The 49,080-nt window shown below is 60.2% G+C and carries 37 protein-coding genes, 1 tRNA gene and 2 pseudogenes; 19 read left to right on the top strand and 21 right to left on the bottom strand.

Annotated elements, in window-relative coordinates; translation table 11 throughout:
* Both MOV74_RS03485 and MOV74_RS03480 read right to left on the bottom strand, forming a co-directional pair.
* Positions 1–359: Crp/Fnr family transcriptional regulator (locus tag MOV74_RS03485; protein WP_246917950.1), on the bottom strand; the 359-nt coding region annotated here is incomplete at its 3' end.
* A gap of 24 nt (positions 360–383) precedes the next feature.
* Complete coding sequence (locus MOV74_RS03480) at positions 384–572, bottom strand: hypothetical protein (RefSeq protein ID WP_246917942.1); 189 nt, start codon at positions 570–572, stop codon at positions 384–386.
* Between the two features lie 316 nt (positions 573–888).
* On the opposite strand from MOV74_RS03480, the gene MOV74_RS03475 reads away from it, so the two are divergent.
* Both MOV74_RS03475 and MOV74_RS03470 read left to right on the top strand, forming a co-directional pair.
* Positions 889–963 (top strand) — tRNA-Thr (locus MOV74_RS03475).
* 93 nt (positions 964–1,056) lie between these two features.
* Entirely contained in the window at positions 1,057–2,682 is a 1,626-nt protein-coding gene (locus MOV74_RS03470) for a site-specific integrase (RefSeq protein ID WP_246917941.1), read from the top strand.
* 587 nt (positions 2,683–3,269) lie between these two features.
* Here the strand turns inward: MOV74_RS03470 and MOV74_RS03465 are convergent.
* Complete coding sequence (locus tag MOV74_RS03465; protein ID WP_246917940.1) at positions 3,270–6,614, bottom strand: phage tail tape measure protein; 3,345 nt, start codon at positions 6,612–6,614, stop codon at positions 3,270–3,272.
* 719 nt (positions 6,615–7,333) lie between these two features.
* On the opposite strand from MOV74_RS03465, the gene MOV74_RS03460 reads away from it, so the two are divergent.
* Positions 7,334–8,026, top strand: a complete 693-nt coding sequence (locus tag MOV74_RS03460; protein WP_246917938.1) for a recombinase family protein — start codon at positions 7,334–7,336, stop codon at positions 8,024–8,026.
* A gap of 809 nt (positions 8,027–8,835) precedes the next feature.
* Here MOV74_RS03460 and MOV74_RS03455 read toward each other — a convergent pair.
* From MOV74_RS03455 to MOV74_RS03435, 5 genes are all read right to left on the bottom strand, one after another.
* The gene (locus MOV74_RS03455; protein ID WP_246917936.1) at positions 8,836–9,195 is read right to left on the bottom strand and encodes a hypothetical protein; all 360 of its coding nucleotides are present in this window, start codon (positions 9,193–9,195) and stop codon (positions 8,836–8,838) included.
* Between the two features lies 1 nt (position 9,196).
* On the bottom strand, positions 9,197–9,385 hold the full coding sequence (locus tag MOV74_RS03450; protein ID WP_166476320.1) for a hypothetical protein: 189 nt from the start codon (positions 9,383–9,385) through the stop codon (positions 9,197–9,199).
* A 369-nt stretch (positions 9,386–9,754) separates the two neighbouring features.
* On the bottom strand, positions 9,755–10,117 hold the full coding sequence (locus tag MOV74_RS03445) for a hypothetical protein (RefSeq protein WP_246917933.1): 363 nt from the start codon (positions 10,115–10,117) through the stop codon (positions 9,755–9,757).
* Between the two features lie 158 nt (positions 10,118–10,275).
* Positions 10,276–11,253 carry a helix-turn-helix domain-containing protein gene (locus tag MOV74_RS03440; protein ID WP_246917931.1) on the bottom strand — a complete coding sequence of 326 codons (978 nt, stop codon included), beginning with the start codon at positions 11,251–11,253 and terminating at the stop codon, positions 10,276–10,278.
* Between the two features lie 74 nt (positions 11,254–11,327).
* Positions 11,328–11,750 (bottom strand): ribbon-helix-helix protein, CopG family, encoded by a 423-nt coding sequence (locus tag MOV74_RS03435; protein ID WP_246917929.1) that lies wholly within the window; start codon positions 11,748–11,750, stop codon positions 11,328–11,330.
* Positions 11,751–11,942: 192 nt separating this feature from the next.
* Between MOV74_RS03435 and MOV74_RS03430 the strand changes: the two genes are divergently transcribed.
* The 10 genes and pseudogenes from MOV74_RS03430 to MOV74_RS03385 all read left to right on the top strand — a co-directional run bounded on the left by MOV74_RS03430 (position 11,943) and on the right by MOV74_RS03385 (position 26,521).
* On the top strand, positions 11,943–14,312 hold the full coding sequence (locus MOV74_RS03430) for a tetratricopeptide repeat protein (protein ID WP_246917927.1): 2,370 nt from the start codon (positions 11,943–11,945) through the stop codon (positions 14,310–14,312).
* Positions 14,309–14,698 carry a hypothetical protein gene (locus MOV74_RS03425; protein WP_246917926.1) on the top strand — a complete coding sequence of 130 codons (390 nt, stop codon included), beginning with the start codon at positions 14,309–14,311 and terminating at the stop codon, positions 14,696–14,698. Before MOV74_RS03430 ends, MOV74_RS03425 begins: the two co-directional genes overlap by 4 nt.
* Positions 14,699–14,700: 2 nt before the next feature.
* The gene (locus MOV74_RS03420; protein ID WP_246917947.1) at positions 14,701–17,244 is read left to right on the top strand and encodes an Hsp70 family protein; all 2,544 of its coding nucleotides are present in this window, start codon (positions 14,701–14,703) and stop codon (positions 17,242–17,244) included.
* Position 17,245: 1 nt separating this feature from the next.
* Positions 17,246–18,553, top strand: a complete 1,308-nt coding sequence (locus MOV74_RS03415; protein ID WP_246917925.1) for an AAA family ATPase — start codon at positions 17,246–17,248, stop codon at positions 18,551–18,553.
* A 268-nt stretch (positions 18,554–18,821) separates the two neighbouring features.
* A complete protein-coding gene (locus tag MOV74_RS03410) occupies positions 18,822–19,835 on the top strand; it encodes an SAVED domain-containing protein (protein ID WP_246917923.1) in 1,014 nt (337 codons plus the stop codon).
* Entirely contained in the window at positions 19,832–21,199 is a 1,368-nt protein-coding gene (locus tag MOV74_RS03405; RefSeq protein WP_246917921.1) for a nucleotide-binding domain-containing protein, read from the top strand. Before MOV74_RS03410 ends, MOV74_RS03405 begins: the two co-directional genes overlap by 4 nt.
* 21 nt (positions 21,200–21,220) lie before the next feature.
* Positions 21,221–22,063: a hypothetical protein gene (locus MOV74_RS03400; RefSeq protein WP_246917919.1), complete on the top strand. Its 843-nt coding sequence runs from the start codon at positions 21,221–21,223 to the stop codon at positions 22,061–22,063.
* A gap of 522 nt (positions 22,064–22,585) precedes the next feature.
* Positions 22,586–22,827, top strand: a pseudogene (locus tag MOV74_RS03395) (hypothetical protein).
* Between the two features lie 1,018 nt (positions 22,828–23,845).
* Positions 23,846–25,291, top strand: a complete 1,446-nt coding sequence (locus tag MOV74_RS03390) for a DUF1254 domain-containing protein (RefSeq protein ID WP_246917917.1) — start codon at positions 23,846–23,848, stop codon at positions 25,289–25,291.
* Between the two features lie 159 nt (positions 25,292–25,450).
* Positions 25,451–26,521 carry an IS110 family transposase gene (locus tag MOV74_RS03385; protein ID WP_246917915.1) on the top strand — a complete coding sequence of 357 codons (1,071 nt, stop codon included), beginning with the start codon at positions 25,451–25,453 and terminating at the stop codon, positions 26,519–26,521.
* 595 nt (positions 26,522–27,116) lie between these two features.
* Here MOV74_RS03385 and MOV74_RS03380 read toward each other — a convergent pair.
* From MOV74_RS03380 to MOV74_RS03370, 3 genes are all read right to left on the bottom strand, one after another.
* Positions 27,117–28,130 (bottom strand): transporter, encoded by a 1,014-nt coding sequence (locus MOV74_RS03380; protein WP_246917943.1) that lies wholly within the window; start codon positions 28,128–28,130, stop codon positions 27,117–27,119.
* Positions 28,131–28,552: 422 nt separating this feature from the next.
* The gene (locus tag MOV74_RS03375; RefSeq protein WP_246917914.1) at positions 28,553–29,302 is read right to left on the bottom strand and encodes a DUF4239 domain-containing protein; all 750 of its coding nucleotides are present in this window, start codon (positions 29,300–29,302) and stop codon (positions 28,553–28,555) included.
* Between the two features lie 399 nt (positions 29,303–29,701).
* Positions 29,702–29,860 (bottom strand): hypothetical protein, encoded by a 159-nt coding sequence (locus MOV74_RS03370; protein WP_246917913.1) that lies wholly within the window; start codon positions 29,858–29,860, stop codon positions 29,702–29,704.
* 716 nt (positions 29,861–30,576) lie between these two features.
* Here MOV74_RS03370 and MOV74_RS03365 point away from each other — a divergent pair.
* Together MOV74_RS03365 and MOV74_RS03360 are read left to right on the top strand one after the other, a co-directional pair.
* Positions 30,577–30,885, top strand: a complete 309-nt coding sequence (locus tag MOV74_RS03365) for a hypothetical protein (protein ID WP_246917911.1) — start codon at positions 30,577–30,579, stop codon at positions 30,883–30,885.
* Positions 30,886–31,121: 236 nt separating this feature from the next.
* Positions 31,122–31,382: a hypothetical protein gene (locus tag MOV74_RS03360; protein ID WP_246917909.1), complete on the top strand. Its 261-nt coding sequence runs from the start codon at positions 31,122–31,124 to the stop codon at positions 31,380–31,382.
* Positions 31,383–31,636: 254 nt separating this feature from the next.
* Here the strand turns inward: MOV74_RS03360 and MOV74_RS03355 are convergent, their stop codons facing one another.
* From MOV74_RS03355 to MOV74_RS03325, 7 genes and pseudogenes are all read right to left on the bottom strand, one after another.
* Positions 31,637–32,032 carry a hypothetical protein gene (locus MOV74_RS03355; protein WP_246917907.1) on the bottom strand — a complete coding sequence of 132 codons (396 nt, stop codon included), beginning with the start codon at positions 32,030–32,032 and terminating at the stop codon, positions 31,637–31,639.
* Between the two features lie 175 nt (positions 32,033–32,207).
* A complete protein-coding gene (locus MOV74_RS03350) occupies positions 32,208–34,661 on the bottom strand; it encodes an adenylate/guanylate cyclase domain-containing protein (protein ID WP_246917905.1) in 2,454 nt (817 codons plus the stop codon).
* A gap of 698 nt (positions 34,662–35,359) precedes the next feature.
* Positions 35,360–37,009 (bottom strand): efflux transporter outer membrane subunit, encoded by a 1,650-nt coding sequence (locus MOV74_RS03345; RefSeq protein WP_246917903.1) that lies wholly within the window; start codon positions 37,007–37,009, stop codon positions 35,360–35,362.
* Between the two features lie 62 nt (positions 37,010–37,071).
* Positions 37,072–38,253, bottom strand: a complete 1,182-nt coding sequence (locus MOV74_RS03340; RefSeq protein ID WP_246917901.1) for a biotin/lipoyl-binding protein — start codon at positions 38,251–38,253, stop codon at positions 37,072–37,074.
* A complete protein-coding gene (locus MOV74_RS03335) occupies positions 38,250–38,594 on the bottom strand; it encodes a DUF3302 domain-containing protein (protein ID WP_246917898.1) in 345 nt (114 codons plus the stop codon). Before MOV74_RS03335 ends, MOV74_RS03340 begins: the two co-directional genes overlap by 4 nt.
* Before the next feature lie 191 nt (positions 38,595–38,785).
* Positions 38,786–40,216, bottom strand: a complete 1,431-nt coding sequence (locus MOV74_RS03330; RefSeq protein ID WP_246917896.1) for a DUF1254 domain-containing protein — start codon at positions 40,214–40,216, stop codon at positions 38,786–38,788.
* A gap of 294 nt (positions 40,217–40,510) precedes the next feature.
* Positions 40,511–41,862, bottom strand: a pseudogene (locus tag MOV74_RS03325) (transposase).
* Between the two features lie 231 nt (positions 41,863–42,093).
* On the opposite strand from MOV74_RS03325, the gene MOV74_RS03320 reads away from it, so the two are divergent.
* Positions 42,094–43,260: a serine hydrolase domain-containing protein gene (locus MOV74_RS03320; protein ID WP_246917894.1), complete on the top strand. Its 1,167-nt coding sequence runs from the start codon at positions 42,094–42,096 to the stop codon at positions 43,258–43,260.
* Positions 43,261–44,221: 961 nt separating this feature from the next.
* Positions 44,222–44,572 (top strand): RidA family protein, encoded by a 351-nt coding sequence (locus MOV74_RS03315; RefSeq protein ID WP_246917885.1) that lies wholly within the window; start codon positions 44,222–44,224, stop codon positions 44,570–44,572.
* Positions 44,573–44,819: 247 nt separating this feature from the next.
* Here the strand turns inward: MOV74_RS03315 and MOV74_RS03310 are convergent, their stop codons facing one another.
* From MOV74_RS03310 to MOV74_RS03300, 3 genes are all read right to left on the bottom strand, one after another.
* Positions 44,820–45,341, bottom strand: a complete 522-nt coding sequence (locus MOV74_RS03310; protein WP_246917882.1) for a Spy/CpxP family protein refolding chaperone — start codon at positions 45,339–45,341, stop codon at positions 44,820–44,822.
* A 159-nt stretch (positions 45,342–45,500) separates the two neighbouring features.
* Positions 45,501–46,169: a helix-turn-helix domain-containing protein gene (locus tag MOV74_RS03305; protein WP_246917879.1), complete on the bottom strand. Its 669-nt coding sequence runs from the start codon at positions 46,167–46,169 to the stop codon at positions 45,501–45,503.
* Positions 46,170–46,774: 605 nt separating this feature from the next.
* The gene (locus tag MOV74_RS03300) at positions 46,775–47,323 is read right to left on the bottom strand and encodes a hypothetical protein (RefSeq protein ID WP_246917876.1); all 549 of its coding nucleotides are present in this window, start codon (positions 47,321–47,323) and stop codon (positions 46,775–46,777) included.
* Positions 47,324–48,122: 799 nt separating this feature from the next.
* Between MOV74_RS03300 and MOV74_RS03295 the strand changes: the two genes are divergently transcribed.
* The gene (locus MOV74_RS03295) at positions 48,123–48,314 is read left to right on the top strand and encodes a hypothetical protein (RefSeq protein ID WP_246917874.1); all 192 of its coding nucleotides are present in this window, start codon (positions 48,123–48,125) and stop codon (positions 48,312–48,314) included.
* A 323-nt stretch (positions 48,315–48,637) separates the two neighbouring features.
* Positions 48,638–49,080, top strand: a 443-nt coding sequence (locus MOV74_RS03290; RefSeq protein WP_246917871.1) for a hypothetical protein, incomplete at its 3' end; no start/stop codon positions are given.

The raw sequence follows: 49,080 nt of genomic DNA, 5'->3' as shown, positions 1-49,080 counted from the left end.
GGCGGCAACAGCAGCGTTTCGACATCGCCCTCGGCGCGGCCGTCGACCAGCGCCGGCTGGCCCGAGAGCTGGCCGAGTTCGGCCAGAAATTGCCCCGGCCCCTGCTCGATCACCGGCGTGACGTGACCAAGCCCGTCGCGCTGGGTGATGGCGACATGGCCTTTCAGCACCACGAACATGCCGGGCCCCGGCTTGCCGGTCTCGAACAGGAACTCGCCATCGGCGTAGTTACGGACCTCACCGAAATGCCTGACACGCTCGATTTCGGCCGGGGTCAGCGCGGGAAAGGTCTGCTCGGGACGCGTGAAGCGCGACATCAGCGCGTCATCATCATTTCGTTGCTGTTCGTCCTGCGCCATGGTCATTCCACTCATTCCAAATTCTCAAGTGCCGGCTTTCCCGGCGGTCCCCTTACTTGGGGAACCATCCTCGTTCTGCGAGGGCTCGGAGCTTGCGGCGCGTTCGCGCGCCTGCAGCTTCCGCCGCTTCAGGTTTTCGCGCAGTGCCGATTTCAGCCGGTCGTCCCGGGACGACCTCGCCTGTCTCGTGCTCTTGTCGGTTTCGTCGGCCATTGCGGGTCCACTCAGTGTCACCGGCAATACCATGCCCAAGGAATACGGCAGCTCAAGAGGCCCGCGTGATCCGATCGTGCGAAACGCGAAATGGATCCAGCGCGGGCTTTCAGGCAACTGGCCAGTTGGGTGGGAATATCGGAACCCGAATCGACGCAAAGCCGGTGGTTTCGAGCCCAAATGGGCACTTTGGCCCCGATATCGGCCCGATTTTCTCGTTTTGACGGGCCGAGCAAGCTTGCACAGGAGGGGGGCTTGTGGCAGATATCGGCCCGCTTGGTAGGCCCCTCGGGCGCCCGATTCTTCACCAGCACATGCTGCCGTAGCTCAGTGGTAGAGCACTCCATTGGTAATGGAGAGGTCGACAGTTCAATCCTGTCTGGCAGCACCAGCCATCCTATTGGATGCATTGATTTTCTTGAAATTTCGGTCCTGAGTGCCACACGAAAGTGCCACACAGACTATGGTTTCTCTGAAGTTCTCGATGTCCAAGCGTGCCGGTTCGACCGTTCCCCAATTCCGAATTCGTGTCCCTACCAAGATCGTAGATCGACTACGCGGCAAGCGTGTGTTGCTCAGCATCAGTCCACCCGACGACTATCCGTTCGTCCGGACGGTGACGATCGGAAGCGACGTGTCGTTTAGCCTTGGGACAGACGACCGGACCATTGCCGAGGCACGGCAGGCCAACGCCCTGGACCATCTTCGCCGGCTCTTCGATCTCACTGAAGCAGCCCCGATCAGCCTCAGTCACAAAGACATGGTTGCGTTGAGTGGAGAGACGTACCGGCTCTACCAGGAGATTCACCGCGACAATCCCGGCGAACCTGACGCATGGATGTATCACAAGGCGCTCAGTCGCGCGGCGCTTGAAGGTCGCGTCAAGAATCCACCACCAGCCGCGTTGATGCCGAACGAGGCGAACACCGCGATCGAACTGTTTGGGACCGATGATCTGACTGCGGCTGTCAACGCCTTCCCAGCCGGTCAGCATGACGCGCTGGAAGATCGGTTTGGGCTTCTCGCGGATTGGGTGCTGATCCGCCAGCGCATCCAGCTAAACTCGAATGATCGGCGGCGCTTCGTGCGCCTTGTCGGAACAGCCAGCCTCGACGCCGGCTGGCAGCTACGGCGCAATGCGGAGGGTGACTACAGCCCCGATCCTAAGGCGCTACGTTTCCCACCGGTCGAAAGCGTGGCGGCGATCAAGCCACGGCAAACCCTCACCGGCTTACTCGACCTGTGGTGGGCTGAGGCCAAGGCGACCGGTCGTAGTCAGAACACCTACGATACCTACAAGGGCGCTATCGAACGACTGGCTAAGCATCTTGGTCATGATGATGCAAACCGTGTGACGGAACAGGACATGCTCGCGTTCAAAGACGCCCGCCTGAAGGTCGTGACGGCCAAGACCCTGAAGGACGGTGATCTGCCAGGGATCAAATCCGTCTTTAGCTGGGCCGTAGACAATCGGAAGCTGCCGAACAACCCGGCCGATGCGATCAAGGTCAAAGCGGAGAAGAAAATCCGGACGCGCCCGAAAGGCTTCACGGATCAGGAGGCCAGCGCGATCTTCGACGCCTGCCTCGCGTATGTTCAGAAGCCGAAAGAAGACCCGAGAACCGCCGCCGCTAAACGGTGGGCACCCCTGATCGCCTGCTACACGGGCTGCCGGATTGCGGAGGTGCTACAGCTTCGCAGAGAAGATGTCCGCGACGAGTCGGGCCACCATGTTTTTGACCTCAATCCACTCGCTGGCAGCATTAAGACCGGAACTTACCGGCTCGTCCCGATCCACCCGCACCTGATCCAGCTTGGACTACTACGTTTCGTTGCCGACTCGGGTAGCGGCCCTCTCTTCGCGCGAAGTAGTTACAAACGTGTTGTTGACTTCGTTCGAACAGTCGTAACCGACGAACGGGTCCAGCCTAACCACGCATGGCGCCACCGTCTCAAGTCCGTTAGCCGCAACCTTGGATTCGATCCGAGAGTCGTTGACGCAATCCAAGGTCATGCGCCACGAACGGCCAGTGATGACTACGGCGATGTTTCGGTTGTCGCCATGGCTCGCATCATCAACAACATTCCACTGATTTCAGTCACCCCATGACGGATCTACAAACCAAATATTCAGGCTCTTCTTTCCGCGGGCGACGTCTCGATCGCATAGGCGCTGTTCTACTCGGGTCTCTTGCGTGGCCGCCCCGTAAATAACTTCGCAAGATCGGGTGGCGCTCCGACTTTCTCAACAGACCGCGGACGCGGCTTCCCGGTCAAAAGCAGCTTCAGCCGTTCTGTAGAACTTCCAGCTTTGTGCATCGCCGTTCGCTTGGGAAGTCGAACTCGCGAAGGCGAAGCAGTTGATCGCATGCTTTCCCAGATCGACAAGACATCGGCATCCGAGAAACGATACGAACGGCGCATGCGTGAGTAGAAGTTCGTACCCTGGATTAAGTTGGACAGCGAGCGCCTGCTGATCCTGAGCTTTCTGCACACTTCATCGAAAGTGTAGATGTCTCCTAGTTTTCCATCATTACCCTGTTGGCCATGGTCGCCTTTCTGATCCAGCAACGATTTAGCGCTGTGACCCAGCTGCATTTGCAGTTCAAGCACTTTTTCGTTTGCATTCGGACAAGCGTCGGAAACTTTGGGGCCACGCTGAGAGAGATCCGGCCCACCAGGCGAACCTCATTAAGCTCAGGTGTATTCAGACTCGCTGTCGTGGGTGCGCCAGTTCATCTGCTCGTCAACTCGACGCTGGACCAGCGTTGCGAGAGCCTCCGGATCGTGGCTGTTGCCGTTGATGTGGATCGCGACGTTACCGCCTGCACCGCCACTGAAGCCGCCCCTCATCGGGACGCCAGATTGTGGAGCAGCGGGAACGTTCTTCACCGCGTCAACCGGCGACGGGACCTGACCGATGGGATTGCCGCGACGAACCATCAGATTTTTGTCTGCGTTGATCCAGTGCTCGCGCACTGAGTCGGCATCGTTGCCAGCCAGCATCTTGATTTGCAGCCGGCCGTTGCTCATGCGGGTCTCGCCGGTGGCGAGGCCAACGTGACCACCCGGTTTATTGTAACCGTAGCCGTTCGTCTGAAGCAGAACGTCATTGCGCTTAACGTCGGGCGGGCTGATCGCGGAGCCCCATTTCTGGAAGCTGTTCGCCACCGCGCTGCCCGTGCCGTTGCCTCCGGCCGCTTCCAACGCCTTGTTAACGAAGCGAGCACACCAAGCATTCGACTTGCCGCGCACGTCACCGCCAAGGGCTGCCGCCAACACACGGTTGTCAGTGTACTCGTTCATGCCCTTGTACTTCTCGGCCCACGCAACAGCATCGCCGCTGCCGGCTGATCCACCACCAGATAGTGCGTTCATCTGCTTGCGAACGCCTGCGGGCCATCCATCGTTCAAGCCACGCGGATCATTCGCGGCACCGACCGGTGCATAGCGCTCGCCCATCTTGTCGAGGTTGCCACCGGCCAGACGGTAGTTCTTTGCGACCACTTGGCCCGCCCGGCTGATGCCCCCATCGAGGCTGGCGAATTGCATCCTCTTCGCCATGCCGGTTGCCGGATCCATCAGGCCCGCCACGTTGTTTCCCGACAGCACATGACCGTTGCCGGTTTCGTGTGCGATCACACCGGCCAGCAGCGCAGGCGAGATGCCGTTGGCTCTGGCTGCCGCGACGATCTGATCGTACTTGCCTGCGAGCGGAGTACCGGCGAACTTCTTATCGAAGGCCGACCGGCTCATATCGTCAACGCTGCCACCACCGCCGTTGAACGACGGGATGTTGCTGCGCTTGATGATGCCGGACGACCCCAAGCCGAAATTCGGAAGGATGCCGCCCGGCGTTACGTTCTTCCACAGAGCATCAGGGGTACCGACCCCGCTGACGATCCGGTTCATGTCGGCGCTGATCGCCGTGCTGCCGCTCAGTCCGCCGCTGCCGTAAGTGCGTCCGCGGGAACTGAACTCAGTGCTCATGAACGATGCGCGTTCGATCTTGCCACCGAGATTGTCCAGCTTGTTCCCGATGTAGCTCATCGGATGGACGTCAGCGGGGTTGAAGCCCTCGCCGGACTGCTTCTGATACAGGTCTTTCTTGTGCTGGCGTTGACGTTCTCGCCATTGGCTGGTCGTCTCTCCGGGCCATTTCTTCGCGGCCTCGGAAATGCCGGTGTCGTTGTTCTCTGCCAGAAGCCCAGCGAGCAAGGCGGTGGTACCGACAGGGTTGGCACTGGCCGCACCAAGCAACGCGCGACCAGTGAGCAAGCCTGCGATGCGGCTGATGATGCTCACCAAGCCGCCGAACACGGCCATGAGCGGGGCGAGCGTTCCGAGCGCGATGGACAGCGCAACGATCTGACCGGTCAACCTACCCAGGACTTCGGCGCTGTTGCCATCCTTGCCCATGGCGGTGGCTGCGCCCTTCAGCAGGGCGACGATGGTATCAGAGACTGACTTGAGTCCGCCTACGAAGCCCGACGCAAAGCCGATGATCTTGTCTACGTCGATCGATGATATTTTCGAGGCGATCTTGTCGAGCGCCTCGCCCATGTTGGCAACGCCAAAGGCCTTCTTCAGCCGCTCGACAAACTCCCTAGACTTCTCCCCGATCCGGTCGGAGGTGAAGAGGCTGGTATGACGATCGAACCAATCCGACACCTCGATGAAGCTCTGCTCAAAGCCGCTTCCGAACTTTTCCCAGGCGAGACCGAACATCGCCTTGATCCGGTCCCAGCGCTTCGCAAGCGAGTTGAGTTTGGTGCGGGAGAACGCGGACACCGCGTCGCTCTTCTGGTCGATTTCCTTCAACGTCTCCCGGATTTGATCCGAGGCCTTGGCCATCTGTATCAGCTCGTCGCGCCACTCCCGCATGCCGGCGAGGTTGGCGAATTTTGCCCGGTTCTGCTCAGACATGTTCCGCATCTTCTCGAACACGTCCAACATGAAGTTGGTTGGAGCCGATACCATCCTCTGAGCCATTTGCGCGCGGCCGCCGTATCCGATCATCCGCGCAGCTTGGTCCAGATCTTTCCCGCGCTGGCCGCGAGCGTTGCCAGCGTTTGCAAATTCGGAGGTCATGTAGCCGAGGAACGTACCGGCCTTGTTCGGTTGGAGGCCTGCCGAGATGCTCGCCGACGTGAAGGCGCTCAGGTCGGTTTCCTTCATCTTCGTCGTGCTCAAGGCGGACAGGGCGCGCTTGTTCGCCTCAACCACTTCGTTCGGGTCTGCGGCGGTCGCGGCAGCGGCAACGGCAACAGAGGTCATCATCCGGGCCACGCGGGCGGGATCGGCGTTGCGGACATTACCGTACAGGCTGGTCGCGGTCTTACCTGCCAGCTTCATCAGCTCACCGATGTTCATTTCCAGCGCGGACGACGCTTCCAAGGCGTTCTCTGTGACCTTCTTTGCGGCCGATGCGTCGAAGCCTTGCTTAAGCGCCTCGGTGTAGCTGTCCAGCACCGCGGCAGCGGGCTCGCCGAACTTGATCGCGACCTGATCGGACCAATCGCCACGCAGCCGCTTCACCTCAGCCTGCGACAGCCCGCCGAAGATTTGCGCCTTGGTCTCGGCGACGTCGGCTTCCATCCGTCGTTTGAAGGCGGATGCGACACCGGAGATGGTGATGCCGCCCGCTATGAGCGCGGTGGTTGGCGACGTGCCACGGGGGAGCGCGCCACGGCCGCCGGAGCTGGCACCACGACTAACGGCGCGTTGCTCAGCCTGCCGCCGATTGAAGGTCTGCCGGTCGAGGCGGTCCAGCTCACGGTGGAACGCCCGCGCGTCACGCAGGCTGTCTGCATAGGCCGACTTCCATTCCGTGCGGTAGGTCGACGCGGCCTTCCGAGCTTCGTCGGTGATCTTCTGGAGGCTGGCTGAGACACTGTCGGGAAACAGCTTGGATGCTGAGATGCCGTTGATGGACTTGACTGCGGCCTCAAGCTTGCGAACGTTGCGGAGAAGTCCGGAGATGACGGGGCTCGCGCTGTCGGTCGCGGTCAATGATGCGTGGACGTTGATGATCTCTGACATTTTTCTCTTGTTCGTTGGCGCAGTCGAGCTGCGTGGATGGTGACGAGGTAAATCGTCTTTTCGAAAATGCGCTCATACGGCGCGGAAAACGGTGACGCCCGATTGTTTCGGGGGTGGGGGTGCGGATGCGTGAACCTCCCGAGAGGGGTGGGGGTACATCCGAAGGCCAAGGGGGGCGGTAATGTCCCTTTTGCCAGTGGCTGCGGAGCTGGCGCCTCTCACCCGAGTCCTATGCCGCGTAAAAAATCTCGCCTTCACCCCTCCCGCGCTCGCGAGCGCTGGGAAACCTCACTGGCCTGTGCAGGGGCGAGGACGATGATGGCGATGGTGATGGTGCTCCACGGCGGGCGGTGAAGTGAGGAGCCACCGGCCGTGGTCGCGTTGTCCGTCACGGTGACAAGCGGTCAACTTTGAGCGCACCGCGTCCGGTCCATCGCAGCGACCCAGCCGGCGCCGTATGTCAGCGGCAGACAGCCTCCACCGGCTGGTGATCAAAGGCGAGCGGGGACACGCAGACGAACGATGCTGGGGCGCTGGTGTTGGTGACTGACCACGGCAGCCTCTCCGTGGCCGCGGCTCCTCAGTGGCTCTCCACCATGGCCTCAGCTCAAGATGAGCCTTGGGTGCGGACTGAAGATCGAAAGATTTTCGTTGATGCAACGGCCGCCCTCCGTTACAGATACGTCAACGGACTTTGAAGTATTCGTAACAGGCAGGCCATGGCGCAGCACAACGGGAAGTTCGTCACCTACTACCGAGTCTCCACCGGCAAGCAGGGCAAGTCTGGTCTCGGCATCGAGGCCCAACGCGCGGCGGTCGCGGCGTATCTGAACGGTGGCGACTGGACGATAGTTGCCGAGTTCACCGAGGTGGAGTCAGGTAAGCGGTCTGACCGGCCCGCGCTGGAGCAGGCACTGGCCGCGGCGCGACTGCATCGGGCTGCGCTGGTCGTCTCCAAGGTTGATCGCCTTACGCGCTCGGTGGCCTTCCTGTCCCGGCTGCTTGAGGCTGGCGTTGACGTTCGGTTCGCCGATCTGCCTGTGATCGAAGGCGCTACAGGCCGTTTCCTTCTTCAGCAGATGGTGGCGGTGGCGGAGTTGGAAGCCGGCATGATCTCAGCCCGCACCAAGGCGGCTCTGGCCGCGGCCAAGCGGCGCGGTAAGCAGCTCGGTGGCAACCGTGGCGTTGTCCCCGGGGCGAAGATGCAGGAAGCGTCTCGGAAAGCCCTACTGGACCGCACCACGAAACATGCAGCAGATATCGGCCCGACGATCCGTAAGCTACAGGCGGAGGGCGCAACGTCTTTGCGGGCGATTGCAGATGCCTTGAACGAGGCCGGCATTCCTACCGCGCTCGGCAATGGCAAGTGGCAGGCGGTGCAGGTGCAGCGCGTTTTGGCGCGGCTACCGTAGTGACACGCAATAGCTGCCAGCGCTGGTGAATGTCCCGGTCGGACACGATCGGCCGGGCAGACGGGCAAAGGCGCGTGGCGTGTCCACATGGAGCGCGATGCAGCACGGTCCCGACGCCAGATACCCGACCGGACACACGCTGCCGCCTTTGGCGATCGGATCCCGACCGTGGACGGGCATGCAGTAGGGTCCGGCAAGGGCGGGAGGTGCGACGACGGCGAGAGCCACCGCGAGAGCGTGCAGTTTCGCGAGTCTACAGATCACCTGTCGCGCCTCCCTATGCGAACGGCAGCCTCTGGAGAGAGTGAGCTGAACCGCCGTCCGAAGTGTATCACTGGCATGACAATTTGGTCAGCCATGTGTCGCCTCTCGCTCGCCCTCAGCAAGGCGCTTCTGAGCCGCGGCATTAAGTGCGGTGAAGGCGGGAGGGCGCAACAGCGAGAGCCGCGACGAGTCGTCTCAATCACCATTACGCCTCCCTCCACGAACGGCAGACTCCCAGGAGAAATGCTGAAACTGCCGTCCGAACTAGTGAGCTGCCTATCAGGCGGCCCGTGTAGCAGCGCTCATCTCTGTTTCGATCTCCGCGAGCCGTGACTTGGCGGCTGCTAAAGCAGCTTCAGCCTCCGGCACAAGCGCAAGGGCGTCCGCATGCGTCCGCTCAGCCAGGGCCAACTCCACTTGAGCGGCGGCAAGTCGCTGGCCTCGTTCGCGGGTCACCAAATGCTTAGCCCGTTGTTCCCGTGCATCGGGCGGAATGGCTTCGATGGCTTCCCGGGTGGCAACTGCACTTCGTAATCTTCGATATGTCATGCGCGGTTCCTCGCGATCTCGTCCATCATGGTCTTGGTGATGCCGGTGGCTCTGGCGTGGCGTGCATGCCATGCGGCGTCGAGCGGTCGTTTACGACGCATCTCAGTGATTGTGCGCTCCGCGTCGGGCTTGTCAGGCTGTTGCAGTCGGCTGAAGCCGCTCGGTGCCCGGTCATGCAGGTCGCGAAGATAGTCCTGGACGGACAGCGAACCCTTACCGGGGACTGCGATCAGTTCGCCGTCCAACTTGCTTCCGGCGAGGTCGATTGCGACTGTCGCCATAGTCGTGGAGTTGATCGCGTAGCCCTTGGAGCGTGCGGCAGAGACGACCGCGTCCTCGATTGAGTCAGTGGTCATCTTAGGCAGCCTCCCGCTTGAGACCCGCGATTAGAAATCGACGCATCAGGCTCGATCGGTTCGGGGCCGATGGGTCGTCGGCTTGTGCCGCGTCGTCGATCTTGTCGATCAGTATTTTGGGCAGCCTGATCCCGACGTAGACCATCGGCGACGTGACCAGTTCGTCCGCGTCGAAGGTGGTTTTCTTCATGGTGTTCTCCAAAGAAAAACCCGCCACGCCAGTGAAGGCGACAGCGGGTCTGGGTAGAAATGAAAATGGACCCGCTCGGGGTCCATGTGGTCGATGCTGGGGCACCGTTTAATCGGGTGGCATCGTGGCAAACAATGTACACCCATATTGTGAGTTTGTCTAGCCCGCGAGGATCGGAATGCAAACTTCGTCCCGAAAATGCCTCTCGCTTTTTATGCAGTGTAACGGGCGAGTCGACGGCCCCTTCCATAACCCACGATCGATCGCGCTGGATGTCGTGCAGCAGTCCCGTGGAGCGCGCCTGATGTCGAAGGCTACGCTGGTAGCCCCACCGCAAAATAACGCACCCACGATCGATACCCGCAACGTCTAGCCACGGTCTTGCGGTGGTGGTCGCCACCTACAGAAGCGGGGGCCGCTGGTCTGATCCTCCCGAACGTCGAACTTGGCGAGCGCACCGACTTTGCCGAATGCGGCGACGGTATCAGGCCGGCTGGCGTGACGCATCTCGACAACGGCAGAGGGGTTCACGCCTTCACCGAGCAAGTAGCGAGCTGCTGACAGGAGGGGCGTGCGGGATGCCGGCAGGGCTGATCCATCCGCGAGGGTGATTTCGAACCGTCCATGTCGGTCATCAGCTTCGCGGACGGTGATGCGGTGGCGGCCGGTGGGTTTTCCTGAAGGTCGGAAAAAGTTGAGGCGGTCGGCGGGCTGGTCCAGTGAAGTGATCATGGCAAATGCTTTCGGCCGGTGACGCGCTCTGGCGGCCCGGCATGGCGATAAGTGGGTGATGGTGCCCCGGTGCGACCCTGGAGGGGCTGAGACCGGCTGAGGGATGATGAAGGGACCGGCAGCGCAGCGTTGTGCTGCTGCCGGTCGTGACGCTGAGGCTAGATTGCCATCTGGAACGGCATGCCGCGGCTGGCCCGCGCTCGCGCCTTGGCGTTGTCCTTCCAAGGCTCATCGGCCAACCACTTGACCGGGTCTTTGCATCGATCCCGATCATGCAGTTCTTTGTCGTATCGCCGTGTTGCGACTAGGACGGACTCAAACTTGACGCCGGCCTTAGCAACATCAAGTAACGCGGCCTCTGCGGCCTTGACGTTCTTCCGCACCGGATAGGCGTTCCAGAACTGGTCACGCCAGTCCGTGGGCCAATCGTCCGGCAGGTCGTCCGCTGGCCCGGTTCGCGGACGATCATCATCAACCGAACCAACAGCCGGCCCACGCTCGCCGGAGGCGGGCGCAGATTGAGACGGGTCTTTGGGGTGGGTCTCTGAGCGGGGTCCATGAGAAGAGTTGGGTGCGGTGAACACACCCTCATCGATAGGTGACCGCACCCCTTCTGACAGGTCACCGCCCCCCTCCTGACCGGTGACCGCACCCTCCTTGGATTGTGGGGGTGCGGTGAACGCACCCTCGGCAGGCGCGACAGCGAACGCTCCCCAGTTCTTCAGCCGGTACTCATTGACCTCGTCAGATTTGCCTTTCTTGGTGCTCCTGACGTTCAGGACTGCCTTGCATGGGACGAGCTTCCTCTCTCCGCTTTTGGAGCGGATTTCACGCTGGCCAGTTTTCAGTTCCTTGATGATGCGCTTTGCAGCGCGTTCGTCCTTCGCGATATCCTTCGCGAGGGTTTCGTAATTCGGATAGGCGCTTCCCCACCGACTCTCATCTCCAGAGCGCCCCTCATTCAGACGATCTGTGATGCAGACCAGCGCCCGGAACTGGGCGTCTGTGATCTCAGGATCATGAGCAAACGACCGGATCATTTGCAGCTTGCGACCGGCAGTGATCTGTATCTTCACGCCTTCCGGCGACGTGAGGATAGGCGCTTCAGATTTGATTTTCGCGTTGTTTCGTGACATAAGAACTCTGCTAGATTTTCAATTTCTCTCAGCCCCGGCGTTCCAGCGCTGGGGCTTTCGTTTGATGGCGGTGCTTACTTCGCGGCGGCTTTGAGCCGTTGCAGACGCTCATCGATGGCCTGCCTCACGAACTCCGACCTGCCCTGACGTAGGTTCAGGCGTGCTTCATCCAGCGCAGCCAGTTGGTGCGCTGATAACCTGAAGCCGACATATGGCCGTGCCGTATCGGGATCGTAGAAAAGGCGGTTAGTCATAGTTCCTCCAAAAACAAAACGCCCCGGCTGGATTGCCGAGGCGCGGATGGGATCACGCAAAAAACCCCACCTATGGCGGGGTTTTTCTCTGCGCAAAAAATCGACGATGTAGGACTGTGTCGCACAAAACGAGAACGACGTCAAATGTTTGAACAGTGTGGCCGACTGCCGAGAGAGCAGACCGATATTTTCCGGGTGCATGAAGCCCGAGTTCTTTTGCCCAATCTCGCCGTCATAGACCAACGTCTCACTTCAGCAGGCTTCAACTCAACGAGACCGTGCAGTATGCAGGACCCACAGGACTAAGTGGCGATGTAAGTTTGTGCTCTGTAGGGCTGCGCTATAGAATAAATCTGCTGGTGCTCGACAAGGCCGCAACGGCTTGATCGGCACTTGAGTATAGCAATTCTTGCAAGTGGTATTCCGAGCGGGCTGATGCCTTCAGGCAGCGCAGATGCGCAGACCCAAAGTGATTTCGAGGCGGAAATCAGCGAGCTTTCAGCTGCTATTTCTCGCAATCCACATGACGCCAAGGCCCATCGCCGCCGAGGCCTCCTCAAAGCCCGATGTCAGAGATACGACGACGCACTGGCGGACTTGGAGCGCGCACTAAAGCTCGCTCCCGACGATGGTCACGCGTACGGCCTCAGAGCGCTGGTCTGGGAAAAGAAGGGCGACCGTGACCGCGCGCTCCGCGACTTTGATGAAGCGATCCGGCTAGCCCCGCGCGACGCGATCTTGTTCAGGTCCCATCGCGACCGCGTGCTGTCGGAGGGTCGCGGCGGGCCGATCGCGGGCGGCGACTTCAATCTCCTCAAGAATCCCTTCGTCCTCCTCGGACTGCCGCCCGACGCTGAGCCTGCGGCGGTCAAGGAAGCTTACGAAGACGCGATCGAGGACGAGGCGGACGAGCCGGACGTCCTGATGCGCGCGCAGCAGACGCTCCTGACGCCGAGACTCCGGATCGAAGCCGAAATCGGCGGCTTCCTCGACGTCGATCCGAGCCTGGCGACGCAGATGTTGTCCGGTATTCGCAGTGGGAAGCCGCTCGGCGAGATCAAAGAGCACCTGACACGACTGCACTCGCTTCCGAGATCGAACGTCATCGCCCATTACGGCTCGGCGGGGCCGCTCGGCCTCGTTCACCTCTGTGACCTGATCGAGGCGCAGGCAGCCGTAGCGCTGGGCGCGGTTTGCGACGCCATCAACGACGTGCGGCAGGAAATCGCCTTGGGCCGCGTGGACCGCGACGCGGTGAGCGAGGCCCTCTCCAAGCTGCTCGATCGCCAGACCAAAGCGGTGATCGAAGCCCTCGGCTTCGACGACCAGGCGGTGGCCCTCTTCGATCTGTTTGTCTCGAGGATCGTCGCCGGCGGGGACAGCGCCACGGTCTTCAGGCTCGACGTCTACGTCTCGATATTCCGCCAAACCGTGGCTTCCGAGCTCTCCAGGCGCCGGGAAGCCGTGGCCGCGGTCTGCGACGAGATCCGTAAGAATCCGAAACCGGATGCCGCGTACCGCAAACTCGACAAGGCCCTGCGTGTCTGGATGGCGCTGGTTCGGCCCGTTCAGACCTACGAAAATTACCGACAGCGCGAAGACGCCGCCACCCGGGAGATGTACGGGACCGTCCGGCAGCTCGCGCTCGATCTTTCCAACGATCAACGCGAATTCGAAGGCGCGGAAAAGGTCGTTGCCATCGCGTCCGGTGTGTTCGGCCACCTGCCGCGCGCCGCAGACCAGATGGCCGAAGACACGAAACAACTCGCCGAACTCCGCAACGACAAGCTGGCCGACGAGCTGCTCACGCCGCTGCTGCAGGCCTGCGAGCAGGCTAATAATTCGCACCGCACGATCGAAGGCGAATTGCTCAAGGCCGGTTTCGGTCCCGGGTCCGTCGGTAGCGTAAGATCCATCTTCGACAAGTTCGCAGCGGCCGTCGATGCGACCGCCAAATTGCCGTTCTCGGATGCGCCATGGCGCCTGGTCCGCTCCATCGCCATCTCGCTGAACAACGACTCGTCCTCGCCGCAGGCTGCGGACAGGATCATCCAAGGACTTCTCGACCACGCGATCCATAAGCCGCCCTCGCCGGACATGCTCGCGATGCTCCGGGAAGACCAGCGCGCCGCCCGCAAGATCCTCGTCGAGAACGACCTGACGAAGAATCTGCAGGCGCAAAAATGGAAGGAGACGGAGCAACTCGCGGAAAGGCTCCTCGCGCTGGAAACCGACGAAGAAAACCTGAGCGCCGTGCGGACCATTCGGGATGCTGCGGCCGCCAAACGCAAAGCCAATACCCGCGTCATGTGGTTCTGGGGTGTCGTGGTCATTGGCGGCGGGCTCTGGGCGATCCTAGCCAATGGGGGAAGCAACTCGGGATCCCAGACGACCCAATACCGGCCACCGCCGTCCTATTCCAATACGCAAACGTGGCCGCAAACGCCGGCACCGTCTCAGACGACTGCCCCGCCACAGCAAAGGACCGAAAGCTTCGATACCAGCGAGACGATGCCGACGGTCGGCACCGGTCTGGCGTTGACCCGGGCGAACATCCGCTATTGCGCATTCCAGCGCGTCCGGATCGAGGCAGCCCGTCCCCTGATTCAAGCCGGCGTGCAGGGCCAGCGCTTCAGCGCGGCGGTCGACGACTACAATTCGCGCTGCAGTGACTATCGCTATCGGCAGAGCGACAAGGATGCCGTCGACACCGAGCTGATCGGGAAGCGGTACACGCTGGAATCCGAGGGACGCGCTCTCGCGGCGTCGTGGCGACCATCCGGTCCGCCGGCGACGCGGCGATGAGCGGGCAGGAAAGTAATGCGCGCGAACGGGGGACGATCATGGCGGACGGCGAAGACACGATAGCGCGGCTCGCGGTCGAGTATTGGAAGCTGCTGCGCGTACTGGAGCGGGCGCTGGACAGCGTTCCCGAGGACCGGCGCGAGAGATATGCCTCGCAGGGGCGCTTCGCGGCCGACCGCCTCGACGAGCTTCTCCGAGATCGGAAGATGTCGGTTCAGTCGTTCGATGGGGTAGACTTCGAAGTCAACCTGCCGGTATCCCCGGTCAACGGGGACGAGTTTCAGGGGCGCACCGACGTCGTTGTCGCCCGTACCATCGAGCCCGCCGTCATCGCGGACATGCGTCCCGTTCTGATGGGCAAGGTCTATCTGGCGAGCAAGGAGTGAGCATGTATCTTGGCATCGATTTGGGAACGTCCAATTCGGCCATCGTCGGCAACGACGGTCGGGAATTGCGCCTCTACAAGACGGTGGACGGATCGGACGTGCTTCCGAGCGCGATCATGATCGACCGCCGGGGCGGAATGTTCGTCGGAAAGCGCGCCTACGAGCAGGATGCCTTCTCGCCGGAAAATGTCGGCAAGAAGTTCAAGCGTCTCATGGGCACGTCGAGCCCCATCGAATTCAAGAGCGCCGACCGGTCGATGAGCGCCGAGGAGGCAAGCGCCGAAGTGCTCAAGACGCTCCTGGCGCAGGCCAAGCTGGCGGCAGGTCAGTTCGACCTGGAGGGCACCGTCATCACGATCCCAGCGGCGTTTAATCAGATGCAGTGCGAAGCGACCATGAGGGCGGCGCAGACCGCCGGCATCGGCCGCGTCGGCCTGGTCCAGGAACCGATCGCGGCCGCGATGGCGTCGATCGCCGATCGTCAACGACGCAACGCGGCGCTGAAGGATGGTCAATTCCTCGTCTACGATCTGGGAGGAGGTACCTTCGACGTCGCCATCGTGCAGAGCGTCGGCGGTACGATCAACGTCGTAGGTCACGGCGGCATCAACATGCTCGGCGGCACCGATTTCGACCGGCGCGTCGTGAACGAGATCGTCCGGCCTTGGCTCATGGACCAGTTCGATCTTCCGGACGACCTGCAGAAGGATCCAACCTATCAGCGCGTGCTCAGGATCGCGGCCTTTTATTCGGAGAAGGCCAAGATCGACTTGTCGGCGCAGCCCTCCACGCGCATTTCCGCCGACGAAAGCCAACTTTCGTCCCGCGACCTGGCTGGGAAAGAAATCTATCTCGACATTCCGTTCGACAGACGGCAGCTTGAGAATCTGGTCTCCGATCAGGTCGACCGGTCGATCGATGCGTGCCGGAAGCTGCTCAAGGAGAACGGCTACCAGAGCGGCGACATCGATCGCGTCGTGTTCATCGGTGGTCCGACCCGCATGCCGATCGTACGTTCGCGCGTGCCGGAACAGCTGGGGATCGCCGGAGACCTCGATTCCGATCCGATGACCGCGGTCGCGTTTGGTGCCGCGATCTTCGCCGAGAGCCGCGACTGGTCCGGCGAAGCGGTGACCGCCAAACCGACGAGGGCGACGGCCAAGGCGGGCGGGGCCGTCAAGATCGAATACGGGTATCCCGAGCGTACTTCGGATGCGCGGATCAGGATACGGGTCAGGCCGCAGGCGGAAGCGCAAGGCAAAGGCTATCGCCTCCAAATCGACAGCGACATGGGGTGGACCAGCGGGCAGCTGCCTCTCGACGGCACAACCTCCGTCAACGACGTGCCCGTCTCGCGCAGGGGCGACAACCAGTTCCGGGTGATGGTCTTCGACCAATCCGGAAACCCTGTTCAGGAGGCCGAAACCAGGCTCGTGGTGAAGCGTACGGACGCATCGTCTTCGGGCACGCCGATCACTCACACCATCGCCGTCAAGGTGGTGGTCGACGAGGGCGGCATCCCCAAGAATACGCTCCACGAACTGGTGGCGAAGGGACAATCGATTCCGGCGAGCGGCACCGAGACGTACCGTGCCGCGAACGATCTGAAGGGCGGAGAGAAGGCGGGGCTCGACTTCGAGGTCTACCAGATGGAAGCGGGCGTGACCGATCCGGCGCTCAATCTCCATGTCGGAAGCTTCCGCGTCGACGGCTCCCAGCTGGAGGTTGGCGATATAATCCGTCGAGGCGACGTGGTCCGCGTGCACTGGAATCTCGACGAGAACGGTCTCCTGAACTGCGCGCTCGAAGTACCCTCGATCGGCCGCCGCTTCGACACCGGCAAGATGTTCACCGATCACGGCGCCAGAAAGAGCTTCGAAGGGCAGGAAGGCGAGGAACTCGCCAACTCCGTCCTCGACACGACCGCGACCGAACTCGAGGAACTCGAGCGCGCTCTCGGCGCGAAACGCAGCGCCGAGACGGAAGAACTGAACCGGCGGCTGGAGGAACAACGTGAGAACCTCAGGACATCTTTCGAGGCGGATACGCGCCGGTCGATCGCTGAGGAGGGTCGCGCCATCAGACAGGAAATCTCTCGCATCAAGAATCGTCCCGAAAACGTGGGCGCCGTTCTGACGGAAGAGACGGATCGTCTGGTCCAGGACTACAATTCCATCGTCCGGCCCCACGCGCCCAAATCCACGAACGATCGGTTCGACGCGCTGCTCGCGCAGGTTCGGGAGGCTCTCCGCCATGGTCGGCCCGACGACGCGCGAAAATCTCACTCCGAAATGTTCGCGATCTTCATCAATGGCGCCAAGGAACATCCTGGCTTTCAGGTCGACTTGTTCCTCGCCTTCTCACGCGAGCGCCACTTGGCCATCGACAAAGCGATGCACGACAGGCTGGTCGCCGAGGGACAGGCCTGCATCGACCGAAACGATCTGGAAGGATTGCGCCGGACCATCGGACGAATCCTCGAGAACCAGATACCTACCACCGCCAAGAACGCGGCCAGCGCGGCTCTGGCCGGCCTCATGAAGTAGCATGTCCGGCTTTCCTTGGTTTCCGATCGGTCACAAGCTTGTAGTCGGCACCGTCGGCAGGTTGCGTGCGGAAGGGCCGGGTTATCAGGTGCTGCAGGAGCAGGCAGGCGACGCCCTCATCCTCGTTCTCGCCGGCAGGCAGTCCGCTGCGGATGACGCGGCTCGGATCGACGGTGCTTCGCTGTTCGCCGCGTTCGAGTTCGGCGGCCGCCGTTTCCTCACGATGCAGGTCGCGAAGTCCTCCGAGCCCGTGCCGTTGCTGCACTGGCCGAAGCGCTTCGGGCTGCCCACGACCAGCGACATCAGAGCCATCGGAGGGGCGATCGCAGACATGCGCCGGCGCGCTCCGCGGGCCGAAGTGTCGAACGCCCTGTTTCTGCCCGCGCTGGAAGCGTGCCTGCCGGTGAAGGACGCCGCGGAGCCGGAAGACATGAGGCAGATCGCCGCGCAGATACTTACGGCTTCGCAGACATCCGCCTTGGACGTCGGATCGGTGCGTGCCGCCAATCCCTGGGTCTCGGTCGACGACATCACGTTCTTCCTGTCGGCGCTCGGTGTCTCCGAACTCGCGGAGCCGGTCGCGCCGGAGGCCTTCGCTCTGCCCGGTCGCCCGGCTCTCGAAGCCTTCTTTCGTGAGTACGTCATCGAGCCGAACGCCGATCCCGAAAGGTATCAGGCGCTGAGGGTGCAGTTGCCGAACGGAATTCTGCTCTACGGACCGCCCGGATCGGGCAAGACCCACGCGGTGGATACGCTGATCGCCGCGCTGCGCCGACCAACCTTCAGGCTGGATCTCGGAGAGGTGGGAAGCCCCTTCATCCATCAGACCACCGTCGCCATGCGGCAGGCCTTCGAGCAGGCCAAACGCAGCGCTCCATCGCTGCTCGTTCTGGAGGAGATCGATGCCGTAGCGTCGGCACGAGGACCAATGTCGCAAGATCACAAGGTCGAAGAACTGACCGAGATCCTCAGGATGATCGAGGCTGCGGCCAAGAACGGCGTGCTGGTGCTGGCGACGACGAACAGGAAGGAAGCGCTCGATCCCGCGGTCTTGAGAACCGGACGGTTCGACCACTCGGTGCTCGTCGACTACCCGATCGAGGAAGAAGTCGAACTCGCCCTGGGCGGTATGCTGAAGGATCGGCCCCACGACGTGCTGGATCTGTCGCTGGCAAGCCGGTCGTTGGCGGGCCGTCCCATGAGCGACGCAGCTTGGGTGGTGAACGAAGCTGCCCGGCTGACGGCGCGAGCGCAACAGGACAGAATCACAGGCGCCTTTCTGAAAGAAGCGCTGGCCCGGCTTCGATAGTAACCGCCGCTCTCCCGCTCTCACCGGCGTGCCTGGGTTCGACCGCCGTCACGCGGCTCTCGGCACGGGCGTAGCTCTCCTCAGAGCCGAATCAGGCAAGGACCGCCGACAGAGACGAGACGTCGTCCGTTGTCCACCAAAAAATCTTCCTGAAGTTGCGCTGATTCGCGAGCCCAAACTATGGTTGATCGCGCGTGGGTTCCCTACATCGGCATGTATGAAAAGTCTTCGGAGATTTCTCACTAGCCTGTTCGCCGGCGACGAAGGCATGCCGCTGCACGGCAAGATCGCGCTACCGCTTGTCCTGGTGGGAGTTACCCTCCTCTCGCCGGGATGGAAGGACGCCGCGCTCGGGTATGTGAACAAGACATACGGTCTAGGACTCTCTCTCGACGCTCCGTGGTGGGCCGGCGCTGGCTGCGTGTTCCTCGCGGTCGCCGTTTTCCTGGCTGGACACCTGACGTCGACCGGCAAGCCCGCCGGGCAATTCGTCGCTATCCGACATCAGTCCTTTCAGCCGCTCACCGCGCCTCTCCCTCCGGACGCCCTGCCGCGCAAGATGCGAGGTCGAAGGATCGTCAGTTACGACTGCGACCAGTCCAACTTTCTCAGCCTTGGCGCCTTCGATCCCATCGGAGCCGTGAGGCAGCAGCAACGGATGATCACTGAGATCGCTGGCATTCTGAAGGCCGATTCCTCGGCGGCCCTCGGTTACTACGGCATCGTGCACATTCCCTTGCAGTTGCTGGCCGGATGCGGCGTGTCGTCCTTTCCACAGGTCGCGCTCTTCGACCTTCACCGTGAAACGAGCACTTGGCGCGAACTCCAGGCAGGAGGCGGGCCGGACCTCGCGGTGAAGACGGCAAGAACAACCGATCCTCCCCATCCAATCGCTTGCGTGATCCGCATCGAGGTGAGCTACGCGGTGCGCCCCGACGACGTCGCCGAGGTCGTCGCTGGCCCATACCGCGACTATTCTATTTCGATCGGCAAGCCGGGCATCGACAAGATCACTTACTATGGCCAGGTCGACCAGATCAGCTCTGCGTTCCGCAGCGTCCTCGACGAGATACATGGCGAGCTTCCTAGCAACCTCGTCGTTCACGTCTTTTACGCCGGCCCCGTCGGACTTGGATTCAGCCTCGGTCGTCGCATCAGCAGGACCATTCACAACCCGGTGGTCGTCTACAACTACACCGCCAACACGAAGCCCGCCTACGCCTGGAGCGTCGAAGTAACGAGGGAAGGAAGGCCGGAAGACATGGTGGCAGTGTACAAATGACCATGTTCGACCTGACCGCCGATCTCCAGATCTTCTACGACAAGCACGTCCGGCTCGGCGTCGATCGGCGAAAGAAGCTCGCCGATCACCGCGATCTCAACATCGTCCGGCTGAAGAACGGCCTCGACGACCTGGCGGAGGAGTCGAAACGCCCGCGCCCCCATCCGTACGATTGGCAGAACCAGGGTGGCTACGCGATGCACACCCTCAATCAGGATCCGCGCGACGATAACGACTATGACATTGACGTTGCGCTGCTGTTCGAACGCTCGGCGCTACCGGAAGATCCCCGAGCCGCCCGCCAGCGTGTCGCCGACGCGCTCTGCAAGCGATGCACCAACTTCACGCAGGAGCCGACGGCGCGCACCAACGCCGTCACCGTGTGGTACGCCGAGGGCTATCACATCGACTTCGCCGTCTACCGGACCTACGCCGATGACTTTGGAAGGCAAAGGATCGAACATGCCAGCATCGAGTGGAAGGAGCGCGATCCGCAGGAAATCAACAAGTGGTTTCAGAACGCCGTGAGCACGAAAAGCCCGGCCGGCGGCCTTTTGACGAAGGTGCCGGAAGGACAGCTTCGGCGCGTCGTGCGCTTCCTGAAATGGTTCACGCGGTCGCGGCCGTCGTGGAGCCTTCCCGGCGGCCTGATCGTCTCCACTCTCGTCTTCGAGTGCTACAGGCCCAGCTTCGACCGGGATGACGTTGCGCTGTACGACACGATCGTCGCGCTCCGAAACCGCCTCGCCGCCGACACGAGGGTCTATAATCCGGCCGACCGCTCCGAGTTTACGGCCAACTCCGAGATCGCCAACCAGGTGAAGAGGTTCAAGGACCAACTGGACATGGCCGTCGGGAAGCTCGCCGCACTTTTCGAAAGAGATTGCGACAGGACCAGGGGCCGCAGCGCTTGGGACTGGGTCTTCGTCCACGGCTTCTGGGGCGATAAGGAAGTGGCCAAGGTCGCTATGGACGAAGCGCTCGCGAGCGCCTCCCTGCCGACCCCCTACTTCGTCAAGATTCGATGCGATCTCGCGAGGACGGAGGGAGGCAAAACCTACAAGCGGTACGAAAGCGGCTCGTCAGTGCTGCCCAAGAACGTCGCTCTAAGATTCACCGTAGAGTCCACCAACGTGCCCGCCCCCTATAAGATCGTCTGGCACGTCGACAACCATGGCGACGAAGCGGCCGAACACAAGCAACTGACCTGGGAGACGCCGCCGTCCGAGAGCTTCGAGAAGTGGACAAGCACGGCCTTCAAGGGCTCCCACCGCATGATCTGCCGCATCATGAAGGACGGGCGGGTCCAAGCGGAGACATCACACGTCGTCAAGATTGCGCCAGGTCGCTGGTGGAATCGCTAGGGACGACGAAGGAGAAGCGAGATGGCCCGCACGATAACTATCCCCACCGCCGCTGTTAGCGACGCCATGGCGGCCTACACAATTGGATTCGCCAAGCTCGAGGTCCGCGACCGCGTTGAAGACGCGATCGGCGCGGGCTCCGGAACGCTCGTCTCGGTCGGCAAGGTGCTCGGGGTTCTGACGGCCGCGCACGTCCTTACCAACCTCCCCGATCAGGGCGAGGTCGGGATCGTCGAGTACCGCGGTCAAACCATTCACTATCGCAAGCGCACCATCGAGATGGCGAACACAACCAAGATCGTGCTGCGAGGCGATGCTTACGGGCTGGACGGTCCCGATCTCGGCTTCCTGCGGCTCGCCGCCGATACCATCGGCTGGTTCAAGGCGCTCGGTTCGTTCTACAATCTTCTGAAGCATCGCACCGATACGTCCGGATCCCCGCCATCGCCCGATTTCACGGACGCGGTCGTTGGCATGATCGACGAGCGCACCAAGGCGCTGCCGGCCGAGCGGCCTCGCGAACGGAGGAAGGGGTTCGAGGCGCTGTTCTCGAACGGCGCGGTTTCGAACGAGCGTATCGTCGGCGGTTACGACCTATTCGACTTCGCGCCGACCGACTATCCGGACTTCACGCTGCCTGGAGATTACGGAGGCACCAGCGGTGGGGCGGTGTGGAGGATCTATCTGAAGATCGACAGCGAGAAACCGGATATCGCCGGCGTTCGGCTCTGGGGCATGCCGTACTACCAGACCAAGAAGGAAGGCGGCGGGCACGTCCTGACCTGCCATGGAACGGTTGGGGTCTATGGGGCACTGCTGGACGCCATTGTCGCGAAGTGGCCTGAAGAGACGGTCGCCGAATGATCTGTCGCCTTCGCGCATGCTACGTGGCGACCTACCGCCGAATGTGGTAGACGTTGTTTGATGGCGCCCCACAAGAGTGCCACACAAAAAAAGATCGCCGGGCCGAAAACACAATAAAATCAATGCCGAGCAGGACTGCCGCCGCAGTTCAACCCTGTGCGGCACGCTTTGGCAATCGGTCATCGAAGCCGGGATAGCTTCGTAGCTTTTGGAGCTGGCGCTTAACTGCTTAGATTTTGCCGTCCTGGTGTCACTGGCAGTGATGCTCGCGAGCGACGCGGCCTCCCGCGAGACCGGCTCCGCTGCACCAAACGCCCAAGCAAATCGCCCCCCTGAGAAGAGTCTGCTGCAACTCGTGCCGCACCGGATGTAGAAGAATATCCACGGCTGGCGGCATATTTTTATGCAGAGGAAGGTGGAACAGGCGGACAAGCCACGGCTCTGCCGATTCCGAATCACTATCCCGTGCTAACCGCCGGAACGAGCGGCGGGCGAAAGAATTCGTCTTGGCAGGAGCGACAAATGCTGATGACGAAACAGAGACGCCCAGCGATCCGACGATGCGAGGCTGGGCGCTCGCCGTACCGCAGGAGGCCGGCGCCATCCACGAATGCGAGGAGCACGGCTGGGCGAAGGACCGCGCCGATCCGTATACTCGCGAGCATGCGGTGGATATCGCCAGACAGGAGCCGCCGGACGGCATCTCTCCAGACGAAGCCGTCGCGGAGGTCCGCGCCCTGCCGGAATCGGTCGGCAACACCTGAAAGGAATGCCTGCCGGAAAGAGGTTGATGTAGCGACCCCAAGAACAATAGCGCTGAGGTCCGCTCTATCTCTGATAGCGGCCCGTTGACGCATCTCACGCTAGGTCCGAGTTGGGCCGATATGTTGCAAAAGTCGATTTTCGCCGATGACCAAAATTCTGCGGGCCGTGGGCGCGACTTTCGCGTACAAGATGCGAGGGACCTCACGGCCTCACGCAAAATTCACAGGCGACTTCGGTAACGCGATTGAGGTTATACGAATCAGCGGTCGCTCACTGCGTAGTGGTTTCGCGAAAAATCTTGAGCCCTGCAACTTTTGACTTTTGCAACACAATTCGCCACTTCCTGAAATCACCGAACGGGCGACGCAGTAGGCCGTGTGAGCTATTGGAGGTTCTTCAACCATAGAAGCGCGCCTGCGCCCACGATCCAACAGCAAGCGAAGGCCAAAATCTCGGACAACCTGAGTGCCGCTATGACTGACCTAGGGTCCAAATCAGAAAAGCCGGATTCCCGCGCCCTCTTTCTCATACGTGAAGTGAACCGCAGGCCCGTCGCTACAGCGAGGACGAACGCTATAATCAGCGCGATCTTCAAATTCGCGGTTCTCACCAGCAAATGCAATCGTGGGCAAAATGACGCTGTGATTCATACCGTGAACATAACCGACCGATGCAGACTTGGCCGCAGCTGATCCGGAATTGGGTTACTGAATTCTAAGAACTTCAGACGAGGAATGGAGGCGTCCCGTCCGAACGTTCTAATGGCGGCTCCGGGTCAAGATGCGAAAATACTCTGCGCGAGCAGATGTTTTCCCTTATCCTCCAAACCAGACGCTGCTCGATGCGGTCGGCACTTCGCATTTGGGCCAACAGCGGTCATGGCACGCTTGGCTTTAGAGTGCAATTAATGGTATGCTTCAAAGATTAAGGTCAACTGGGCGTCGTGTTGAGCCGCTGAATTTTCCTTAGGTTCGACGAGCGCTTGTCTCCCCTTTGAACCAAAGTGAGGAGTTCGCCATGAAATCGACCCGACGATCATTCGTAAACGGCGCGGCTGCGGCCAGCTTGGCATTCACAGTCCTCAACGGAATGCCCCTGCCTGCAAACGCACAAGCAGTCACTCCTGAGGAAGCGCGGCAAATCGCTGAGGACGCCTATATCTACGGCTATTCGCTCATCACGACCGAAGTCACCCGGGTTCAGATGAGCAATGTGCCAAAGGTTGAAGGGCTTACGGCGCCGACCGGACAGTTCATCAACATTCCGCGATATCCGCCGGCGGATTATCGTGGCGTTTCGGCGCCAAATGCGGACACACTTTATTCTCTGGGTTGGCTCGACCTCACTGAACCGCAGGTGTTCAGTCACCCAGATATGGGCAATCGTTTCTATTTGTTCGAGGTGACCGACCTTTGGATGTCGGACTCCGAGTCATCGCCGAGCAGACGCACGGCTGACGGCAAGGCCGCCAACTACCTGTTCACCGGCCCTGGCTGGAAGGGCGAGGTACCGGCAGGCATGAAGCAGTTCCCCATGGCGACGCGCTACATGGTCATTCTGGGCCGAACTTATGCCGATGGCACCGAACAGGATTACAAGGCAGTTAACGAGTTGCAGGCACAGTACAAGATCACGCCGCTTTCCTCATGGGGCAAGTCGTATACACCTGTCGCGCCGCCGGTGAATCCGAATCCCGGCTTCAGCATGACCGATAAGCCGCAACCGGTCATCATAGCTATGGGAACGGAGGGATATTTCAATCTCTTGGCGAAGCTAATGGGTCGGGATGCACCGCCAGCGGCGGGAGATGGCCCCATCCTCGCGAGCATGGCGAAGATCGGTATCGTACCCGGCAAGCCGTTTGAGATGAGCAAACTCGAGCCCGCTGTGCAGGCTGCATTGAGGGACATTCCGCAATCAGCCCTGAAGAAGATTGAAGACAACAAGGCAGCCTTGGGCGGGATCATCGACGGCTGGGTGGTGACAAAGGGACTAGGTACCTACGGCCCCGACAGCTACATGATGCGCGCTGTGGTGGCGGCATTCGGTTGGCCCGCCAACCAGCAGCGGGATGCGGTCTATCCCTATACGGAGACCGATTCGACGGGACAGAAGCTGACGGGCGCAAACAAGTACACCTTGACCTTCGCCAAGGACGCGACGCCGCCGGTCAACGGCTTCTGGTCGATCACCATGTACATGATCGACCAGGGCTGGTGGTTCGTTCCCAACCCGCTGAACAAATTTACCGTCAGCCTGCGCGACAATCCAAAGTTCAATGCCGATGGTTCGCTGACGCTTTACCTCCAGAATGAATCGCCGGGTAAGGACAAGGAGGCGAACTGGCTTCCGGCTCCGAAGGGCGAGTTCATTCCTATGCTGAGAATGTACTGGCCGAAGGATGAGTCGCCTTCGATCCTGAACGGCTCGTGGAAGCCCCCGGCGGTGCAAAAAGCGAGCTAAACTTGTACCGCGCCGGCGCAAACGCACCGGTGCGGCATTTCCCAACTGCGCAGTTAAATCGGAGACAAGTTCAACGTCCGAGGATGGGATGGTCCGGCCGTGCTCCAGCCCTGCCAGCGAGCCAAACTGGTAAGGGCACCGAAGACAAGGGAGTATGCCATGTCCCAGACACTCAACGGCAAGATCGCCGCGATCGGCATCGATATCGGCAAGAATTCGTTCCACATTGTCGGCCAAGATCGGCGTGGAGCCCTAGTACTGCGCCAGAAGTGGTCGCGTGGCCAGGTGGAAGCGCGGCTTGCCAACCTGCCGCCGTGCCTCATCGGCATGGAGGCCTGCACCGGGGCGCATCATCTCAGTCGCAAACTTCAGGCGCTTGGTCACGACGCCCGGCTGATGCCGGCGAAATACGTGCGGCCGTATAGCAAAGGTGACAAGAATGACTATCGCGATGCTGAAGCGATCGCCGAGGCCGTGCAGCGCCCAACCATGAAGTTCGTGGCGACCAAGACCTCCGACCAGCTCGACCTGCAGGCGCTGCACCGCGTGCGTGAACGGTTGGTCAGTCAACGGACCGGCATCATTAATCAGATCCGGGCCTTTCTGCCGGAGCGCGGCATTGCCGTACGGCAGGGACTGCGTTTCCTGCGCATTGAGCTTCCGGGCATCCTGGCGTCGCGCACCGATGTCATCTCCCATCGCATGGTGCGCATCCTCGAAGACCTGTCAGGAGACTGGCGTTGCCTCGATACGCGCATCGAGGGCCTCACCAGCGAGATTGAAATGCTTGCCCATCAAGATCAGCACTGCGAGCGCCTAATGACGGTGCCCGGCATTGGCCCGATCATCTCGAGTGCGATGGTGGCCGCGATCGGCACCGGCGATGTGTTCTCCAAGGGCCGCGACTTCGGCGCCTGGCTCGGGCTGGTCCCGAAACAGATCTCGACGGGAGACCGCACGATCCTCGGCAGCATATCAAAGCGCGGCAATCGCTATCTGCGCGTCCTCTTCGTTCAGGCAGCCTGGGTCGTGCTGGTCAAGCTCGGGCCGGAGCATTGGGAACGCTATGGGCTCAAGTCTTCGATCGAGGCGGCGAAGAGACGACTCCACCACAACGTGCTCGCCATTGCGCTGGCCAACAAACTCGCCCGCATCGCCTGGGCGGTTCTCAACAAGGGACGCGCCTTCGCGTGCATCAAGACCGACGCGATGGCGTCCCGTCCAGCGTGATCCTCGACGTCGTGCTCGGGCCCGTCAAGGCGTGGCCTGGCAGCAGGACAAGAGAGGCAAGACAAGCGCGACGGCCAACCTTGACGACCCCTGTGCGCGACGCGAAGCCACGCGCAGGCCGGGACGAAGGAACGGTCCTCGGCGCAAACAAAGGAACAGCATAACAGGAGGAGCTATTGATGATTTAGCCAACAGCTTTTACCCGCCAAGGTCTGCGAGAGGATGAGTAGAGATGGAGGATCGGTCTTCCCGGCGCTTGCGAACACTGGTGACCCAACTAGCCCGTTCGAGGCCTATCCGAGAATCAGGTCGCATGCGCGCTGATATCCATGGTGGCCCGGAGCACACGCTCTAATCAGAGGCCGGATACAGTATTGCAAGACCGCGTCAACCAGGTCGACGAAACCTCTTGCACCGCGCGGCCAGACCATACAGTTGGGTCAAAACGCGACAACGTGAGAAAATCTGGTCCGCCATGCCTCGATGAGCGGACCTCGTGGAGGGATGCCGCCACTTCGCCAGGGTCAATTGCAGACATTAGACAGCGGCGCAGGATCGGCTTTCTAAACAACCGAAAGCCGCAGCTTGCTTATTCCTAGTATTTTCTGACGATGGGCTTTGTCGTCGGAGGCGTTCCGGGCGCGGGCGGCGAGATTGAGAAGGTGACCCAAGTATTCCAGCCCGCTGGCCGGTTTTCCGCAGCGAACTCTCCGTAAGCCTTAAAATTGAGATAACCCTGCATGTCGCCGACCGGAAAAAGGAACCCGATCTGGGGACCGACGCCAGCTACCTGGGACTGGAAGCAACCGACGCGGTCCCCTGTACCGCTGTCGCAGCCCAGCCCTTTGTAGACATAGCCCACGAGGCCGACCATGACCTGCTTCGACAAGAACTGCGATGCACCCCAGTCGAAGTGCATGTCGACGCCGCTTTGATACTGCGTGGCAGTGTTTTTGAAATTATAGGTGAAGCCGAGCACGCCGGAGAATTCGTGACCGGTCTGCGGATTGAAATAGGTGTAGCCGCCGCCGGCGTCGATCGCGCCGTGTCCGATGCCGAGGTTCGACAATCGATCGGATTGGTAAGCGCCAACCGGGATGTCACCCGTGATATACGTCATGTAGTTGTGGACGCCGGCGTTCCAGCGCAACGCGAACTGCGGCGCCAGATCTCCAAAGCCCCACGTCGTGTCGCTGATGGTGTCGGACCGCGCGAAGGGAACATTGCCGAACGGCGTCGTGAGCACGCCGGACAAGGTCCCTGCCAGGCTGGTGCCGACGACGCCATAGGCTGCCAGGAGGGACACTGACGCCTGGCCGCCGAGCACCGGCGTCGCAAATACATAGCTCGGAAGCACAAGGCCAAGATCGCCGGTGGAGTTGACATTCAGATTGAGATTTGCGTTCACGGTAAGGTTGGCCGGAACCCTGCCGAGCGTGAATTCACGCGCCCGCGCGACGTCGGCGCCGGCGGATACGGAGGTGTGGTAGTAGATATTCGCCAGGGACCAACCCGGCTGCTGCGGCGTGGCCGCGAGGCTTCCGAAGAGGCCGGGGATCCAGAAACTGATGCCGTTTTCATCGGCGAAAGCAGATTGGGAAAAAAGCATCATCGCGGGCGCCACGATTGCTGCAACGGCAAGTCTGCGTCTATGTGCTGAGATTGGCCGCCCGCTTTCCGCCCTGGCCAGTGCAATTGCCGGTGTCATAATCATTCTCCGTAAGGTGTGTCGCCTCCGAATACAACTCGGCGACACTGTATCCCCGGAGCAAGCAGGACTCAGTATGCAAAATTCGCTCAGGATTGATTTGCCAGAAAAAAGGTGAAAACTGCGACCAAAGAGCAACAGACGCTACACCACGGATATCGCTATTCGCATGATCGGCTTTGCGGTTGGAGCAGGCTCGACTGCAATGGTGGTCGGTCGGGATCTGCTGCAGCGGCCGTTTGAGTTGATCAAGATGCGCGTTTTGCTGATGTCCGAACCTAGCCGGCTGTAACGAAGAGGCAGAGCATGTCTGCTCCGCCCACTCAGGGACTGAGCGGCGTGAGAGCGTTGCGCAGTGGCGCGTTGGAAATTTGCATCAAACCCGCAAATGGCTGACCAAGCTCCAAGACCAGGTAGATCGCCCCCGCGGCCGACAGTGCAAAAACGAACAGCGCGCTGAAAACGGTTGCGCTGGGTTTGGCAAACAGGCCGAAGCTTCCAAAGATGATAGTGAGCCAGAAAATCAGCACCACCATGAACGGCATCGGGATCGAGTTGTTCGTCTGTGCGAACAGCAGCAGACGGGTTTGCGCAAGGTCGGTGGCGATCTGTACGGCCCTGGCTTGCAGGGAGCGCTGGGCATCGTTCTGCGGCGAAAGCTGCTGAAGCTTCGTGAAGAATGCGTCGCTTGCGGCGCTCGCCTCGAAGGGTGCCGCCTGGGCGACCTCGGCACGTTTCTCGCGCCACATTCGATCGGCTAAAACAACGACGCTGCGCCGTAACAGATCGCGTACGACATTCGTCTCCGGTCCGTACTCCGCCAGCAGATTGTCGAGCACGACAACATTACTCGTCATATGCGTGACTTGAGTGCTCTGCGTGTCGTAGGAGCCCTTCGCCGAAGCAATCAGCAGGCCGAGGACAAGCGCGGCTATCGTCCCGATGAGGCCCGTGCCCAGCCTGACCACATCCTTGTCATCAGGGCTCAGGTGATGCCCAGGAAGGAACATACCCAGCAGGGCGCCGCCTGAGATGCATACAAACGTGATGCCCGATAACGCGATTGCATTCATGATTCACCAGTGTCGCGAGGCGTCTCTCTGTTGGCCGTCCATTCTGTGGTTCCCGCACTCGCGGTACCGCGAGAAGCCGCGACCTTGCGGTCGCCTAGGCTACGGACTGCGGGCCTCTTCGCGAGCTTCGCCGCGGTCCGGGCCGGGAAACCGACGTCGATGAGCCATCCAAACCACATGTCGTTGATCGTCCCGAGCCCCTTCGGCGGCTGTTCGACCACGACGGGACCCCTTCGTCAGATCCACAATGCTGAAATAATAAATAGTGTCGGCATTCGCGGTGAGAAACAGCGACTTCGCATCCAATCAGTTCGGGGTAGATGGTGACAGTATTGTCCTCGGCCCCGATGCCGAGAAGGCCCTGACGGATCGCATACGCGGATGAACCCCCGTAGCTGTTCAGGAACGCGCAAGACCGCGGGTGAAGTCCAGCGTATCGTAAATCTTCTCGGCGGTTTCCGCGCTGGGCGCGCCGTCCTTGAAATTGAGCTTGCCGATGCGCGTGTCCGGAGTGACGAGCATTGGCGGAATGGCGGGTGCGGTCTGTGCGGCGGCCAATTGGGGCAGGGTCAGCGCGGCGCTGGCTACAATGACTGCGAGGCCTAAGAAGGAGCTTCATAGAATCGTGTCCGTTTTCAAGCCCGAACTCGAGAAAATGCGCGCGGAACACTACCCGCAGTTGCGGTGGTTGGCTAGCCAAAATGGCAGAGTTGGATCGGGACGCTGTGTTCGAGATGGGTGTTGGCTGTGTGAAAACGCGGAGTCGCCCGATGACGAGAGACCAAATCACTCGTCTGAGACTGTGAACTCGAAGTGGCTATCAGGCTGGAGATGAAGATAGCAGCGACTGGCCTACGGACCTGGCCCTCCGTGGTGCCGCACGAAATTTCCTGGAAAGTCGACATCATGACAGACGGGCTGAGCAGGAAGTCGTTGGATCAGCCCCTTCGAACCCCTCGCACCAGCCGGAATGTTGCGGACGAGGCACATGGACGTGGAGGCACATAATAGCCATGGCTGCCGCTTGCGTTCCGTGCTAGGGTAATGCTCGTGGAGGTAGCGGAAGCTTTTCCGGCGGCAGGTGTCGCCCGGGAGGAACGCTAATAGCGACGTAGGTCCGTGTGCATCTGCCGGGCATGACGCTGCGCTGCCAATCATTTCTCTCGGCAGGACGGTTTTCGGTTAGACGCAAATCACAGTGCCCTCTAGAAAAGCCGCCGGAGCAGCTTCGGGGCACCATTACTGCCTTGGCACTGGCGAGTAGGAGATTGCAGATGCCTCTCTCGATTTCGCTGATAGTTCTGAGCTCGCAATTGGTCGTTGCGGCGGCCGATACGGTCCCGAAATTCGACATTGGTCGTAGCTGCAAGGCCGTCGCCAGTGCCGCGGCTGGCATGTCCGAGGACCAGCCGGTCAAGCGGTGCGTAAGCGACGAGCAGGACGCGCTGCAACAGCTCGAAAGCCAGTGGTCAACATTTACCAGCTCGAGCCGAGCAAGCTGCGCCGGGATGGAAAACGTCGACGACACGCGAAGCTACGTCAGCCTGCTGACGTGCCTGCAGTTCGCCAAGCAAGCCAAGTAGCTGAACCGCCCCTGGTCAATGGACCTCGATGGATCAAAGGCTCAGCGGCGAAAGCGCCGGGCGAAGCGCGTAACAGACGTATTTTCTTTCCGAGGTTCGGATCCGTCTCTCCACGGAATTGTTGCCCGCCGCGGGCCTGCTGGGTTCGCGGCGCGTTCGTATTGCCGGCAGATCGCTCGTGGGGCTGGTCTGCATGAAGCCGAGTTCGTCGCAAAGTTGCCAGCAAGGAGGTTGTTATGAAATCGAAACGAGCATTCTTGATCGCCGCCACCCTCGTCTGCGGAGTCTCCGGTTCGATCGCTTGGTCGACAAACGAGGGTGTCGCATTCTCGGTAAGCAGCGCGGAAGCCCGGGTCGGTCGACCCTTGACGCCGATGAGCTACGCCGGGGTCGCCCGTCGAACTACACGTCGGGCGGTTGTCGGAGGAGCCGTCGTGGGCGGAGCGGCGGTGGGGTGCCACCGCGTGATGGTCAACGGCGTCTGGGTCTGTCGCTGAACGGACCGTCAGCCGTCTCTTGGTGGCGGCTCAATTGCAACCGCTTCCGGGCACTGCGATCACCGCCTCAAGATCTGCTGCTAGATCGGAAGATGGAGACGGTGGAACGGCGCTGCTAGTCGAAATCGCGATCGAGTCCGCCGATCGGAGGAAGCGCGCACACCTTAGGGTCGGACGGCCGAAACGGTAATTCTGGCTGCGTTCTATCATGAAGTTAGATCAGCGCTCCAGCCGGGAGGCCTGGACCGCGGCGTCTATCTTTGCCCGCCTGATCGGACTGATCCTCTCCAGCATTTCCCCAGGGGAGAAGGGATGTTCAGGTTGGCAGCGGCGAGGCGTATGGCTTGAGTGGCGTATTCCGGGGTTAGGTCAAACCAGTCGCCAGTCAGCCCACGCTTCGACCTATCCAACATCGCTGTTGCATCGGCGTGGATGCGCGTGGCGAGCAGGTCGCCCGCCGTCCACACGATGTGATGGATCTGCAATTCCTTCCAGCTGCCGAGGTCGCGCACCCGATCCTTCAGCTGCCTGACCCAACCGATGCGGAGCGGCTGACCACCGGTCGGACCGAGGGCGTAGACACACGCCAGCTCCAGATCAGCAAAGATTTTCAGCTCCGGCTTCGATGAAAGCCAGGGCAGTCCGCCCACGAAATTAGATCTCCCCCAAAATGCGAAGAACTTAACCCGAGCAAAATCTAGTCCGCCATGCCGCACTGAGCCGACCTCAATGAGGTGCGCCGCCACTTCGGCGGTGGGCCATGAACGGACATCGCACCACGGCTTCGGGCCGAGCTTGCGAGATTTGGACGCTACCGCTCGCTTACTAGTCAGCCCCTTGATCGGGCATCTCTGGATGCAGGCTCTGCGACACGCTGCGGAGGATTGTCTTGGCAACGGGATCGTTTGGAAAGAGCTTCAATATTTCACGATAGTGCCACGCAGCCCCGGCAACGTCGCCCCGCTCAAAACAGCCCGACGCAACCCACGTCATCTCGTTCAGCCGCAAATCATCGGCCCGAGCCTTCAGTTCCGCATCATCAGTCTTTGTTATTCCGAGCAACTCGTAGATCATGAACTCCTGCTTGCGACCTTTGACCTGAACCCGCCGCAAGGGCCTTGCTACAATTTCGGATGCCACGGCCTCGAAAACGCTGTCGCTGATGCAAATGGTGGTGCCGAAGTTCTTGTTCATGCCTTCGAGCCGCGATGCAACGTTTACTCCGTCGCCCATGACCGTATAGCTGAAGCGTTCGGTGGAACCGACGTTGCCGACCAACACGTCCGCTGTATTGAGCCCGATGCGGATGCGCAGCGGCGGTTTTCCTTCTGGGTGCCACCTCTCGTTGACCCGCTGCATTCGCCGCGTGGCTCGAAGAGCGCCGGAGCACGCGCGCAGCACATGGTCGGGAAGTGCAACTGGCGCGCCCCAGAACGCCATGATGCCGTCGCCGATGAACTTGTCGACGGTGCCCTTCTCCTCCGAAATCGCCCGCGTGACCTGCTCGAAATACACCGACATCTGCTCCAGCAACGCATCCGGCGTCGACTGCTCGGCGTGCGTCGAAAAATTCTCTAGGTCGGAAAACAGGATGGTCAGATTGCGCTTTTCCACGCCAAGGGCGAGCGGGATGCCAGACTTGATCAGTCCCCTGACCACGTCCACAGGCGCAAAGGAAGAAAACGACTGGAGCGAGTTGCGCAGCAGCGACGCCGCAGATTGAAGCTGGGCGATTTCTCGGACCTTGGAAGGGCGGTTCACGAGCCGCTCGAAGGACAAGCTTTCGACCGATTTGAGTTCCTGCGAGATGATCTCAATTGGCTGCGACAGGCGGCGGGACAGGAGGTAAATCAGGAAAAGCTCCGCGATTGAGAGGACAATGATGATGAGAATGATCTGCTGGTTCGTCGCCCTGAGCTGCCCAATGAAGTCGTCCGTCGGCGTGATGACGACGGCTACCCACGGGCGTGCGAAGTTCTCCGGGAAACGAGCAAACGAGGCGCTCAGCTCTTGGCCGTCACGAGGTGAACGGAACAGGAAATCGTTCTCGTCCGTTTCCTTCTGCAATCGGTAGGCTTCGCGCACGTCGTCGTCAGCGAAATTCTCCAGCCGCGCCACCTCTAACTTTCCATCCGACAACCGAACGCTCTTTTGCTTGTCGGACGCCGCGATGATCTTGCCGCCTGTCGGATCAGCAATGATCGTCATGCTGTGCGGACTGGCGCGATGCGAGGCGAGAAATCGCGTCAAGACATTCAGCGTGATGCTCGTCCCCGCGCAGCCGATGAAATCCCCGTTATAATAGACAGGAAATCTCATGTTGATGACCGGGTAGCCAGTATCGGAGTTGATTTCGGGGTCCGCGATAGCCAAGGCCCCCGATGCCTTTGCCGCCGGATATCCAGAGATAGCGCGGTAATCAACCGTGGTCGGAACCGCATATTCGCCGACGACATGGCCCCAAGTGTCGAAGAATGTTCTGTGTCGGCTGCGGCTCGTTCCGACCGAGAAGTCGTCGATGAAGTTCATGTGCCAGTTGGCCGTTCGCGGGATTTTTGGATCAGACCGCCGACGGTCATCGTCGATCCGCGTCACCGCCCGATGATATCCGTCCTCAAAGCTCACGAAGGCAGCGTCGATTTCTTCGGCGGACGTTAACGTGCGGAAAAGAACCTCGCGACTTCTATCGGTGCGGAAGAGCATAGGGTCGGCCGCAACGACCTCTGCGAGCAGACGAAGTGTGCCCGCGACGCCCTGGATCATTCCTTCAACACTTTCGATGCTGGCCTGTCGGGTCTTTGCAACGTCATCTTTGAGCGTTGCCATCATCACTTCCGAATTTCGATAGTAGTTGTAGGCCAGGATGAAAATGAGAATTGGAATGCTGAGGCAAACAAACAAAACCGACATGACAACGCTGAGCTTTGGGATACCAATCGCAGCTTTGAGGCGAGGACCAAGCACCCTGATCCACAGCCAAACCAGCGCTGCTGCGATTGCCAGCAAGCCCAGCCCTAGCAGGGTGTATTTCAGCCAACCTGGAACCCCACTTTCATCTGTCCTGAAGACCATCCATTCGGGCTTTTCCAGCGCCCATGCCGGTGGGGCGGCCAGTAGTGCTAAACAGGCCACGACCACGAAGTGCCATAGGGCATTAGGAGGGACAAACGCGATGCGTTTAGCAACCGGCGACCGAGCGTCGGTCTGAGGATATGCCCGCCGACCAAAGCTCAAGACTGCGGTGGCCGCCGTCCCCGCGATGAATTCCCGTCGTCGCATGTATCATCCCCCCATCCAGGGGCCACGCCAAAGGGATGACGAGACTAGCACTTTGCGGCGGGACAATTGGAGCGTCCTGCTCTTAATAGGCATTTTGCCGGGCCGTGGCTCGGCCGGGACAAGCGTGTGTCAACTACGGAAGTCTGGGTTGGGTCAAAAACGCCGTTCGGACAGGCGGCCTTTCACTCTCGATCTACCCCGATGATCGGACATGTTCGGTGTTGGCCACCGCCGCAAAAGTGCCCGGCGGAAGTGAAAGCCTTTTGCTTGTGGTTCAGGCGACCTTCGTCACCGGCGGAATTCTCCACGAGCCATCAAGCCCTTCGCCGATGCCGAGTGACTCGCCGAATTCGGCGCGGCTCAGGGTGCTTACGGATGCTCCGGCCAGTAAGCTGAGACCGCCAAGAGTTGCGGCGCGGCGGGGTAATGCTCATAGCAACTCTCCCGTTCGATGGCTGGGTCGGTCGGATGGCTTCGGCTCCTCAGAGGTTTCACGATATCAGGGTTTCAACCGGCGAGCTATTGCTCTTTGGGTCCGGCCTGACGTCCGTTAATGGGTTAAAATGCGAAGAACTCAACATGAGCAGTAGTCCGCAATGCCTCGGTGAACGGACCTAGTGGAGGGCTGCGGCCACTTCTCGGACGGGCCATGTGCGGACATCAACGATCTCCAAGATGCAAAGCTTCACCTGCGACAATCACCACTCCGGAGGCCGAATCGTCGGGCCGATGTTCTCAGGACCTGGCAGGCCCGGAGCCGGCGGTTGTGGCTCGTTCGCAGGCGGAAGCAAGTTGCCCCAGTCCGTTCGCGCACGCATCTGGTCAACCGTTGCCGGGCTCACGAAGTTGCCGCCTTCCCGTATCTGCCAGCCGCCGCCGAGCGCCCGAAACACCGCGGTGAGGCCGAGCGGAACGCTGGCCGTTGCGCCGGCCAGGCTGCTCTGCGCCTGAAAGAGATTCTGTTCCGCGGTCAGTACGGTGGTAAATGACGTCGCGCCCTGCTCATACTGCTCAAGTGCGATTCTGAGGGCGCCATTTGCCGCTTCAACGCTGCGACGTAGATACGCGGCCTGGTTCCATGATTGCAGATATGTCGCAAGACCGTTGTCCACCTCCTGCTGGGCACTCAACACGGTGTTCTGATAGTCGATCACCAACTGCTGAAGTTTGGCATCCTGCAAACGAATGTTGTTGGTGATTTGCCCGTAGTTCAGCAGATTCCATTGAAACGACGGGCCCGCAGCATACGCCACGCCCTTCCAACTGACGACTTGACCGAGGTTATGGCCGTTGGCGGTACTGGCCGAGCCGCCGAACGTGCCCGTGATGCTGATGGCCGGATAGAGTTGTGTCGTGGCAATTCCAATCTCCGCACTCTGCGCCAGCGCGGCGAGTTCAGCGGAGCGGACGTCCGGTCGGCGGCGCAACAAATCTGCAGGGATTCCAACAACGACTGTGCGAGGTGGCGATGGTATTCGGCCAACTGATCGTGAAAGCAACATGCCGAGCGACTGCGGCGGAACGCCGAGCAGGACCCAGAGCGCGTTTTGTCCCTGCTGCAATTGTATCGTCAATTGGGGAATTGCCGCACGTGTCTGCTCGAGGACGTTGGTCGCCTGGAAGACATCAAGCTCCGAAGTCCCGCCGCCCGTGAACTTGGCCTTTGCGATGCTAAGCGCCTGTTCCTGCCTTCGGACATTGGCCCGTGCAATTCCGATCAACTGCTCCGTTGTCCGGATACCGATATAAGTTGCGGTAACATCGGCGAGAAGCGACACCAGAACGCCGTCATAAGCCGCAATCGACGCCAGGTACACGCCATCGGCGGATTCAACTCCGCGGCGGAACTTGCCCCAGAAATCCAGCTCCCACGCTGCCTGCGCAGCAAGAGCATCTGTCCAGAAATATGAGGGCGTCGCATTCGGACCGGCCAGCGGCGTCGCCGCGCTGGTTCGATTGTAAATGATCGAGCCCACGCCTTGCTGCACCTGCGGATAGCTTATGCCGATAGCTATTCCCAGCGCCGCGCGTGCTTGCAGCACCCGCGTCCCTGCGCTCTCCAGCGTCAGGTTTTGATTGTACGCAATCTGGATCAGCTTGTTGAGGGTCGGATCGCGAAAGCCTTCCCACCAGTGTACGTACTCACGGGGGCCGGATTTAACCGAGCGATTGTCCGTGCCACGAAACTTGTCGGCAAGCGGAGCGACAGGCGCTGTAAAATTCGGCCCGATCGTACATGCCACGGTTGGCAGGAGAAGCGCAGCCACTAGCAACCAGTGAAATGACCGGCCAAGAACAGCGCCGACATTATACCGCCGCCCAAACGGTGCCTGATGCTGCGTCGCCAAGGTTTCGCTCCCCACGCACGTTCACCTAACTCGTTTGTATCCCTTCATTGCCGCGCTGCACGTCACGATGGCGGCTTTTCCACAGTGGGCATGACGTACAACAGCCACTTCTTCATCCGGATCGCGACCTTCGAAATGACGTGCGTGGCCTTGCCCTTCTGTGTGTAGATCACCGCCGATCCACCTGACCCGATCGACAGTTTGCGGGCTACGGCATCGTCGCTGAAATTGATCCGCACCGCGTAAAGACCGTCAGATCCGATCCGGGCCGCGTTCGGGATTGTGCCGCTGGTCGTGAACTGACCGCCCCCAGTGGCCGGAATCACGTAGTCCACTTTTCCCAGGAAAAGACGGCCCGGGTATGGATTGAGCACCATCTCCACCTCGTCGCCCGGTTCGACATTCGAGAGCCAGTTCTGCGGAAACACCGCAGCAGCCGCGGTATCTGACACGTTGACGAATGTTCCAGCAGGAGCAAGCGGAAGCGGCACCAGCATGGTTCCGACCTGCACCTGCCAGTTCGTGACGTAGCCATCGCCAGGTGCCATCATCTTGCACTGCGAGAGGTTAAAGCGTGCGTCATCCAGTTGAGCTTCGACAGCCGGAACATTGCTCTGGGCCGTCACCAAGGCGGCGGCAGCCTGTTGAGCAGAAGCCTGCGCTTGCGCGAGGCCCGCTTCGGCCTGTTGAACGGCAGCGTCCGCCTCCTGACGTTCTTGCGTCGCCTTGGCCACGTTAAGCTGACTAATGGCAGCCTTGTCCGCGCGCTGAATGTTGAGGGCAATCTGTTCCTGGGTCTTGGCCAGTTCGTCCGCAGCCTTCGCCTTCGCGAGAGTGGCCTGCGCATTCGGTATCGCAGCGTTTGCTGTCGTGAGCGCAGCCTCGGCTTGTTTTACGTTTGCCTTCGCTGCCGTTAATTGCGCCTCGACCTGGTTGACCGTGTACTGGTAGGGAGCCGGATCGACCTCCAGCAGCAGATCACCTTTTTTCAACGGTTGATTTGCCTGCGCGTAGATCGTCTTGACCTGCCCTTTGACGTAAGGGACGAGTTGCACCACGTATTGGCTGGTCACCATCTTGTCCGTAATCGGCGCCGACTGCGTCCAGACCACCACAACGCCGCCGATCATGAATACGCCAGCGACGATCATGCCTGCGATTATATAAGCCGTGGGCTTGATGCGCAGCACCTTGAACAGCACGAGAACGACGGCAACGTAGACAATGATCAGAAATGCGATCACGGGCGCGTCTCCTTGTCCGGAGCTTTGCGCAGTATCGCTAAAGGCGTTGCAGCGACGTCGGATTCAGCCGCGCTACCCGGCTGCTTCCCGTCCCCGACCGGGGATTTGGTGCCAAAGGGCGTTGTAAACGCCCAAATGAACGCCACCGGCCACAGCAACCCACCGGTCGCGATCCCGATCCAGCTCATGGCATTGATCGCGCCGGCTTGCGGGTGGTTCCATTTGTGCGCGAGCTGACCTGGAAGTTTGCCCAGAGTGACGATGATGATGACGCCAACAAGGATCAGAACAGCGAATACGACAAAAGCGAACGCATCCAACGCGCCGAATGAAGAATCCACTGCCAGCACTCCATGTAGAAGCCGCGTGGTTATATTTCGCGCGGGTGCGCGCTGCTCAGTCTATTCTGTCCAAGATAGGGTGAACTTTCTTGCTCAGCAAACTAATTCACCTCCGAGAACGGACATTCAGCGACCATTGCGGCATGTCCGTTTCGTGCCAGGAACGGAAGTGAAAGCCTTTTGCATCTGGCTCAGGCGATTTTCGTCACCGGTGGGATTTTCCACGAGCCATCAATGATCGACGGGTCTTTCTCGTTCGGCCAATACATGCGTAACATCAAGATGAAATCTCCGGCGGGCGCGGGAAGCCAATTCGATTCCTTGTCTTTTCCCGGCGAGTCCTTCTGAATGTAGAGATCGGTCGATCCATCCGGATTGGACATCAGGCTCTGCCGTGCACTGATCGAATAGCGGTTGATCGGATTGTTCACGAAGAAATAGTCTTTGTCGTACATCGTCAGCGACCAGAAGCCGTTCACCGGCGGCAACTGATCCTTGGAGAATTTCAACACGTATTTGTCTGCACCGTTGTATGCCCGGCCCTCGGCATCCTTCTGCGATGTCGGATAGATAGCGTCCTGAGGTCGGTTGGCGCCTAGCCCAATGGCAGTGACGAATGCACGCATCAGATAATCGGTGCCGTATAGGCCGGTTTTGGTTGTGAAGCCAAAGCCGTTCTCGTTCTTTAGTTCCTTGTTCACCTTGAACTGGAGCATGATCCGGTCGAAGGCGACTTCCGGCATGCGCTTGACAAAATCCGCCTTCAGCTTGCTGGCCTCGAACTCCTTGCCGGGTACGATGCCGATCTTGGCGAACTTGGCGAGTTCCGGCGCATCTGCCGCCGCCGGTGGATTATGCTTCATGAGCTCGCAGAGCAGCGTGAAATAGGCCACCGCGTCCATCTTGTTCACTTGTTCGCGCACTGCCGTCTTCATGTCGACCGACGGGTCGACCTTGCCCGGTGATGGCGTATAGGACTTGCCATACGAACTCAGCGGCACCAACTTGCACTCGTCCTGCAGTTTGTGCACCAATGCATAATCGTCAGGTGTTCCAGTGCAGTAGATGCGACCGAGGAGCCAAACGAGACTGGTCGGCGATTTCAATTCTTTGACACCGGAGGGCAGCATACCAGTCCATCCCGGTCCCGTGACGGCGTAAGTCTGCGCACCCGTTCCCGTGGTACGCTTGCCAGGTACCTCGAAGACGTCGGTCCATCCGTCAAGCAGGGGCATGAGGTAGTAACGATCCTTCATGTCGGGGATGCTCAGCACCCAGGGTTCCCGACCGACGTCGAAAAACGAAGTCGTATAGAGCGTGTCTGCGTTCGGGGCCGTGACATCCCTGAATGAGGCGTCCGGATACTGGCGCAGCTTGATGATCTGGCCCATCGGCCCCCGGGTGCCTTCAACGGCTACGACATTGGTCATGACCCGACGGGTCATTTCCATCGTTACCAGCGGGTAGCCGTAAACATAGGCGTCCGTAGCCAGCCAGAAATCTTCGAGCCCTTCGCCGATGCCGAGTGACTCGCCGAATTCGGCGCGGCTCTGGGTGCTTACGGATGCTCCGGCTAGTAAGCTGAGACCGCCAAGAGTTGCGGCGCGGCGGGTGATGCTCATAGCAATTCTCCCGTTCGATGGCTGGGTCGGTCGGATGGCTTCGGCTCCTCAGAGGTTTCACGATATCAGGGTTTCAACCGGCGAGCTATTGCTCTTTGGGTCCGGCCTGACGTCCGAAATGGGTCAAGATGCGAAGAACTCGACCTGAGCAAACCTGGTCCGCCATGCCTCACTGAGCGGACCTCAACGAGGTGCGCCGCTACTTCGCTGATGGGCCGATTCCGTTGAAAAAGTCGGCAGTGATCCGATGTATTTGCGCCAGCGCCGATGCGGCCGAACGGCTGTATTGGCCTTTTATGCGGGCTTGAGGGTTTGCATCGGGATCAGCTTGGCCATCTTGCGAAGGTTCTGGGCAGTGGCTGCTAGAGTGAACTCGTCGCGCGCGCCGTTTGGGCCTCGCAAACGTAAACGGTCGAGTTTGAGAATGCGTTTGAGATGCGCGAACAGCATCTCGATCTTCTTGCGGAGCCGCCGCGAAGTTCGGCCCTCCCACGATCTTGCGATCTGGCGTGCCATGTCGCGAGCGCCCTCGTAGATCGAGCGCGGTACCCGCCGTGAGGCCTGCTTGGGCAGCATCGGGACTTCAATGCGCAGCGATCACAATCGCGCTTGCTGGCGAGGTAAAGCATGGTGGCACCATCATTCACCAGCGTTCCGGTCGTAGTAAGAACTTTGCCATCGGGGCAACGATAGACGTCCCCGGCATGGTCATAGGTGAAGTCGTCGCGCGAGAAGATCCCGTCTGTGCGGGCCGACTTGTCGAAGACTGTAACGTGCGGCTCGATGCCGTGCTCATAGACCAGCCAGGCGAGCATCTCGGCCGAGCCGTAGCCGCTGTCACCGAGGAGCCGGCTCGGATAGAGATCAAACCGCTCCAGCGAGCGCTCAATCATGCGCTTGGCGGCCAATACCTCCGCCTGCCGGATTGCCGTCGTCGCCTCAACATCGACAATGATCGCGTTCTCGATGTCGATCAGGTAGTTTGTCGAGTACGCTAAGAAGGCTTGGCCGCCGTGCGCCCCGGTCCAGCGCGCCGCCGGGTCGGAGGGCGACACGAACTTTGGTGTGACCTCGGTCGCTGCTCCGAAGGCGGCATCGTCAAGGACGGCGAGATACTCATCGATCGCCCGGCCGGAGGATTCCTGAGGAAGTCCCTTGTCGCCTTCGATCCCTTTCTGCCGATTGGCATCCGCCTTGATCAGGCTCGCATCGACTGCAAATCCGTCCCCACCGACCAGTCGCTCCCGGATGCAGCGGCGCAAGACGCTTTCGAACACACGACGGAATAAATCACTCTCCCGGAAGCGGCCATGCCTGTTCTTGGAGAACGTCGAGTGATCCGGCACTGCGCCATCCAGACCGAGCCGGCAGAACCACCGGTAGGCCAAGTTAAGGTGGACCTCATCGCACAGGCGCCGCTCCGATCGAATGCCGAAGCAGTAGCCAATCAGCAGCATCCGGATCATCAGCTCGGGATCGATCGAAGGTCGACCGATACTACTGTAGAAAGGTGCCAGCTCCTGCCTGACCTGTTCAAGGTCGACAAATCTATCGATCGACCGGAGCAAGTGGTCGGCCGGGATATGCCGTTCGAGCGAGAACTCATAGAACAACGCAGCCTGTTCGACTTGCCGATGCCCCATCATGACCTTCAGTCCTGCCAACTAGACAGACTGAATCACTGATATCTCTGCGTCGCAACAGCCGCGTTTTTCAACGGAATCGGCCAAACCCAGACATAGCGCCTACACGGGACTTAGGACGCTCTTCACCGCGCATTTATAATCAACCTCTACGGTTTTATTATAATAAAGACAACCGAATCGAAAGGCGCTAAAGTTTGCTTGCGATCCAGCGTGTAATGGGGAGAGGCGCTCATGGCTTTATCGGACCCAAGCTCGGCGATCCAAAGCATCATAGACGCTGCTGTCAGCGATTACATGGCGATGGCAGTATACGTCTTTACGGATTTTGACGGCTCCGGCGTCCCCTCTGCAAAGTTCTTCTCTCCCTCTAAGATTGAGGTTTGGGACTCAAGCCATAGTTTCGTGAGCGCTGCGAACCTGCCAAATACTCTGTTCGAAATCGGATCCATTTCAAAAGTTTTCACATCCAGAATTTTTTACGGTCTTCAAGGCACATATGATGGAAATACGGTTGGGTCCTGCATGCCCTCGATTTCCCTGCCTGCAGCAATCAGCGGGATTCCGGTTGCCGACATCGTCACTTATGCTTCGGGGTTTCCGCAGGACAATGGCCTGCCTCCCGATCCGCGTGGACAATTCTGCCCGGCCAGTAACTTGCAGACCTTCGCCAAGCTCGTCGATTGGTTCAACAGCGGACAGAACTCGGCTTGGATCTGCCCCGCGGGCCAGTGCTACACGTATTCAAACCTTGCCTGGTCCCTCCTGGCTATCGTCGGCCTCAACCCGCAGAACCCCTACGTCGACGTCTATAATGCGTACAACGGGCAACTCGCGGAGCTGTGCGCGGATCTGGGCATGGGCAACACCGCGTTGTTCAATACGAGCCAAGTGCCCAGCATGGCGTGTGGATATGACGGGACGACGGCTTTCACCGTAAACCAGAGCTACCTGCCGTGCCCACCGATGGTGTTCGGGAGCGGATCGATCGTCAGTAGCGCCTCGGACATGCTTCAATGGCTGCTCTACAACATGGGCCAACTGCAGCCTTCGCCAACGGAATTCGCCATCCTGCAGACGCAGCAGCAGACCGGCTCGGCCCGTGGCCAATGCGGTACGACGGGCACCTGCAGCGTGCAGGCGCAGGGCCCCACGGTCGGAATTGGATGGTTCTTTCCGAATATCGCCGGCGCCGCGGGACGTGTCCTGTCGAAAGATGGGGGCGTACCAGGCTTCAGCTCGTGGATGGGGTTTGAGAGCTGGGTTCAGAACGGCGCAAACGCTCCGTCGTGCAATGGCGTAGTGGTTCTGTCCGCTGGCGCCCTCGCTTCGCCGGTGGGACAGAAAATTATGTCCACTCTTCTGAACGCCGAGGTCGAGGCTGGTTTGTCGTCGAGTTGACCTAAGTCCGGGCCCGTCCTTTCGACGACAGTGTGACGGACAATCCTGCGAAGGGCCTGAACGTCTATGATTTCGATGATCCGGCCTCGCTCTCAGGCAGAGCTGAATCGCCTGCCGCAACCATGACGCGCCGTGCTTCCCGTCGCATGAGGCCATTACGCGCCAACCAACCCGTCGGTCCTCCGGCGCGCCACCTCGGTACCGAACTGGGTCGCTAAAAGCACTCCTGTTTGGGCCTGAAGAGGCGAATAAAGGTGCGAAGAGGACGCACGACAGTTTGTTCCTCGATTTCGCGCAAAGTCCCTGCAAATCGACTTGTAAGATGCACTAGGTCAGCCCTTCGACGTCGGCTGTGGGTCAACAGCGCCGGTTCCGGCCGTGGGCAGTCAGGTCCGGTCTACCCTCAACTTCGGAAATGGCCGGGCGCCGCCCAGACCGTCGCGATGGGCCATTTCCAGAGATCCTGTTCGTCGGCTGGGGTTTGAAATCGGCCCTACGCGAACTCTGTGAAGCCGTGAAGTCGCCGGATCTCGAAGAATTGGACAACGTCGCGCCTCGGGTGCCTGACTGGGTTCGGGGCAATGAAAACGCAGACCTCGAACGCTGGATTTAGTTGCGGCAGCGCCCCCGATCTCGGACAACCACTGCATTCCCATCGGGAGGCCCTAAAACTGGATCGGATCTTCCGTATGGCGCGGAGAAGCCAGTAACAAAGGTGATGCAATCACGTCCGCCCTGAGCTAATTTCGATTCTTGGCGCCACCCAATAGTGCCACACAAAAGCAAATCACCGGGTCGAAAACTCAAATTAAATCAACGAGCAACAGGATCGGGCCCAAAGTTCAATCCTGTCTGGCAGCACCATTCTCCCCCGATTGAAGCGAGCTTATTGAAGCAGGTCTTCTTATTGAGACAAGCCTTGCGCCTGACCAGCGAGCCCGCAACTTGCACGGATGCCATCGTGATCAAACGTTCCCTGCCCTATGAAGGACTGCTCCACGAGATCGTCGAGCATAACGACGTGCTTTATCTCGGCGGTGTCGTCCCTGAAGATACGGGGCTCGACATGACGGGCCAGGCCGACGATGTGCTGCGTCAGTTGAAGACCCTGCTCGAAGGGGCCGGCTCCGATCTCTCCTGCGTCCTGCAGGTGACGATCTTCATGGCCGAACTCGCCGACAAGGCGGCGTTCAACGCGGTGTGGAAGCGCTATTTCACCGCGAACCATCTGCCGGCGCGTGCGGCTGTCGGCGTTGCGGATCTCGGCCCGGGCGTCAAGCTGGAGCTGACGGCGATCGCCGCCCGCAAGTGATACTCGGGCGACATCGCCGAGGCGCGACGCCTCAGTCATTCCTGTATTCACACATGAAGCTGCATTCTCGCGGCAGGAAACGCCCGAGTTTTGCTCTCCTCGTTCGCCCTCTCTTGTGAAGAGGGCGCAGGGAAGATCGGGTGCCGGCTCGCACCCATGATCCGCTGCGCCAGGTTGGCAGGAATTGCCGCCAATAGCCGCGTGTGCTCCGACCATTATGCGGAGGTACGAATCGAACTACTTTGCCTCAGTCCTCGTCCTCTGACAGCGCACGGCGCCGGTCTACGGCATCACTCATATCGTGGAGTACCAGAATCGCGATGGCTGCCATGCGCTGCCTCTGTTCGGGATTAAGCGTTTTGTAGAGTGGCTGCCACGCCTCGGCGAGTTTATCCAAATCGGCTGATCGTTGAGCCAATGCTTCCGAGCGTCGTTGCAAGAAGGTGATGGGGTCACGATTGCGCAGGGCTTCGACACGGTTTTCGTCGGCCCGTCTACCCACTGTTTCTCCGATTTTTGCAAGGCGGGCTTTCCGATCCTCCGCCCGGGCACGAATGGCGCTCTCTACAGCCGGCCAGTATTTTTCCTGGTCAGGTGTCAGCTGCAACGCGGCCTTTACCAGATCAATCCTCATGTCCGTCAGCGTATTCCGGTCGGCAGCATTTAACCGTTCCGGAGTCGCAGAAGAGGTTTGCGAGGTTTGCGCATTGGCAATCGGGGATGCAGTAAGGAAGAGAGCGGTTGTTCCGGCAACTACTATTTTCAACATCGGCAATCTCCTAGGTGAGTTGCCCCGCACCGCATGATGGTGATGCACTGCGAGGTCACCCTTGACCTAAGTCAAGGAACCAGTGGCACACCGGAAGTGGTTGGCGCATCACCAAACCGACGCGATTGACCCTAGCGGACCAGTCGCGCCAAATCCCGTTTAATGATCGAACTCAGCCAGTTTTGCTCGATCTCGCAGCATGATTTGTCGATGGGATCGCCCGATGAAGGTGAGGACATCACGATCCCTAAGCTGTGATAGAGCGCGTGACACGGTCTCCAGCGTCAGCCCAAGATAGTCGGCGACATCGCGACGGTTCATTGGGAGACTCAATACTCCCGCCGCACTCAAACGGACGTCCATTTCGATAAGGAAAGCCGCGACCTTCTCAATTGCTGTTTTACGCCCGAGTAACAGCAAGTGAGTTTCGGCATGCTGAAGGTTGCTCGTGACAAGCCTCAGTACATTGTTGGTTGCGGCCGCGCGGCCCCCCTCTTCGTCGACAACATTCTGCCGGTCGGTCAGGTCAACAGTCGTTTCGACAATAGCTTCGGCGGTAAATCGGTGAACTGGACCGTTCTCAACGCCGAAGATGTCACCTAGCAGATGAAAGGCCATGATCTGCCGCCGACCGTCAGCGAGCAATTTATAGCTTCGAACCGCTCCGCTCTTGACTTGGTAGAGGTAATCGACCGGCTCCGCCTCTCCAAAGATTTCGGTACCGCGCTGATATTTGAATTCGCTGCAAGAGACCGCGTGACCGGCGAGCGCATTCAACCCGCTTGAGCCCGACCTTTGAGGCGCAATTTCTTGCGTCCTTACGAGCATTCGTTCCTCCGCCCGGTCCATGGAAATCAACTAAGGTAGGGAGAAGTCGGTAAGTCCAATCAAGGGAGATCAAACTTGACGCGGTAAGCGCTCGCAATCCATCTGAGCAATGCCTCCGCATTTATGGGGTCTTCTGAACTTCCTAAAGTCCGAACAGTGTGCTGCGCTTTCGGACATCCCTTGCACCCGGGGAAATCAAACACGCGGAACCCATCGCGTGAGAGCACACCTGCCGCCATTGCGAAGCGGCACCACAACTCGACAGGCTGAACTTGGCTGGGCTTAATTTCGGACATGATGCTCCTCCGAAGTCAGGCGGGAGCACAACACTCTCAGTCACCAATGATTGCCGACAATAGGAGCGGTGATCGAAATATTATGCCGCGGGGCAATGCGAGCGTATGTTCAAAATTGCTCACCCGCGAAAACTTAAGAAACGGAAATGTGCCACAGCATGGGACGGCATCACTCATCACAATGTCGCCAATCGGCCCGAAGGCGAAGATTTCGGAAAGCAGCATATGTCCGCTGCAAGGGACAGACCGGAAATCGGCGCCGTAGCTCTCGACTGCCCCTTTGACCCCATAGTGGCCTTGCGGCAATTTTCAGGGGCCGGCTCCCCGAGGGCCGACGGCCCCCCAGGCTTCGACCGTCTTACTTGTCGGGGTGCGGTGAGGCTCCAATTGGCCAACGCTGGAGGAGCAGTCTCTCAGCTTCATCAGTGCGTCGGTAGCCGTCCGCCCCAATTGCGCAATCGCTTCGTCGGTGAGGATCGATCTCGTGCTTCTGAGCCGCTCGACGCTGATATTCAGAACAGTCAGCTTCTCCTTCAGTGGCGCGATCTCTATTTGACGTGCTGGATTTTCTACTGTCTTGCCCCCCCCGACAGCATCGCGAAGCGCGCGGACTTCCGCCGTCAGTTTTTGGAGATTCGCCAACACGTCTTTCGCCGGCAGATCGACTTTCGACAGCACTGCCTCGGTCATCGTTGCGACGACGTTTTCGGCAAGATGGTCGACGCGGGCAATCGCGACGAGCGCAAGAATCGCGGCGACGATCACCAGGATCGCCGTTGCATTTATCAGCGCCAGCAGCAACTGCCCAGGGAGCTTCCACAACCGTGCGGTAATTCCATTGCGATCGGGCTCGGTCACGATTGCCTCCTGCGTCCAGGATCCCGGGCTCTCTCTTCCGCATCTGTCGGCGCGGTGACGGCTCGCGAGCACACCGGCGCGCCTCATGGGACCAATAACCACTGATCTCCAGCAAAACCTCGGCGCCGGCATCGCCCGAGGCCGCTTTTCGCTGGGCACGAATTTCCGTGGCTGTCGCCCTTACAGCCTGCAGAGCGCGAACGGCGCGCAACACCGGCGAGGCAGCAGCCCGGTCCCCATAAGGAGACTGGGTACCGCGCCAGTTTTAGTAGCAAGGTCCATAGGGGTAGTATCCGCAGCGTCGCGCGCCATAAGCTCCGTAGGCTCCATAAGCTCCGACGGCAGCAGCGCCGACACCTACTGCGACTCCACGGCGTACGGCTGCTCCACGATAGACACCTCCTCGATAAACGGCTCCGCGGTGGACGCCACCGCGATAGACGCCCGCGCGACCAACGCCGGCGCGATACGCGAAGGCGTCAGTTGAGATAGTCGCCATGCACCCGATGCCGATTATAGCGGATGCAGCAAGCGAGAAAATAATCCGACGCGACATGATTGATCTCCGTTCTTCACGCTGATCAACTTGTCAGGCTATTCTTCCATCCGGACCCCGTCTGTTGATGTGGATCAATGTAGGCACTCGGGTTTTGGTCGCATCGACAGCACCTAGTCAGGGAGGTTCACATGAGTGCAATCATCAACTCGGAAATGATCTCTCGCCGAAAGGCTCTTTCTCTGATGGGACTGGCGGCTGCGTTCGGCCTCGCAGGGGCCTCTACGTTACTGACAGTATCCGATGCTGAGGCTCAGACCGTCGGCATGGAACGGCGTCAGGAGCGGCGTTCAGGACGGCATGAGCGACGTGAGGAGCGGCGTGCAGGACGGCATGAGCGACGCGAGGAGCGGCGCACAGGGCGTGCAGATCGACGTGAGGAGCGACGCACAGGTACAACTACCGGCGCAGGAACAACTACCGGCACAGGAATGACCACCGGCTCAGGTACCGGGGCGAAACAGTAATTCCACTGGCTCGGCGAAGTCACTAATCGAGCCGCTCGAGAGAGCATCATCGTGCATGGGCCACTCGAATTATCTCTTGCCGTCCGAGGTCAGGTAAATGTCGGATGATCGCCCGTCGCCGAGATGATCGAATGGGTTGCGACGTCTGCCATCGGCCCTTCGCTGCCGTTAAAGCCGTGCCGCGACATGTCCGCTCAGAGGTAAACCGGAAGTTTGCAGCCGCCGGGCGCTGGCCTGTTTCCGGCCTCCGTGGCCTGGCTTGAAAACACGCTGGCCTAATAGAATTTTGGGATGATCGGCGACGAACAAATGCCCACTTGGTACTCAGGAACCTTGCACATCACGCGAGGTGATTTGCGTCCGAGAGACGGCAAACTGAGCCATCTTCCTTCCGGCCCGCGCAGCAAGAGCCGCGATGTCCGAAGTGCAGAACACCCGCGCACTTCGCGACCACCATCCTTGACGAAGAACGATAGGCAGGTGCCGATCTATCGTTGTACAAGCTGCAAAGAGAAAGTCTGGATGCAAGGCCGCCTCAATCAGCGGCCTCTTCATTCATTGATTCGGTACGAGGTCGCTTGTTGGCCCACTGCTTTCGGTTTGACGCAGCGCAGCTACATCGCTCTGCCGTGCGATTCTCCGACGACGGCGTGGCTGCCGGCGAAGCCGCAGAGTGCCTCAGCGGCCAACGCCGCGGTGATGTGGGCCGACGCCCTGTCCCGCAAGCCGGGGCA

It is taken from the genome of Bradyrhizobium sp. SHOUNA76, assembly GCF_023006445.1.
Taxonomy (GTDB): Bacteria; Pseudomonadota; Alphaproteobacteria; order Rhizobiales; family Xanthobacteraceae; genus Bradyrhizobium.
This window is presented reverse-complemented; position numbering and strand designations above follow the sequence as displayed.

Coding starts and splice junctions, on each gene's coding strand:
- MOV74_RS03410 (WP_246917923.1), top strand. CDS start 18,822: ATGCCGCTGCACGGCAAGATCGCGCTACCGCTTGTCCTGGTGGGAGTT.
- MOV74_RS03405 (WP_246917921.1), top strand. CDS start 19,832: ATGACCATGTTCGACCTGACCGCCGATCTCCAGATCTTCTACGACAAG.
- MOV74_RS03400 (WP_246917919.1), top strand. CDS start 21,221: ATGGCCCGCACGATAACTATCCCCACCGCCGCTGTTAGCGACGCCATG.
- MOV74_RS03480 (WP_246917942.1), bottom strand. CDS start 572: ATGGCCGACGAAACCGACAAGAGCACGAGACAGGCGAGGTCGTCCCGG.
- MOV74_RS03465 (WP_246917940.1), bottom strand. CDS start 6,614: ATGTCAGAGATCATCAACGTCCACGCATCATTGACCGCGACCGACAGC.
- MOV74_RS03320 (WP_246917894.1), top strand. CDS start 42,094: ATGGCTTTATCGGACCCAAGCTCGGCGATCCAAAGCATCATAGACGCT.
- MOV74_RS03390 (WP_246917917.1), top strand. CDS start 23,846: ATGAAATCGACCCGACGATCATTCGTAAACGGCGCGGCTGCGGCCAGC.
- MOV74_RS03380 (WP_246917943.1), bottom strand. CDS start 28,130: ATGCTTTTTTCCCAATCTGCTTTCGCCGATGAAAACGGCATCAGTTTC.
- MOV74_RS03460 (WP_246917938.1), top strand. CDS start 7,334: ATGGCGCAGCACAACGGGAAGTTCGTCACCTACTACCGAGTCTCCACC.
- MOV74_RS03295 (WP_246917874.1), top strand. CDS start 48,123: ATGCTGAGGCTCAGACCGTCGGCATGGAACGGCGTCAGGAGCGGCGTT.
- MOV74_RS03385 (WP_246917915.1), top strand. CDS start 25,451: ATGTCCCAGACACTCAACGGCAAGATCGCCGCGATCGGCATCGATATC.
- MOV74_RS03455 (WP_246917936.1), bottom strand. CDS start 9,195: ATGACCACTGACTCAATCGAGGACGCGGTCGTCTCTGCCGCACGCTCC.
- MOV74_RS03440 (WP_246917931.1), bottom strand. CDS start 11,253: ATGTCACGAAACAACGCGAAAATCAAATCTGAAGCGCCTATCCTCACG.
- MOV74_RS03360 (WP_246917909.1), top strand. CDS start 31,122: ATGAAATCGAAACGAGCATTCTTGATCGCCGCCACCCTCGTCTGCGGA.
- MOV74_RS03450 (WP_166476320.1), bottom strand. CDS start 9,385: ATGAAGAAAACCACCTTCGACGCGGACGAACTGGTCACGTCGCCGATG.
- MOV74_RS03350 (WP_246917905.1), bottom strand. CDS start 34,661: ATGCGACGACGGGAATTCATCGCGGGGACGGCGGCCACCGCAGTCTTG.
- MOV74_RS03445 (WP_246917933.1), bottom strand. CDS start 10,117: ATGATCACTTCACTGGACCAGCCCGCCGACCGCCTCAACTTTTTCCGA.
- MOV74_RS03310 (WP_246917882.1), bottom strand. CDS start 45,341: ATGTTGAAAATAGTAGTTGCCGGAACAACCGCTCTCTTCCTTACTGCA.
- MOV74_RS03415 (WP_246917925.1), top strand. CDS start 17,246: ATGTCCGGCTTTCCTTGGTTTCCGATCGGTCACAAGCTTGTAGTCGGC.
- MOV74_RS03305 (WP_246917879.1), bottom strand. CDS start 46,169: ATGCTCGTAAGGACGCAAGAAATTGCGCCTCAAAGGTCGGGCTCAAGC.
- MOV74_RS03330 (WP_246917896.1), bottom strand. CDS start 40,216: ATGAGCATCACCCGCCGCGCCGCAACTCTTGGCGGTCTCAGCTTACTA.
- MOV74_RS03470 (WP_246917941.1), top strand. CDS start 1,057: ATGTCCAAGCGTGCCGGTTCGACCGTTCCCCAATTCCGAATTCGTGTC.
- MOV74_RS03365 (WP_246917911.1), top strand. CDS start 30,577: ATGCCTCTCTCGATTTCGCTGATAGTTCTGAGCTCGCAATTGGTCGTT.
- MOV74_RS03430 (WP_246917927.1), top strand. CDS start 11,943: ATGCCTTCAGGCAGCGCAGATGCGCAGACCCAAAGTGATTTCGAGGCG.
- MOV74_RS03375 (WP_246917914.1), bottom strand. CDS start 29,302: ATGAATGCAATCGCGTTATCGGGCATCACGTTTGTATGCATCTCAGGC.
- MOV74_RS03425 (WP_246917926.1), top strand. CDS start 14,309: ATGAGCGGGCAGGAAAGTAATGCGCGCGAACGGGGGACGATCATGGCG.
- MOV74_RS03420 (WP_246917947.1), top strand. CDS start 14,701: ATGTATCTTGGCATCGATTTGGGAACGTCCAATTCGGCCATCGTCGGC.